This is a genomic window from Arthrobacter sp. Soil736 (assembly GCF_001428005.1).
Lineage (GTDB): Bacteria > Actinomycetota > Actinomycetes > Actinomycetales > Micrococcaceae > Arthrobacter.
The window spans coordinates 1-57,671 of record NZ_LMSB01000005.1 but is presented as its reverse complement, the minus strand read 5'-3'; the positions used below and the strand labels follow the sequence as shown (position 1 = coordinate 57,671).

At 63.3% G+C, this 57,671-nt stretch carries 51 protein-coding genes, 2 tRNA genes and 1 riboswitch (1 of these 54 running past the window's edge); of the genes, 36 read left to right on the top strand and 17 right to left on the bottom strand.

The window, feature by feature from the left end; all coding sequences use genetic code 11:
* The 14 genes from ASG92_RS04680 to ASG92_RS04615 all read left to right on the top strand — a co-directional run.
* Positions 1–3,151, top strand: the 3' portion of a protein-coding gene (locus tag ASG92_RS04680; protein WP_056625140.1) for an Rne/Rng family ribonuclease. The gene continues 161 nt to the left of window position 1, outside the view; 3,151 of the gene's 3,312 nt are visible here — the last part of the coding sequence; its start codon lies off the left edge, out of view; it ends in the stop codon at positions 3,149–3,151.
* 152 nt (positions 3,152–3,303) lie between these two features.
* Positions 3,304–3,401: riboswitch (TPP riboswitch) on the top strand.
* Entirely contained in the window at positions 3,384–5,018 is a 1,635-nt protein-coding gene (locus ASG92_RS04675) for a bifunctional hydroxymethylpyrimidine kinase/phosphomethylpyrimidine kinase (protein WP_056625137.1), read from the top strand. Its footprint overlaps the riboswitch before it by 18 nt.
* A gap of 300 nt (positions 5,019–5,318) precedes the next feature.
* A complete protein-coding gene (rplU, locus tag ASG92_RS04670; RefSeq protein ID WP_056625134.1) occupies positions 5,319–5,627 on the top strand; it encodes a 50S ribosomal protein L21 in 309 nt (102 codons plus the stop codon).
* A 60-nt stretch (positions 5,628–5,687) separates the two neighbouring features.
* Positions 5,688–5,951, top strand: coding sequence for a 50S ribosomal protein L27 (gene rpmA / locus ASG92_RS04665; RefSeq protein ID WP_003803426.1), 264 nt, complete (start codon positions 5,688–5,690; stop codon positions 5,949–5,951).
* Between the two features lie 117 nt (positions 5,952–6,068).
* On the top strand, positions 6,069–7,658 hold the full coding sequence (obgE, locus tag ASG92_RS04660; RefSeq protein ID WP_056625131.1) for a GTPase ObgE: 1,590 nt from the start codon (positions 6,069–6,071) through the stop codon (positions 7,656–7,658).
* A gap of 64 nt (positions 7,659–7,722) precedes the next feature.
* Complete coding sequence (proB, locus tag ASG92_RS04655; protein WP_157372105.1) at positions 7,723–8,820, top strand: glutamate 5-kinase; 1,098 nt, start codon at positions 7,723–7,725, stop codon at positions 8,818–8,820.
* Between the two features lie 26 nt (positions 8,821–8,846).
* Entirely contained in the window at positions 8,847–10,193 is a 1,347-nt protein-coding gene (locus ASG92_RS04650) for a glutamate-5-semialdehyde dehydrogenase (RefSeq protein ID WP_056625125.1), read from the top strand.
* A gap of 78 nt (positions 10,194–10,271) precedes the next feature.
* A complete protein-coding gene (locus tag ASG92_RS04645; protein ID WP_056625123.1) occupies positions 10,272–10,496 on the top strand; it encodes a hypothetical protein in 225 nt (74 codons plus the stop codon).
* Positions 10,497–10,509: 13 nt separating this feature from the next.
* A complete protein-coding gene (gene nadD, locus ASG92_RS04640) occupies positions 10,510–11,169 on the top strand; it encodes a nicotinate-nucleotide adenylyltransferase (RefSeq protein ID WP_277307952.1) in 660 nt (219 codons plus the stop codon).
* 7 nt (positions 11,170–11,176) lie between these two features.
* Positions 11,177–12,505 carry a hypothetical protein gene (locus ASG92_RS04635; protein WP_056625117.1) on the top strand — a complete coding sequence of 443 codons (1,329 nt, stop codon included), beginning with the start codon at positions 11,177–11,179 and terminating at the stop codon, positions 12,503–12,505.
* Positions 12,506–12,552: 47 nt separating this feature from the next.
* Positions 12,553–12,954, top strand: coding sequence for a ribosome silencing factor (rsfS, locus tag ASG92_RS04630; RefSeq protein ID WP_056625113.1), 402 nt, complete (start codon positions 12,553–12,555; stop codon positions 12,952–12,954).
* Positions 12,955–13,096: 142 nt separating this feature from the next.
* A tRNA-Ala gene (locus ASG92_RS04625) sits at positions 13,097–13,172 on the top strand.
* Between the two features lie 324 nt (positions 13,173–13,496).
* A complete protein-coding gene (locus ASG92_RS04620) occupies positions 13,497–13,823 on the top strand; it encodes a hypothetical protein (RefSeq protein ID WP_056625346.1) in 327 nt (108 codons plus the stop codon).
* 756 nt (positions 13,824–14,579) lie between these two features.
* Positions 14,580–14,655, top strand: a tRNA-Ala gene (locus tag ASG92_RS04615).
* 443 nt (positions 14,656–15,098) lie between these two features.
* Here the strand turns inward: ASG92_RS04615 and ASG92_RS27100 are convergent.
* Positions 15,099–15,401, bottom strand: coding sequence for an OsmC family protein (locus tag ASG92_RS27100; RefSeq protein ID WP_277308021.1), 303 nt, complete (start codon positions 15,399–15,401; stop codon positions 15,099–15,101).
* Positions 15,402–15,452: 51 nt separating this feature from the next.
* Here ASG92_RS27100 and ASG92_RS30240 point away from each other — a divergent pair, with 51 nt between their 5' ends.
* The 3 genes from ASG92_RS30240 to ASG92_RS04595 all read left to right on the top strand — a co-directional run bounded on the left by ASG92_RS30240 (position 15,453) and on the right by ASG92_RS04595 (position 16,131).
* Positions 15,453–15,581 (top strand): hypothetical protein, encoded by a 129-nt coding sequence (locus ASG92_RS30240; protein WP_277307949.1) that lies wholly within the window; start codon positions 15,453–15,455, stop codon positions 15,579–15,581.
* A gap of 158 nt (positions 15,582–15,739) precedes the next feature.
* Entirely contained in the window at positions 15,740–15,934 is a 195-nt protein-coding gene (locus ASG92_RS04600; RefSeq protein WP_056625105.1) for a hypothetical protein, read from the top strand.
* Positions 15,935–15,942: 8 nt separating this feature from the next.
* Positions 15,943–16,131: a hypothetical protein gene (locus ASG92_RS04595; RefSeq protein ID WP_056625101.1), complete on the top strand. Its 189-nt coding sequence runs from the start codon at positions 15,943–15,945 to the stop codon at positions 16,129–16,131.
* On the opposite strand, the gene ASG92_RS04590 is transcribed toward ASG92_RS04595, so the two are convergent.
* Positions 16,132–18,084: a hypothetical protein gene (locus tag ASG92_RS04590; RefSeq protein ID WP_056625098.1), complete on the bottom strand. Its 1,953-nt coding sequence runs from the start codon at positions 18,082–18,084 to the stop codon at positions 16,132–16,134. It lies immediately after the preceding gene.
* A 124-nt stretch (positions 18,085–18,208) separates the two neighbouring features.
* Complete coding sequence (locus ASG92_RS04585; RefSeq protein ID WP_162256299.1) at positions 18,209–18,841, bottom strand: DUF416 family protein; 633 nt, start codon at positions 18,839–18,841, stop codon at positions 18,209–18,211.
* Positions 18,842–18,994: 153 nt separating this feature from the next.
* Here ASG92_RS04585 and ASG92_RS04580 point away from each other — a divergent pair, with 153 nt between their 5' ends.
* The gene (locus ASG92_RS04580) at positions 18,995–19,333 is read left to right on the top strand and encodes a hypothetical protein (RefSeq protein ID WP_056625093.1); all 339 of its coding nucleotides are present in this window, start codon (positions 18,995–18,997) and stop codon (positions 19,331–19,333) included.
* 600 nt (positions 19,334–19,933) lie between these two features.
* Entirely contained in the window at positions 19,934–21,475 is a 1,542-nt protein-coding gene (locus ASG92_RS04575; protein ID WP_240987006.1) for a PAS domain-containing sensor histidine kinase, read from the top strand.
* Positions 21,476–21,525: 50 nt separating this feature from the next.
* Here ASG92_RS04575 and ASG92_RS04570 read toward each other — a convergent pair whose 3' ends face one another.
* The 6 genes from ASG92_RS04570 to ASG92_RS28915 form a co-directional block, all read right to left on the bottom strand.
* On the bottom strand, positions 21,526–21,921 hold the full coding sequence (locus ASG92_RS04570; RefSeq protein WP_056625090.1) for an Hpt domain-containing protein: 396 nt from the start codon (positions 21,919–21,921) through the stop codon (positions 21,526–21,528).
* A 659-nt stretch (positions 21,922–22,580) separates the two neighbouring features.
* On the bottom strand, positions 22,581–22,973 hold the full coding sequence (locus ASG92_RS04565) for a hypothetical protein (protein ID WP_056625085.1): 393 nt from the start codon (positions 22,971–22,973) through the stop codon (positions 22,581–22,583).
* On the bottom strand, positions 22,970–23,314 hold the full coding sequence (locus ASG92_RS04560; protein ID WP_056625083.1) for a PadR family transcriptional regulator: 345 nt from the start codon (positions 23,312–23,314) through the stop codon (positions 22,970–22,972). The genes ASG92_RS04565 and ASG92_RS04560 overlap by 4 nt, the downstream gene beginning before the upstream one ends.
* 19 nt (positions 23,315–23,333) lie before the next feature.
* Entirely contained in the window at positions 23,334–23,549 is a 216-nt protein-coding gene (locus ASG92_RS04555; RefSeq protein ID WP_056625081.1) for a hypothetical protein, read from the bottom strand.
* 7 nt (positions 23,550–23,556) lie between these two features.
* A complete protein-coding gene (locus ASG92_RS27095; protein WP_056625078.1) occupies positions 23,557–24,018 on the bottom strand; it encodes an alpha/beta fold hydrolase in 462 nt (153 codons plus the stop codon).
* A gap of 164 nt (positions 24,019–24,182) precedes the next feature.
* The gene (locus tag ASG92_RS28915) at positions 24,183–24,866 is read right to left on the bottom strand and encodes a DUF6226 family protein (protein ID WP_162256297.1); all 684 of its coding nucleotides are present in this window, start codon (positions 24,864–24,866) and stop codon (positions 24,183–24,185) included.
* A gap of 681 nt (positions 24,867–25,547) precedes the next feature.
* On the opposite strand from ASG92_RS28915, the gene ASG92_RS04540 reads away from it, so the two are divergent.
* Both ASG92_RS04540 and ASG92_RS04535 read left to right on the top strand, forming a co-directional pair.
* Positions 25,548–25,958 carry a hypothetical protein gene (locus tag ASG92_RS04540; RefSeq protein WP_157372102.1) on the top strand — a complete coding sequence of 137 codons (411 nt, stop codon included), beginning with the start codon at positions 25,548–25,550 and terminating at the stop codon, positions 25,956–25,958.
* Positions 25,959–25,974: 16 nt separating this feature from the next.
* Positions 25,975–26,427, top strand: a complete 453-nt coding sequence (locus ASG92_RS04535; RefSeq protein WP_056625069.1) for an SRPBCC family protein — start codon at positions 25,975–25,977, stop codon at positions 26,425–26,427.
* Positions 26,428–26,445: 18 nt separating this feature from the next.
* On the opposite strand, the gene ASG92_RS04530 is transcribed toward ASG92_RS04535, so the two are convergent.
* Positions 26,446–26,838 (bottom strand): Hpt domain-containing protein, encoded by a 393-nt coding sequence (locus ASG92_RS04530; RefSeq protein ID WP_056625066.1) that lies wholly within the window; start codon positions 26,836–26,838, stop codon positions 26,446–26,448.
* A gap of 202 nt (positions 26,839–27,040) precedes the next feature.
* On the opposite strand from ASG92_RS04530, the gene ASG92_RS04525 reads away from it, so the two are divergent.
* The 4 genes from ASG92_RS04525 (at position 27,041) to ASG92_RS04510 (ending at position 31,151) form a co-directional block, all read left to right on the top strand.
* Positions 27,041–27,391, top strand: coding sequence for a zinc ribbon domain-containing protein YjdM (locus tag ASG92_RS04525; protein ID WP_056625062.1), 351 nt, complete (start codon positions 27,041–27,043; stop codon positions 27,389–27,391).
* Between the two features lie 20 nt (positions 27,392–27,411).
* Complete coding sequence (locus ASG92_RS04520; RefSeq protein WP_240987005.1) at positions 27,412–28,533, top strand: FAD-dependent oxidoreductase; 1,122 nt, start codon at positions 27,412–27,414, stop codon at positions 28,531–28,533.
* 93 nt (positions 28,534–28,626) lie between these two features.
* Positions 28,627–29,775 carry a methyltransferase gene (locus tag ASG92_RS04515; protein WP_056625059.1) on the top strand — a complete coding sequence of 383 codons (1,149 nt, stop codon included), beginning with the start codon at positions 28,627–28,629 and terminating at the stop codon, positions 29,773–29,775.
* Positions 29,776–29,948: 173 nt separating this feature from the next.
* Entirely contained in the window at positions 29,949–31,151 is a 1,203-nt protein-coding gene (locus tag ASG92_RS04510) for an ROK family transcriptional regulator (protein WP_056625056.1), read from the top strand.
* A gap of 4 nt (positions 31,152–31,155) precedes the next feature.
* Here ASG92_RS04510 and ASG92_RS04505 read toward each other — a convergent pair whose 3' ends face one another.
* Both ASG92_RS04505 and ASG92_RS04500 read right to left on the bottom strand, forming a co-directional pair.
* Positions 31,156–31,353, bottom strand: a complete 198-nt coding sequence (locus ASG92_RS04505; RefSeq protein WP_056625051.1) for a hypothetical protein — start codon at positions 31,351–31,353, stop codon at positions 31,156–31,158.
* 131 nt (positions 31,354–31,484) lie between these two features.
* Positions 31,485–32,225: a hypothetical protein gene (locus ASG92_RS04500; RefSeq protein ID WP_240987004.1), complete on the bottom strand. Its 741-nt coding sequence runs from the start codon at positions 32,223–32,225 to the stop codon at positions 31,485–31,487.
* 925 nt (positions 32,226–33,150) lie between these two features.
* Between ASG92_RS04500 and ASG92_RS04495 the strand changes: the two genes are divergently transcribed.
* Together ASG92_RS04495 and metE are read left to right on the top strand one after the other, a co-directional pair.
* Positions 33,151–34,116, top strand: coding sequence for a methylenetetrahydrofolate reductase (locus ASG92_RS04495; protein ID WP_056625045.1), 966 nt, complete (start codon positions 33,151–33,153; stop codon positions 34,114–34,116).
* A gap of 47 nt (positions 34,117–34,163) precedes the next feature.
* Complete coding sequence (gene metE / locus ASG92_RS04490; RefSeq protein WP_056625042.1) at positions 34,164–36,494, top strand: 5-methyltetrahydropteroyltriglutamate--homocysteine S-methyltransferase; 2,331 nt, start codon at positions 34,164–34,166, stop codon at positions 36,492–36,494.
* A 222-nt stretch (positions 36,495–36,716) separates the two neighbouring features.
* Here metE and ASG92_RS04485 read toward each other — a convergent pair whose 3' ends face one another.
* Positions 36,717–37,223 (bottom strand): DUF2004 domain-containing protein, encoded by a 507-nt coding sequence (locus ASG92_RS04485; RefSeq protein WP_056625040.1) that lies wholly within the window; start codon positions 37,221–37,223, stop codon positions 36,717–36,719.
* A gap of 45 nt (positions 37,224–37,268) precedes the next feature.
* Positions 37,269–38,186 (bottom strand): LysR family transcriptional regulator, encoded by a 918-nt coding sequence (locus tag ASG92_RS04480; protein WP_056625037.1) that lies wholly within the window; start codon positions 38,184–38,186, stop codon positions 37,269–37,271.
* 593 nt (positions 38,187–38,779) lie between these two features.
* On the opposite strand from ASG92_RS04480, the gene nrdH reads away from it, so the two are divergent.
* The 9 genes from nrdH (at position 38,780) to ASG92_RS04435 (ending at position 50,745) form a co-directional block, all read left to right on the top strand.
* Positions 38,780–39,025, top strand: coding sequence for a glutaredoxin-like protein NrdH (nrdH, locus tag ASG92_RS04475; protein ID WP_056625338.1), 246 nt, complete (start codon positions 38,780–38,782; stop codon positions 39,023–39,025).
* Positions 39,026–39,149: 124 nt separating this feature from the next.
* Positions 39,150–39,584 carry a class Ib ribonucleoside-diphosphate reductase assembly flavoprotein NrdI gene (gene nrdI / locus ASG92_RS04470; protein WP_056625335.1) on the top strand — a complete coding sequence of 145 codons (435 nt, stop codon included), beginning with the start codon at positions 39,150–39,152 and terminating at the stop codon, positions 39,582–39,584.
* 26 nt (positions 39,585–39,610) lie between these two features.
* The gene (gene nrdE / locus ASG92_RS04465; RefSeq protein WP_200951880.1) at positions 39,611–41,776 is read left to right on the top strand and encodes a class 1b ribonucleoside-diphosphate reductase subunit alpha; all 2,166 of its coding nucleotides are present in this window, start codon (positions 39,611–39,613) and stop codon (positions 41,774–41,776) included.
* Between the two features lie 31 nt (positions 41,777–41,807).
* Positions 41,808–42,599, top strand: a complete 792-nt coding sequence (locus tag ASG92_RS04460; protein ID WP_240987003.1) for an NUMOD3 domain-containing DNA-binding protein — start codon at positions 41,808–41,810, stop codon at positions 42,597–42,599.
* Positions 42,596–43,570 (top strand): class 1b ribonucleoside-diphosphate reductase subunit beta, encoded by a 975-nt coding sequence (gene nrdF / locus ASG92_RS04455; protein ID WP_056625033.1) that lies wholly within the window; start codon positions 42,596–42,598, stop codon positions 43,568–43,570. The genes ASG92_RS04460 and nrdF overlap by 4 nt, the downstream gene beginning before the upstream one ends.
* Positions 43,571–44,059: 489 nt before the next feature.
* Positions 44,060–44,959, top strand: a complete 900-nt coding sequence (locus ASG92_RS28125; RefSeq protein WP_157372101.1) for a hypothetical protein — start codon at positions 44,060–44,062, stop codon at positions 44,957–44,959.
* Positions 44,960–45,129: 170 nt separating this feature from the next.
* On the top strand, positions 45,130–45,855 hold the full coding sequence (locus ASG92_RS04445) for a hypothetical protein (RefSeq protein WP_056625027.1): 726 nt from the start codon (positions 45,130–45,132) through the stop codon (positions 45,853–45,855).
* Entirely contained in the window at positions 45,848–46,996 is a 1,149-nt protein-coding gene (locus tag ASG92_RS04440; protein WP_082579302.1) for an XRE family transcriptional regulator, read from the top strand. Before ASG92_RS04445 ends, ASG92_RS04440 begins: the two co-directional genes overlap by 8 nt.
* A 98-nt stretch (positions 46,997–47,094) precedes the next feature.
* Positions 47,095–50,745, top strand: coding sequence for a hypothetical protein (locus ASG92_RS04435; RefSeq protein WP_056625024.1), 3,651 nt, complete (start codon positions 47,095–47,097; stop codon positions 50,743–50,745).
* A 184-nt stretch (positions 50,746–50,929) separates the two neighbouring features.
* Here ASG92_RS04435 and ASG92_RS04430 read toward each other — a convergent pair whose 3' ends face one another.
* The 3 genes from ASG92_RS04430 to ASG92_RS04425 form a co-directional block, all read right to left on the bottom strand.
* Positions 50,930–54,793: a P-loop NTPase fold protein gene (locus tag ASG92_RS04430; protein WP_162256296.1), complete on the bottom strand. Its 3,864-nt coding sequence runs from the start codon at positions 54,791–54,793 to the stop codon at positions 50,930–50,932.
* Positions 54,794–55,250: 457 nt separating this feature from the next.
* A complete protein-coding gene (locus tag ASG92_RS28120; RefSeq protein WP_157372100.1) occupies positions 55,251–55,730 on the bottom strand; it encodes a hypothetical protein in 480 nt (159 codons plus the stop codon).
* Between the two features lie 300 nt (positions 55,731–56,030).
* Positions 56,031–57,590: an IS1182 family transposase gene (locus ASG92_RS04425; protein ID WP_056625019.1), complete on the bottom strand. Its 1,560-nt coding sequence runs from the start codon at positions 57,588–57,590 to the stop codon at positions 56,031–56,033.
* Positions 57,591–57,671: the final 81 nt, after the last annotated feature.

The following is a 57,671-nucleotide window of genomic DNA, read 5'->3' as shown; positions in this document are numbered from 1 at the left end:
GCAGCCTGCTGTTGCCGAGCCCGCGCCGGGCGAGCAGGCGGAGAACGCGCCAGAGGTTCCGGCAGCCGAGGCCAAGGCTCCCGTACGCCGAACCCGCGCTCGGAAGAAAGTAGCGGAGGAACCTCTGCCCGCTTTCGCCGGCGACGCCGGTGCCGAGGCCGCCGCCACCGAAGGCCCCGTTGCCGCCCAGGCTGAGCCCGCCGCCGAGCCCGAGGCCGAAGCGAAGCCTGTGCGCCGCCGTCGGGTGGCCAAGCCGAAAACCGTAGAGACAGCCGAAGCGGCTGCCGCAGAAACGCCCGCGCCGGAGGAAGCCCCGGCCGCAGGTCCGGAAGCCCCGGCAGCACAAACACGGGTTGAAGAGACCACCGTGTCGAAGATCCAGGCCGAGGCAACGGCTGCCGCTGCGCCCGCAGGCGCCCAGGGGGAAGCTGCGGACGAAGCATCTGAAGAAGAGGCATCTGAAGAAGCGGTTCCGGTGGGATCGCTTTTCCTGGAGCCGGCGTCGGTCACGTCGATCATCTTCCAGGCCCCGGATCTGAACAAGGTGATCCGCCCGGCTGCCGCTCCGGCCGCCGCCGAGGCCGGCGAGGCCGAAGGCGACGAGGAGGAGCAGGAGGACGACGGTGGCCGCCGCCGCCGCCGCAGCCGCGGACGCCGCGGCCGGAACCGCGCTGACCGCGACATCACGGACCGCGACGACTCCGAAGCCGACGCGGAAGGCGCCGACGCGGCAGACGACGCCGACGAAGAGATCGCGGGCCAGGCCGACGACGGCGTGACGTCCCGCCGTCGTCGTCGTCGCCGCCGTGGCGACCAGGACCTTGAACTCACCGGTGGGGGAGACGACGATCCGCCCAACACCGTGACCCGCGTCCGTGCGCCGCGCGCCATCAGCGAGGCGCCCGTCAACAACCGTGTCACCTCCGTCAAGGGCTCCACCAGGCTCGAGGCCAAGAAGCAGCGCCGACGCGAATCGCGCGACACCGGCCGCCGCCGCACCGTCATCACCGAAGCGGAGTTCCTCGCCCGCCGCGAATCCGTGGACCGGCAGATGATCGTGCGCCAGCGCGATGACAGAATCCAGATCGGCGTCCTTGAGGACGGCGTGCTGGCAGAGCACTTCGTGTCCAAGACGCAGCAGGACTCCCTGATCGGCAACGTGTACCTGGGCAAGGTCCAGAACGTGCTGCCGTCGATGGAAGCGGCCTTCGTTGACATCGGCCGCGGCCGCAACGCCGTGCTCTACGCGGGTGAAGTGAACTGGGAAGCCGTCAACCTCGAGGGCAAGCAGCGCCGGATCGAGAACGCGCTGAAGTCCGGCGACTCCGTCCTGGTCCAGGTCACCAAGGACCCGGTTGGCCACAAGGGCGCCCGCCTCACCAGCCAGATTTCGCTGCCCGGCCGCTACCTCGTGTACGTGCCCGGCGGTTCCATGACGGGCATCTCCCGCAAGCTTCCCGACGTCGAACGCAACCGCCTGAAGCGGATCCTCAAGGACCGCCTGCCGGAGGACGCCGGCGTCATCGTCCGCACCGCGGCCGAAGGTGCCTCCGAGGAAGAGCTCACGCACGACATCAACCGCCTCCGTGCCCAGTGGGAGGGCATCGATGGCCAGGCCAAGTCCACCAAGGTTCTCGCCCCCGAGCTCCTCTACGGCGAACCGGACCTGACCATCAAGGTGGTCCGGGATGTCTTCAACGAAGACTTCTCCAAGCTCATCGTCTCCGGCGATGAAGCCTGGGACACCATCGAGGCCTACGTCACCTACGTCGCTCCGGACCTGGTTGGCCGGCTCGAGAAGTGGACCAAGGACCAGGACATCTTCTCGGCCTGGCGCATTGACGAGCAGATCCACAAGGCACTGGACCGCAAGGTGTTCCTGCCCTCCGGCGGCTCGCTGGTGATCGACCGCACCGAGGCAATGACCGTGGTGGACGTCAACACCGGAAAGTTCACCGGCAGCGGCGGCAACCTCGAGGAGACCGTCACCAAGAACAACCTGGAAGCCGCCGAGGAAGTGGTCCGCCAGCTGCGCCTGCGCGACATTGGCGGCATCATCGTGATCGACTTCATCGACATGGTGCTGGAGTCGAACCGCGACCTCGTGCTTCGGCGCATGGTCGAGTGCCTCGGCCGGGACCGCACCAAGCATCAGGTGGCGGAAGTGACCTCGCTGGGTCTCGTCCAGATGACCCGCAAACGGATGGGTACCGGGCTGCTGGAAGTCTTCGGGGAGCAGTGCGAGACGTGCGCCGGCCGCGGCGTCGTCACCCACGACGAGCCCGTTGAGCACCGCCGCGCCAACATCGTGGCAGCGGAGCACCACGTTCACCGTGCAGAAACCCAGCCACCTGTGCGGACCGACCGGAAGCGCCGCCGCGGCAAGGGCGGGCAGGTTTCGTCGGACGCCGCCCCGGCGGCGCCGGCTGCTGTCCACCCGGAGCCGACCGACGCTGAGCGCCATGCCAAGGCCGAGGCCACCCGGGCAGCCCTTGCCAACATTGCAGCCGCAGCCCACGCCGCGCACCTGCATGAGGATGCCGCCCACAGCGGCACCGGCGACTCCGCCCGTCCGGACGTGCCCGCCGCGGCCGCCCCGGAAAGCCCCGTCGTGCACCGTGCCCCCGAGACGGAAAGCGTTTCCGGCCGCCCGGGTGCCGTGCTGACCTTTGGCGGCGAGAAAGTGGTGCTGCCGTTTGTTGAGCACGCTGACGAACCCGCCAAGGAATCCCCGGCACTGACCCTGGACCGGCTTGAGGAAGCGTTCGCCCACCTCGGCGTGCCGGCGGCTTCCGCCGGGGGAAACGCCCCGGTAACTGATGAAGTGGCAGCTGCAGCCCCGGCCGCTGCAGCCCCGGCTGCTGCGGCGACGGCAGGTCCCGCAACGGGAGCTTCGTCGTCCGGCGGTGACCGCTATGAGGACCACTCCGCCCTGCAGCCGCGGGCCCGCCGCCCGCGCCGCCACCGCAGCGCCAGCCGGGCCCAGGGGGCAGCGAACGAGACGTCTGTGGAGCACCACGAGACGGCTCCGGCAACAGCCGCCGGCCACTCGCACGAGGCCAAGGCTCCTGAAGCGGAGAAGGTGGCGGCCGCCAAGCCGGCCAGCGAACCGATCATTCTCGGAGTAGGCGTTCCCGCCTCAGAACTCTGAGCTGACCCGTCATGAACGGAGGCCGGTGCTGCAGCTGCAGCACCGGCCTCCGTTGGTTAAAGCCGGTCAGTTGGTTAACGCCGGTTTGCTTTACGAGGCGGCTGTCGTAATCCGAAACGCAGTGCCGGCGTCGGTGTTAGCGGCTAGGCTGGGGGACTGACACGGGGTGCCGCGCGAGGTGCCGGCTGAGATCCAAACCCGTTGAACCTGTCCGGTTAGCACCGGCGAAGGGATGTCTCCTTTGTCTACAGCATCTGTCCTGCCCGCGCCTGCGGCCGTCTCCACTTCTGCCGTCAGCGACGTCGACACGAACGTCGCCACGTCCCGGAACGTTCCCCGTGTCCTGGCCATCGCCGGCTCGGATCCGTCGGGCGGCGCCGGCATCCAGGCCGACCTGAAAAGCATCGCAGCCAGCGGTGGCTACGGAATGGCCGCCATCACGGCCCTGACCGCCCAGAACACCAGGGGGGTGAGCGGCGTCCACGTTCCGCCCGCGTCATTCTTGACCGCGCAGCTGAACGCCGTCAGCGACGACATCAGCGTCGATGCCGTGAAAATCGGGATGCTCGGTGACGAGCAGGTGATCACCGCGGTCCGCAGCTGGCTGGAGAAGGTCCGCCCCGGCGTCGTGGTCCTTGACCCGGTAATGGTTGCCACGAGCGGCGACCGCCTGCTGCAGGAATCCGCCGAGGCGGCCCTCCGCGCGCTCCTTCCGCTGGCTGACCTCATCACCCCGAACCTGGCGGAGCTGGGCATGCTGCTCGGCGAGCCTGAAGCCGCCAGCTGGCCCGAGGCGCTGGAGCAGGGCAAGCGGCTCGCGGCCGGAACCGGGGCCACCGTCCTGGTCAAAGGCGGGCACCTCGACGGCGATGACTGCCCCGATGCCCTGGTCAACACCGGGGGCCTGCTGTCCGCTGACGTCGTGGTGGTCGACGGAGAGCGGATTCAAACACGCAACAGCCACGGCACGGGATGTTCGCTGTCGTCGGCCATGGCCACGGTGCAGGCGAGGCTGGGCGACTGGGAAGAATCCCTGCGCACCGTCAAACCGTGGCTTGCCGGGGCCCTCCGCACGTCCGGGCAGCTGGAGGTGGGCAGCGGCAACGGACCGGTGAATCATTTCCACCACTTGCCTTCCGGTGGCCTGACTTCCGGGGGCCTGACAACCGCCGGAGCGCTGCAGCGGGAGGGCGCCTTCGCCGAGCTGCTCCGCGCCGAAGCCGCTCCCGACCTCGAAGCGATCTTTGGCCTGGGCTTCATCAAGGGGCTGACAGATGGCACGCTTCCGGAAAAGGAATTCGCGTATTACCTTGCCCAGGACGCCATTTACCTCAACGGATACTCGCGCGTCCTGGCCCGGGCCAGCGCCCTGGCCCCCACCGAATCCGAACAGCTGTTCTGGGCCGGGTCGGCGCAGCAGTGCCTCGAAGTCGAATCGGAGCTCCACCGCAGCTGGCTCAGCACCCGTTCGGTGCAGACGGAATTGGGCCCCGTGACGAAGGCCTACGTGGACCACCTGCTGGCTGCTTCGGTGTCCGGCAGCTATGCAGTTCTTGTGGCCGCGGTCCTGCCATGCTTCTGGCTCTACGCCGACGTCGGGGAGAGCCTGCACGCGCGATACGTTGCAGCCGGCGCGCCTGCCGGGCACCCGTACGCCGAATGGCTGCGGACCTACGCCGACGAGGACTTCGCCGCCGCGACGAGGAAGGCCATCGGCATTACTGACGCGGCGGGGCTCGCAGGGTCACCGGCCGAGCGGAAGGCCATGCTGACCGCCTTCCGGCAGTCCTGCCGCTACGAGGTGGAATTCTTCGACGCGCCGCGCCACCACGCTGACCGCGAACACCGGCCTGACCCGGTAAGCTAGTCGCGCACGGTAACGGCAAGTCGGTGCGGCAGTCCTTATGGCGCCTATCACGGACAACCCGCCGAAACCAGCCTCATTTGCGGCCGAAGGCAAAATTAGCGTATTCTAGATCTTCGGTGCTTACGCCAACACTTGGGTTATGACCCCGGGAACCGTCCAATCGGAATAGTTCTTGGGATAGCTCACGGGTTCCCCCGGGGAATCCACGGCGTTGAGGCACAGCGAGAGCCAGGCCAAACAATTGGACCCGGGTTCCGCACGCAAATCTAGTAATAAACGTCGAGAGAAGTGAGTTCCCAAGTGGTGTACGCGATTGTCCGCGCAGGCGGCCGCCAAGAGAAGGTTTCCGTTGGAGACTTCGTTACCCTGAACCGCGTCGCCGGTGGAGCTGGCAGCACCATTGAGCTGCCCGCACTGCTCCTGGTGGACGGTGAAAAGGTCACCTCCGCAGCTGCGGACCTGGCCAAGGTAACTGTTACGGCTGAGATCCTTCAGGACCTTCGTGGTCCGAAGATCGTCATCCAGAAGTTCAAGAACAAGACCGGTTACAAGAAGCGCCAGGGTCACCGTCAGGAACTGACCAAGGTCAAGATCACCGGAATCAAGTAACCACCGGTTACTGTTCAGGTTTTCAGCAGATTCCCCAGAATTTAAAGGCAGGCATTCCAAATGGCACATAAAAAAGGCGCGAGCTCCACTCGCAACGGTCGTGACTCCAACGCCCAGTACCTCGGCGTCAAGCGCTTCGGCGGCCAGGTAGTTTCCGCAGGCGAGATCATCGTCCGCCAGCGTGGCACCCACTTCCACCCCGGTGCAGGCGTTGGCCGTGGCGGCGACGACACCCTGTTCGCACTGCAGGCCGGCGCTGTCGAATTCGGCACCCGCCGCGGCCGTCGAGTCGTGAACATCGTTGCTGCTGCAGCTGCAGAGTAACAACAAGATCTGAACCGGTGGAGCGGGCCATGATGGCCCGCTCCACTGTTCTTTTAACCGCATTACAATCAATTTGGGTGTCCAAGACAGCCAGGTTAAGCACAGAGGAGATTCACCGTGGCGAGCTTTGTAGACCGGGTAGTACTGCACGTATCCGGCGGTACCGGCGGCCACGGCTGTGTCTCCGTCCACCGTGAGAAGTTCAAGCCGCTGGGCGGGCCCGACGGCGGTAACGGCGGCGACGGCGGCGACGTCATCCTGCGGGTTGATTCGCAGACCACCACGCTCCTGGACTACCACCACGCCCCCCACCGGCATGCCACCAACGGCGGCCCCGGCATGGGTGACTGGCGAGGCGGCAAGAACGGTGAGACGCTGATCCTTCCCGTTCCCGACGGCACCGTCGTGAAGACCAAGGACGGCCAGGTCCTTGCCGACCTCGTGGGCGAAGGCACCGAGTTTATTGCGGCGGGCGGCGGCCAGGGCGGTCTGGGCAACGCCTCGCTGTCCTCGCAGAAGCGGCGCGCGCCCGGGTTCGCCCTCCTGGGCATCGAGGGCGACGCCAGCGACATCGTGCTGGAGCTCAAGTCCATCGCCGACATTGCCTTGGTCGGGTTCCCGTCCGCAGGCAAGTCGAGCCTCATCGCGGCAATGTCCGCCGCCCGTCCCAAGATTGCGGATTACCCCTTCACCACCCTCATTCCCAACCTCGGCGTGGTCCAGGCAGGCGAGGTCCGGTTCACGATCGCCGACGTCCCCGGACTCATCGAGGGTGCCAGCGAAGGCAAGGGCCTGGGCCACAACTTCCTCCGCCACGTGGAGCGTTGCGCGGCTTTGGTGCACGTTTTGGACTGCGGCACGCTGGAATCTGACCGCGATCCGCTCTCCGACCTCGCAATTATTGAAGCTGAGCTCGAAAAATACGCCGTTGACATGAGCTACGCCGGGACTGACGGCGAAGTTGTTCCGCTCAACCACCGGCCACGTCTGGTCGCCTTGAACAAGGTGGATCTCCCGGACGGCAAGGACATGGCTGAATTTGTCCGGCCTGAGCTGGAATCCCGGGGATATCGCGTTTTCGAAGTCTCAGCCACAAGCCATGAGGGCCTGCGCCAGCTTGGTTTCGCCATGGCCGAGATCGTCAAGGCCGCCCGTGACGCGGTGGCCGCTACACCGCCCAAGGTCCACGCTCCGGTGCTGCGTCCGCGTGCCGTGAACGCGGCCGGATTCAGGATCCGCCGCGAGGAAAAGAACCTGGAGCCGCTGTTCCGAGTCCTGGGCGAGAAGCCTGTGCGCTGGGTCAAGCAGACCGACTTCACCAACGAAGAAGCCATTGGCTACCTCGCCGACCGCCTCGCCAAGCTTGGCGTGGAAAACGAGCTGTTCAAACAGGGCGCCAAGCCCGGCGACACCGTGGTGATCGGTGAGGACGACGGCGTGGTGTTCGACTGGGAGCCCACCATGATGGCAGGCGCCGAGCTGCTCGCCTCGCCGCGTGGTACCGACGTCCGCTTTGCCGACATCGGCGACCGCCCCACCCGCGGGCAGAAGCGCGACGAACAGCAAGAGCGCCGCGACGCCAAGGCAGCGGCCCGGGCCGAGCTTGAAGCCGAGCGCAAAGCCGGCATCTGGACTGAATCAGTGAGTGGGCGCCGTGCCGCACGGCCGCTCAAGGAGAGTGGACTGAACACCGAAAATGAGGAGTGAACCCGCACACGTGACCGATAATTCCGCAATTGTCATCGAGGAACCCAAAACCGACGACCGCCGCATGCTCGCCAGGGCGCGCCGCATCGTCGTCAAGGTAGGATCGTCGTCTCTTACGAGCATTAAGGGCGGAATCTCAGAGGAAGCGCTGACCGAACTCTCGGACGCGCTGGCCGCCAAGTGCAACGAAGGAACTGAAATCATCCTGGTTTCTTCCGGTGCGATCTCGGCAGGACTGGCGCCCCTGGGCCTGGCAAAGCGTCCGCGTGACCTTGCCACCCAGCAGGCAGCCGCCAGTGTGGGCCAGGGCCTGCTCATGGCCCGCTACACCCAGGCCTTCGGTGCCCACGGCGTGACCGTGAGCCAGGTGCTTTTGACCGCAGATGACCTGATGCGGCGAAGCCATCACCAGAACGCGTTCCGCGCACTGAACCGTCTGCTGAACCTCGGCGTTGTGCCCGTGGTCAATGAGAACGACACCGTCGCGACGCACAAGATCCGCTTCGGCGACAACGACCGGCTCTCGGCCCTCGTCGCCCACCTGGTTCGCGCCGATGCGCTTGTGCTGCTGTCCGACGTCGACTCCCTTTATGACGGGCCGCCTTCGAAGGGCGCCAAACGGATCCCGCAGGTTGACGGCCCGCAGGACCTTGAAGGTGTGTCCATCGGCAGCCCCGGCAAGGCCGGGGTGGGAACAGGCGGCATGCAGACAAAGGTGGAAGCGGCCACGATGGCTGCAGATTCCGGCATCCCGGCGCTCGTGACGTCCACCGCCAATGCGGCCGCGGCCCTTGCCGGCGAAGACGTGGGAACCTGGTTCTCCGTCAACAGCGGACGCAAGTCCGTGCGCATGATGTGGCTCGCCCACCTCGCGCACGTAGAGGGCCGGCTGATTCTTGACGACGGCGCCGTGCGGGCTGTGCGGGACAACCGCACCTCGCTGCTCCCGGCGGGGATCACGGCCGTTGAGGGCACCTTTGAAGCCGGCGACGCCGTCGAAATGGTTTCCGCGGCAGGCACCGTTATTGCCCGCGGCCTCGTGAACTATTCGTCGGCGGAACTGCCGCAGATGCTGGGCCGTTCCACGGTGGAGCTGGGGGAGTCGCTGGGGCGGGGCTTCGACCGTGAAGTTGTTCACGTTGATGACCTGGTTCTGGTCTAGCGGGCCGACTCGCCTAGACTTGAATGATGACTGAGGCACTGATGAACCAAGCAGCTGAAACATCCAAAGACGCTACGCAGGTACCTTCCATGCCGGAAAACGCCCAGCCGCCGGCTGAGGTGGAGGCGGCCGTCTACGCGATCGCTGACCGGTCCCGCCAGGCTGCCCGCAGCATGGGCCGCGCAAACCGGGCCTTGAAGGACCGGGGGCTCCGCGCCATTGGGGCAGCCCTGCTGGACCGCAGGGCTCAGGTCCTGGCCGCCAACGCCAAAGACGTTGAGGCCGGCCGAGCGAACGGTACCTCGGCGGCCCTTCTGGACCGCCTGACCCTGAACGACGCCCGGATCGAGGCCCTCGCCGGCGCGCTCGAGAACCTGGCCGGCCTGCCCGATCCCGTGGGCAACGTTGTCCGCGGCCAGACGCTGCCCAACGGCCTTCGCCTGCGGCAGGTCAACGTCCCCTTGGGAGTTGTGGCGGCCATTTATGAAGCCCGCCCGAACGTGACCGTGGACATCGCGGGTCTGGCGCTGAAGAGCGGCAACGCGGTCATCCTTCGCGGCGGCACCGCCGCGGCTGCCACCAACGAGGCGCTGATCGCGGTGCTTCGTGAGGCCCTCGAGTCTGTGGGGCTGCCCGCCGACGCCGTGCAGACGGTTGACCAGTACGGCCGCGAAGGGGCCAACGTCCTGATGCGCGCCCGCGGGCGCGTGGACGTGCTGATTCCCCGCGGCGGCCGGGAGCTGATCCAGACGGTCGTGAACAACTCTTCGGTTCCCGTTATCGAAACGGGTGAGGGCAACGTCCACATCTTTATCGACGAATCCGCCAGCGAAGACATGGCCGTGGAGATCCTCCTCAACGCCAAGACGCAGCGGCCCAGCGTCTGCAACACGGTGGAAACGCTGCTGGTCCATTCTGGTTCCACTGTCCTTCCCGCGGTGGCTGCCGCCCTCACCAAGGCCGGCGTCCGGCTGCACGCCGATGACCGGATCCGTGCCGCCCTTCCCGCATCAGTGGAGTCCGTGCCCGCTACGGACGAGGACTGGGCCACGGAGTACATGGACCTGGACCTTGCCGTCGCCATGGTGGACAGCCTGGACGACGCCGTGAAGCACATCCGCACCTGGTCCTCGGGCCACACGGAGGCGATCCTGACCAACGACCTCGCGAACGCTGAGCGCTTCATAGCGGAAATCGACTCTGCGGCGGTCATCGTGAACGCGTCCACGCGCTTTACCGACGGCGGCGAATTGGGTCTGGGTGCCGAAGTCGGCATCTCCACGCAAAAGCTGCACGCCCGCGGACCGATGGGCCTGACCGAACTGACCACCACCAAGTGGATCGTGCAGGGCGAGGGCCAGGTCCGCGTCTAACAACGCGGTAACATAGAACAGAAGTCCTGAACGGCGGGAATTTCCGCCGTCGTCATCCTTTTAATCCTAGGGGAGAACATGCTGCTCCAGCAGATAGCTGCGTCCGTTGCCGAACACGAAGAAAGGGCTCCGCTCTGGGCTGCGCCATGGGTCTTTGGCGTGTCGATCTTTGCCATCCTGCTGGTCCTCATGTTCATCACGCTGTCCTACACGAACATGGGCAACCGCCACTCGGCAGTTGACGAGCATTCGGACCCGCACCGCCAGCACCCCAACAAGCACGATCACGGCCAGGGCCACTAACATTCCCGCCGCATTGCGCCACCACGGTTCGGAGCGCCGGCTGCGGCTGGGCGTGATGGGTGGTACCTTCGATCCCATTCACCACGGTCACCTCGTTGCCGCCAGCGAGGTGGCCGCGAAGTTCGGACTGGACGAGGTGGTGTTCGTTCCCACGGGCCAGCCATGGCAGAAGTCGAGCAAGAAGGTCAGCGAACCGGAGCACCGCTATCTCATGACGGTGATCGCCACGGCGTCGAATCCGCGGTTCACGGTCAGCAGGGTCGACGTCGACCGCCCGGGTCCCACGTACACCATAGACACGCTGCGTGACCTGCGCACCCAGCGGCCCGATGCCGATCTGTTCTTCATCACCGGAGCGGACGCTCTGGCGCAGATCCTGTCGTGGAAAGACATCGACGAGCTCTGGTCCCTGGCACACTTCGTTGGGGTCACCCGGCCGGGCCACGAACTGGACGGCATGGGCCGGAAGGACGTCAGCCTCCTCGAGGTGCCAGCCATGGCGATCTCATCAACCGACTGCCGCGCCCGCGTGGCCGCCAACAATCCCGTCTGGTACCTCGTGCCGGATGGGGTGGTCCAGTACATCGCGAAATATGGACTCTACGCCGCTCCGCCGGCCCAGAACAGCAACTCCGAGCTTACCGAGACAGACGATCCAGCCAGCACTGAATGAGTTTTAGATGAGTCAGGAACAGCCACCCGTCCGCAGCCGCCGTGAACTACGGAAGGCCAGAGATGAAGCCCTGGGCAAGAACCAGGACGCCGGCACCAGTGCTGCCGGCGAGGTAGGCCCTGCCTCGAAACAGCCGGCCAATACCGGCAAGGCTGATGCTCCACGCACCGGCGAGGCCTCACGCCCGGGCAGCAGCTCCAGCCCCGGCAACGCCGCCGGGCGTGTCCGCCGGGTTGCTCCCGGCCCCGTGGATACCGTACCGTTCGGCTCCGCTGCCGAGCGTTCCTCCCAGATCAGGGCCCGGGACCGTGCAGCGCTGCGAACCATCAAACAACTGGCGGAAAAGGAAGAGCAGCTATCCGGAGGCGGGCCGCCCACGCGCCGCCAGCTCCGGCTGATGCAGCTTAAGGAACAGGCCGTCACCTCGGCCATGGCCGTGGTCCCGCCTGCAGCAGACGGTCCTAATGCTGCGCCCGCGCAACCTGGCGCGGAACCCAAGAAGGCCCCGGCGTCGGCAGGCAATCCTGTCCAGCAGCCTGACGATGCCCCCACTTCCGCCGGTGGACGCGCGCCCGCCGATGAGGCCGGGACGACGGTTGGAGGGACGGGCGGAGAACTGCCCCACGGCATGACCGTCGAACAGGCGCTCGAGGCACGCGCCCTCATTGCCGAGCAGGCCAAGAACCAGCTCGCCAAGATGGAGCACATCGCGGCCACGGACCCCGAGGCCGTGGACCCGGAGATTCTGGCGGAGCAGATTGCCCTCGCTGAACGGGCCGCCGTGCTCAACAAGCGGGCCATGGCCAAACAGAAACTGGCCGAACAGAACACGCCGGCACAGCCTTCGCACAACGGCCCGTCCACCGCCAGCAACCTCGCCATGGTGACGCCGCTGGAGTTTGTCCAGGTGCCGGGCGTTGACCGTCCGGTCATGAAGCGTCCGGCCACCTCGTACGTTCCGCTCGTGACCAGCCCCGGACCGCGTATGCCGGCACGGGGCAAACGACCGTCCAAAGCAGCCCGCTCAGCCGGCACCGCTCCGTCAACCGGCAGGTCGCGGGTCATTGCCCGCGCCGAGGCCGCCGCGCGGGCCGCAGCCGGAACCCAGGCAGTTCCGCACGGGAACGTACCGTGGGACGCAGAGGCCACCGAGGATGTCACCGCCCTCCCGCCCGTGGCCGCGAAGTCCGCGTACGGCCTGGACCCCCTGGACGCTTCCACCGCCGGCCTCGGCCGTGCCCACCGGCTAAGGCTTCTCCAGGTGGGCGTGCTGGCCCTGGGGGTCATCGCCCTCATCGCCGGCGTCATCATGATTATCAGCGGTCTCTCGCGCTGACTTCAGCAAAGTTCCACCACAGGTTTTACACCACTACAAGGAGTCCCGTGACTGCATCTGATTCATCCATCGCCACAGCCCGACACGCAGCGAGGGCGGCGGCCGACAAGATTGCCCAGGACATCGTCGCCCTTGATGTCAGCGAACGCCTTGCGTTGGCAGACGTCTTCCTGATTGCGTCCGCACCGAGCGAACGCCAGGTCAACGCGATCGTCGACGGCATCGAAGAGGAGCTCATCAAGGAAGACCTGCGCCCCGTCCGCCGGGAAGGCCGTTCGGCCGGCCGCTGGGTCCTGCTTGACTACTCCGACGTCGTGATCCACGTCCAGCACGAGGAAGACCGCGTCTTCTACGCCCTCGAGCGGCTCTGGAAGGACTGCCCAGTGGTGGACCTGCAGCTTGGCGACGACGCGTCGGCAAAGGCCACCGCTACCTCCGAGCAGGAGTAGGCCAGCAGCGAACGGCACCGAATATGCCCGATTTGGAATTTTCGGAATCGCTGTTCTAAGATATTTGAGTTGCTTCGGAGAGATCCGGAAAGAAGTACGGGGCCGGAGGTGAAAGCCAAAGGCGCCGAAGCGGCGAAAATAAGGGGCTGTGGCGCAGCTGGTAGCGCACCTGCATGGCATGCAGGGGGTCAGGGGTTCGAGTCCCCTCAGCTCCACCAAGGAACCGCCAGAACTAGGGAATGCAACCCGGTTCTGGCGGTTTTTTCTTTGCCGAAACTCGACGCCATGAAAGTGCCCGCTCAGTCAGCTGAACCCCAGGAGGGGAAGTTAACCCTTTGTGGTCCGCTTACGACCACTTTGACTCGATCTCCGGGGGAGACGGTGCAGATCCCTGCCAATATGTTCTTGGGTGTCGAAGCAGCCAGCCGTTCGGCAGAACCCGCATATTCGAGGTGTGGACGAGGGCTTGCCTGCCCCAATTAGCGCAGCGCCCCGGTGCCGATATGATTCCCTGCATCAGGTGCGTTTTCAAAGGGGGAGACATGGACGGTGCCGAACGGCTGGACCTCAGGACGCGGCGCGGCTGGATCTGGATGATCGTCGCTGGATTCTCAGTGCTGATCATCGGGATCATCGTCGGTTTGCAGAAGACGGGACCGCTTTGTGGCAGCCCGCTGCTGCCACAAAGTCGCTCGGCTGAGATCTTCGACTCCCTCCGGCGCGGCTCCAGGGCCGCGGCGGAGTGTTATCGGAATATCGATTCCGCGTCGATTCCGACGTGGGGCCTCATCGCCCTTGGTGTCGTCTTGGTCCTGGCCGCAGTCGTTATCCGGGTCGTCAGCATCAACCGCAGTTCAGACACACTTTGAGGCCCGTCCCGGGCGTCGCAGATCCAGGAGCGTAGGCGCCTGAGGCGGCAGGTTCTCATCAGGGCACGAGGCGCAGGGCCTACCACCCAGGGACTTCCGTGAACTGGGCGAGGTGGGCTGGCGTAGGTGGTCCCCGGCCGCATCTGCGACCGGGGACCTTTGCGGGAGGGACATCCGTGCGCTGACTGCTGCAGTTGCGCGACAATGCGCCTTGGCGTTCTGTACAAGCCCACCGCCCAATAGGCAGCCTTAGCGTGTCCCGGCATCCCTTCCGGTCCATAAGGCGATCTATGCCGACTCTCGTGATCTCCTGTTCATCCTGCGGGGCCGGGCTACATGTGGTGTAAGCCTGCCCATAAGGCCGTTTTAGCACCGCAAGGACGGTCTGGCAATGCGCCCAGGGGGCGCCGCACATTATCGGAGAGGCAGTCCGCTGATAAGGGACGGCGGCGGCTGGGGGAGCCACCCGGGTCTCAGACAGGCGGCACCGCCGCCGGCCCAGCCCCGGTGATCACTTCCTATTATCGTCCTAACTTGCGCGCGAAAACAGCGGGCGAAAGCGCGTATATGGCCGGTAAGAGCAGCCCTCAAAACAGGGTCGGCGTGATCTCAGCACCTCCGATTTTTTATGCCGGCACTGCGGCGGCGTCACACGTGGCGTACGCCACAGTCCGCCGATTCGCTTCCGGCCCAATTGTGGATTACGCTAGTCAGGTTGCTTCCGGGAAACGCAAATACTCCCGGCGGAAACGGTTTGGGGCTGTGGCGCAGCTGGTAGCGCACCTGCATGGCATGCAGGGGGTCAGGGGTTCGAGTCCCCTCAGCTCCACCAAGAAACCGCTAGAACAAAGGGCTATAGCCCAGTTCTAGCGGTTTTTCTTTGCCGAAACTCGACACAACTCCGTGTTTTGCCCGTGTTTTGACGACAGAAACACCAGCAGTCAAGGGATAACACGGGAACTTTCAAAGCCACATCTGGAGGGTCTAGGACGAGGCGCTCTTGTCAGCCGCCGAGAGGCTGCTGCGCCATTGTGCTCGTCTACGCCTTCCCATGAACGTTCGCTTCGACCTCAGCGCCTCAGTGCGGGTTACGGGCTGCATGTGCTCGAGCGTGCATTCTGCGGCGGCCTCGTTGTGGCTGAACGTGCCATTGAGGCACTCCGTCAGGTCGGACGGCCGCCACGGCTTGGTTGCGGCCGGGCAGCCGTTCAGCTGGGGGCTCTGCCTGTCGCTCGTGCGGCGGCTCCTCGCTGACCAAATGCGCGGCTCCAGCAGCTAGCCGAACTCGATGGCAAGGTCAACGGGGACCGCTCGACGAACGGCATCATTCACAGGAGAGTGCTCATCAGCCCAGCGAACGAGATCACCGAGAGCCGCGTCGTCAGCATTTGCCAAAGCGAGACGGACCATGGTGCGCATCACCAAAGCTCCCGCCGGAACATCGGGACCCACTCCCAGCAGCCCTCGGTCGTCGGATTCGCTGTCGACTTCGACCTCCAGACGGGACAGCATTACCCCGGTCTCGGCTGCGCGCATAGCAATGAGTGACGCCAAACAAGAAGCGGCTGCGGAGCGCAGCAGCCAGCCCGGTCATACAGTTCGGGCACGGCCGTAAGCGCCACATGGCGAATGCGCATCCGGCGTGACAACCCCTTCTGGTTCGACGACACTGTCTACACCTACGGAGACGTCTACGGCTCATCATTCTTCACCCGGTTCTGGGGCCCCAACGTGGAGTCTCGCTACGGGGAGGCCTGAAACAAGCTCCCTTACGACGGCGCCAAGTACTTTTGGGACCTCTACGGGATCACTCTGAAGACGCCCACAGGACAAATCGGCATACTTGGGAGTGTCCAATCTGACCGGGCAACGTGCTACAAAACCGTCCCCTGCAAATTCAAGTAATCGGAGCAAACGTGATCCCGAACCATCAGCAACTGCTCGGAATCCTGAATGCTGCGGACCCGGAGTTCCTGGCCGGTGAATTCGACACACGGTTCACCTCTGGCCCGACCCGGAATAGCGAGGCAGGGACCTTTGTCTACTTCCAGGGCGTGACGACTGGCAGCTGGACGCTGGCCAGGCCCTGGTCAATACAGATGGCGAGCTGAAGGCGGCCTTGACCAATCTGGAGGACCCCGGTTTTACCGGGACCCTGAGCGTAGACGTGCACAGCTACGTCATCACACGGGCCGATCTTCGCCACATGGTGCAGACTCTGACGATCACCCGGAGCGAACCCGTCCAGGAGGATGTCGCAACCTTGGACGCCATAAAGTCCACCGTCAGGGAGTTTAGCGCCCACTGATCACGCTGTCGGACGGCTTCCGGCATGCGTCCCGTCGGCGCGGTGCGGTGGAACAGCAAGCAGGTCTCGGAAGTCTCTAGCTCGTTTCGCGGGTCGGTCGTCCGTGAAACGTGCTTCGAGCGGCGTGATTCCGGTACCCGCAAAGCAAGCCGCCCACAATGATGCGGACAAGGCGTAAATGAAGATCCAGATAAGGTCTGGCCCGATGAGAACGACGGGAACCACCACGGCCAGGATGGCCACGGTGATCAGGTACACGATGACCTTCACCCATGGGTGACTGGAGGGGGCGCCGACCCGCTGGTCCGTGTTCTCGGTGACCTGGCGCCCGCGTAGCCGTTCCAGCAGCGCGCGAAGGCGGGCCACCCGGGCGTCGATACGCCTGCGGGGAGGCCTGCGGCGGCGCTCCACCAGCCCGTGGAGAACTCCCCAAACGGGACCGTTCAGAATGCCGATCAGCACAGCGGCAAGAACAAGTGACGTAAGACCCAATACCCACCAGTCCGCCGACGGTGTGAGGCTCCAGCTGTATCGGCGCCCTGAGCACAGCCACGACGACCACCAGGGGTCCTCGCCGGCGTCAGGAGGGCCGCACTGTACGAGCGTTCTCGCCCAACCCAGCGACCATAGCCAGGAAAGTATTGCGGGGGCCGAGAGGGCACCCGAAATGGCAGCGAGGAGTCTCGTCACGACGAGGCTTTTGACCATGACCCGGTGGGGCCGGAGGCGTTTGTCGTCGGGATCAGGACCGAACTGGATAGTGCCTTCTGGTCTGGCCGGCAGCAGGATCAGTGCTGCGATAGGGTCAATCACTTCGATGCGGTTCTTGGAGTACACGATGTGGTCTTTGATGAGGGCCGACCGGTTGTAGACAGGGTGTTCCTCAGGGCCGGGGCCGCCGTTGCCGGCGCTCTTCCGGTCAAAGATCTTCTTGAACACAGGATCGTCGCCCAACGCCTTCGTGCCTATCGGTCCGGCGGGAACGAAATCAAACTTTCCCCACACGTTGATCCAACGAGTCGGGCGTGCGTTGGCCAGCCAGTCAGCCACAGGGTCCTCGCTGCGACCGCCCCATTCGGCGTAACCCAACAGGCTGAGGCCACTGCCGACGCTCACGAAGTTCGTGGCGCGGGCCCGGTCTTTGTTCTGGAAGAGCAACTGGCCGGTGATGGCGGCTCCCTGACTGTGCGCCACGACAGTTACGTCGACGCCGGAAGCGTGGTCCCATCGCACCAGCGTGTCGCTGACCCTCTGCCGCATGGCTGCGGCCTGCAGGGGCTTGCGTTTCCAGACCTGGGGGTCGCCGAGGAAATCCGCGAACAACGTCACGAGTTTGCCCAGCCACCGGCGGGCGCCGGGCACCTGGGCCAGGATGACGAGCACCAGGAGCACGACCAACGCTCCGATCAAAAGGATCATGCCTAGCGCCGCAACGAGCGCGTATATGCCGACCTGAAGAGCCCGTTTCGCTATCCACTTCAGGCTCCGCCGGTTGCGCTCCCCAGGGTAGAGATTCCAGCCGACGAGCTCCAGGGACCGGTCGAAGACGAGCCAGGCTGTGGCAAACGCCCACCAATACGTGGAGGTCGCAGTAGCCGGCGTGAAGTCGGAACCCCAGGAAGCCTCGGTAAAGAGGATGCGTACGTAGTCCGGGCGTCGGTCTCCTTTACATCCGCGGAGTACCCTGATCCAGACCTCAGGCGCGTCACCGACAGCGTGAGCCTTATCAATGATGAGCGGCGGGTCCTCATGGTCGCCGGCGAGGTCGACGGAGAGATCGTACAGGCTCTGCATTAGCGGCTGGGACCACTCCTGAAGCGTGCCGCCTTTCAACGCTTTCCCCATGCCGTGGACGAAAACCACTACATGGTCCGGCGGCCGATCAACCTCGGCGTGCCCTGGCTTCTTCCTTCCATTGCCGCTGAAGCGGTAGCCGCCTGTCCCCATAGCCATAGCTAATGATCAGTCTTGGATTCGGCCCTGCAAAGGGGTTGATCCGTTTAGCCAGCGGCCGCGGCGATCTTGTGTCCGAAGACCCGTAGGCGGAGACCCATACCGCCGCCTCCGCGGCCAGCTCCTAGCGGAGCGTAGCCGCCCATGAAAGGCCTTCCGAAACTGATTGCTGCCGAAGACCCTCCCACGAGGGTGGCGCAGATTCCACAACCACCAGGTCTCTGTCCAAGAAGGCCAAGGCTGTCTGGACTAGGTCGGATGCCAGGGCTGCTTCATTCCTTTTCAGGGAGTCGCCAACCTTTTGGACATGTAGTTCGACTTGGTCCAGGTCAGGCTGGGAGATGGCGTACTCTGCGGCCTCGTACAGCTGCCTTGCAGCCCACGCCGCCTCTTGAGGGTCATCACTTAGGCAAGTCCTGATTGCGTAGGCCACGGCGGCCGCTGCGTTCTGTGCGTAACCCATTTCAAAGACCCATTCAGCGTCGTCTGAGGGCCCAAAAGCGGCCGCCTCGGCGTCGAGCCCGTTCACGTCGCCGGGAACCCCTGACGCGGCGTCCCAGGCAGTCGATAGGATTTCCCGGAGCCGCTGGGCTTGGGCGTCTGTACCAGTCTTCTTCGCATATCTTATGAACAAGGGCATCAAGCGTTGAGCGCAGGCCGCCGAAAAGGCCATCTTTGCCCGGTGGTCCAGCTGAGCCAGCCTCGCTCTAAAGGCTGGCTCGTCATAGATTCGCAGAGTTTGCATCTTTATCACCACCAGGCTGTTGTTGGACTTGTAATGGTGGCCCCCTTGCTTTCTAGAAAATTCTGGCACGCACCGCAGATAGGATGGGACGTTCCGATACCTTGCGGGGAATAACATCGCAAAATCATCACTGCCTTACCCGACCGGCAAGCGATAGGAGTGGTCATGCCGTCACTGTCTTCCGAGACATTCGCTGCTGACCTAGAGGCAGGACTGGTGGACGTCGGCACCGTTACGGTTACCGAAAATGGCATCGTGTCCATCAACAGCCGCCCGGGCTATGACGATGACGAGTCGCGATCGTTCATTTTTCTGGACTCGGTCGACGAGATTCGGGCCAGCATCACCATTGATGACGCGGCCTGGCAGCCGATGTGGCCGGGCTGGACCCTGGAGAAGGCCTCGATCGCGATGTTTTCCGTGCACGTTCAGGAAGCCATCAGCACTGCGCCCGATTCGGCTACGACCCTCAAGCTGGTTGAGGGCGGCGTCCTCGCGGAGTAGGTCAATCCTGGGTGCCGCACACATCGGGGGAGGAGGGCATGCGTGTGCCCGTGACGGCAGTGACTTTCGGGCGGATCATAGGCCGGACTTTGCGGCTGGAGTAGACCAAGCCGCCGACGAGGATCCCGAGAGAGGCGATACTACAGCCGAAGCCCAAGAACTGAGGCCAGTTGGCCTCGAGATCCCGAAAACCAGGGAGAACACGCCGAAACCGTGGCCAGTCAGGAGAATCGCGCCCGCTGGAAGATAGAGCACGGTCCGGCAAATGGAGGCACCGGTACGCAAGGGCCGGCCCATTCCTGGCGTCCTGCAGCCCGCGGCGGGGATCCAGTCGGAGCGTCTGTCTGCGTGTTCTCGACAGGCGATGCCCGGCCCGGAGGGATAGGCTGGGCACGGCAGCTTCAAACAGTGGGGGCGTCTATTTTTCTGCGGCCGGGGGGACGAGAAATTTTGAACCGGATTCAACGCTTTGCCGGGATATGGCGCCACCGTGCGTGGCTGCGCGCCGGAGCCAAAGGGGATCACTTCCCCTCTGAGACTGTGGACGGGCTATTCGACGCGCTGGGACTTCGCGGCCGAGTCGTGATGAGCCAGTTTCCGATGACGGTCACCGTCATACTCGTCGCAGCGGCCGCCGCCATCTTCAGCCCCTCCACCTTGGCGGATGACCGCTTTCGGATGGCTTTGCTGGCGCACTTGGCCATCTTTGGCCTTTGCCTCGCCGTTCCCTGGGGAAAACTGCCGGCCGGCGCCTTCACCGTGATTCCAGTTGCTGACTGCCTGGCCATCGGGTTTACCAGGGAAGCCGGAGGTCCCAGCTTCAGTGTCTTGAGCCTGCTGCTGGTATTCCCCATGCTCTGGCTTTCCGTGGGGCGCGACCGCGTGCGCGTTCTCCTGGCAGTTCTCGCAGTCATCCTCAGCACACTGGTGCCCGCCGCGGCCCTCGGTTCAGACCACACCACGGGATCGATCATCCGAACGATCTTTCTTCCGCTCGTCATGTCGGCCATCGCCGTGACGGCCCACGTCGTAGCCCGTGCCCTCTACCGGCAGCGTCAGGCCCTGGAGCGGAAAGACCGGGATCTGGCGGACGCGCTTGCGGAGAGCGTCCGCCGGCAGCGGCTCCTGGATGCCGTGCTGTCTGCCGTGGGAGTTGGCGTCTGGGTAGTTGACCCGAACGGACGGGACGTCCTGACTAACAGCGCCATGCGGAGCGATCCCTCCTTGGCCCGCCTGACCGGTCCGGACGGCTCCGTCCAGCTGTTTCAAGGTGACCGCACGACCCTCGTCCTGCCGGAGCGGTTCCCGGTGGAACGGGCCGCCCGAGGGGAGACCTTTGCCGACGAGTTGTACTGGGTCGGTGAGGACGAGGAACAGCATGCCTATTCCGTCAGCGCCAGCACCATCCGGTCCGAAGACGGCGTCTGCAAAGGAGCCGTGATCACCTTCGCGGACGTCACGGCACTGATCCGTGCACTGGCGGCCAAGGATAATTTCGTAGCCACCGTCTCCCACGAGCTGCGCACCCCGCTGACGTCCATCCTCGGCTATCTGGAACTGGTTCTGGACGAGCCCGGCCACGAGGAGATTGAAGAGGAACTGCGGATCGTGCACCGCAACGCGACCCATCTTCTGGGACTCGTGAATGATCTTATTGCCGTCGCTGCGGAACGGGTTGAGCTCTCGCTGCAGGAAGCGGACCTTGCCAGCCTATTGTCCAATGTCGTCGCCTCCACACACGCCCAGGCGGCCGCGCGCGGTGTCGACCTGGTGCTCGAAACCGAACAGCCGCTGACTGCCCGGATCGATCCTGCCCGGATCCGGCAGGTACTCGGCAACCTGCTCTCGAACGCGATCAAATACTCGCCGGACGGCGGACAAATCACGGCAAGGGCCCACCGGGCCGGCACGGATCTGGTCTGCACGGTCAGCGACACCGGGGTGGGCATGAGCAGCATGGAACAGGAGCAGGCCTTCACTAAATTCTTTCGCGCAGCCCGATCCCGTGAGACTGCCATCCCCGGGGCGGGACTAGGGCTGCCGATCAGTAAGACGATCATCGAAGGCCATGGCGGTTCCATCAGCCTGACCAGCGAGGCAGGTCTGGGCACGACAGTCACATTTGTTCTGCCGGCAGCCTGAAAAACAACGGGCCTAAGCGGCTTCGGTGGGAGGTTGCGCCGGCGGGCTGCTCACTCCGCTGACCCGTCGCTTCCTTGTCGCCGCGTCGGGAGATGGCCGCGATGTGAAGCCTCCCGGACCACCATCCGGATATTCGCGAGCAGCACTGATTTCACCGCCCCGGCGTCGGGGACGTGCCCCCGCCTGAGCGCCCGTTCTAGGGAGCCGCAATACCCTTCGAGGCGCACGGCGCCAGCCATAGCGGAGCTGACTTTCAGGCTGATGAGTGCCTCGATCCCAGGTTCGATGTCCTCCGCGGCAAGGCCCTTGATGACCTTGGCCGCCCGGAGGGGCAGCATCAGCAGGTACTCCTCCATGAATGCCCGCGCTACCGCGTCGCCGGCCTCGTCCTTCAGCGCCTGCAGCGGGCCGTCATCGAGCACCGGAAGGTCGTGGTCGTCGGTCATCCTGCCTCCTCGGGTCGGTCGATGTGCCGATACTGCCCTGCCGACCTCAACACCGCGGGAAGGTTGCCGCAGGTTCCAATCAAGAGTTCGCGAGCTTTCCGCCAGGCCCCACGGGATCATCCATGCGTTGCTGTTCGTGGGCGCCGTCGCGTAGCCGGCCCGTGCCCAGCTGACCTTCAGCCGGACAGTGTTTTTGCTGTTCGCGGTGGTTGTCCGGTGCCTGGTCCGACGGCGCCGCGGAAGGGGACGTCCGGGACCGCGTTCCGGGAGTCGGTGACGCGGTACAAGTATCGGCAAGCACCCCTCATTGTGGGGGTAGGGATTTACCACGTATTTGAGGGGGAGCTCCCGTTTTTTCGCAAGGCGTCGGGACAAGAGTGAAGGTGTCCTGGAGCGGAAGCCGCGAATCCGAAGCTCCGGATGGCCGGGTCCGGCGCACTCCCCCCAGAAGCGCCGGACCCGGCAACCTACCAAGAAGCCGGCAGCGTCAACGGGCAAAGCTGAGGGAGATCCGGCATGGCAGTGTGCGGCTTGGCAGCGGCCTACGGGACGACCATGTCCGGCCTGATTATCAGACCGAGCATCGTCTCTCACGAAATCCACGATCAGCCTCGACGGTACACATGGGCTGGAGTCATCGGCCCAGGGAAACCTTGGTTTCAGCGGGATGCTCGCGAACGGGGCGCCGGGCGAAAGTAGTCGGTCAGGAATCCGGCGAGGACACTGGAGAGAACTAGAACCAGGGCCGGCGGGAGCGTCATGGGGCCAACGAACTCGCGGACGTCGACCCGGAAGAGGAGCAAGACGAGGACCCCGACGAGGACGTAGGCGATCGATAGCGCGGCGCCGATCATCGTGATGACCGTGCCCCGCGTTCGCATCTTCGTTTTGGGAAACTGCTTCGCGTACTCCTCCGCCGTACCGAATTCAGCCTCAGCCGGAGTCCCTGCGGCGGCCTCATGCGCGCGCACCTCGTCGAGCGTTTCTGCGATCTCGTCCTCGGACAACCCGCGAATTCGGAGGTTGAAGGTCAGCTTTCGTTCGTAGCTCATGGCTGTTCCTTTCGGGTGGATCGAAGAGTGGTCAAGGCGCTGTCCATCTGTTGCCAGGCAGCGACGGCCCGCTCCAGTTCGGTGCGGCCGTGCCCGGTGAGCGCGAATTGCTTGCGTCCCGGCCCTGCCCTGTCATGCTGCCATCTGTGCTCAACCAGGCCCTGGTCCTCCAGCCTCTTCAGCAGAGGGTAGAGCGTTCCGCCTTTGATTCGTTCGAAGCCGTGCTCCCTGAGCAGCTCGGCGATGGCGTAACCATGACTTTCGCCGTTGCGGAGCACGGCTAGCACCGCCTGCGGGAGCGCGGCGCGGATCAACTCCTGGTTCCAGTCGACCGTAGTCATGTATAGATAGTGACACTACCTAGGTAGCGGGTCGACTTCTGGCCCGTTTGAGGAAGGCGTTGATTCCTTCGGCCATGGCGGGGGACTGTGTCCAGTGCAGGTAGTGCCCGCCGGAAAGCACCTGGATCTCGTGATGCCGGACATTTCGTGATCGGCTCTCGTGCAGCCCGGTCTTCGATGGGTTTCCGCTGTCTTCGGCCAGGAACGTGAGGACGGGCATATCGTCCGGGTACATGAGGCCCTTAACCTTGCGCGCGTTCTCGGCAATTCGATTTCGTCTCGTCGAACACGGCCTGGTTGTCGAAGTTCCAGCTGGTCATGAGTCGGATCTGTTCACGTTCCCTGGCTGTGTGCCCGGCACCGTCCGGTTCGGCAAGTCCAGGCGCGATCGCGGTGACCCAGCGGACCACACCCGTGGTTGAAAGCATCCTGCCCCAGTTGATCCCGGCATCGGGTTCAATTGCGTCAGTCCGGCCCGTTCCGGCGGCCGGCACCGTGGGGTCAATTCCGACGACGGCCGACACTTCCTCCCGGTACTGGTTGGCATAGAAGAGGGTGTAAAAGCCAGCTATGGAGTGGCCCGCGAGGATGTAGGGGCGGTCGATGTTCAGTTTCGAGAGCGCTTCGTGAAGTTCGGCCGTGATGTTTTCAACGGTGCGATCCACGGGTGTCACGTCGCTGTAACCGTAGCCGAACCCTTCCACGACAACGACGTGGTATTCGCGAAGTTCCCGGATAAGCAGAGGACGAGCGCCGCCACAGTGGCAGCCACGAGACCCAGAATGCGGATTCTCCTGCGCCAGCTGCGTTCTCTGGCGGATGCCGCGAGAGTCATCGCTTGCTCCTCCTGTTGACCTTGACCTTGGCCTCAACGGTCCTTGCACGGCGGCCAGGGAAGCCAGGCGGCAGGGACAGCCCGAAGCCGTATCCTCGCGTCCCGCAGCCGGTCGGCGGGGATTGGGCCGGGGTCGCCCTGGCCGCTTTCGGATCCGGACCCGTCGGCGGCCTTCAGGGCGTATTCAACCCACCGCCGCCAACCAACGGGGTAGCGTTCGCTGTACCCGCCGGCGGCGACCGCGAGAACCAGCATCTCCAGCCGGTCCGCGGCGGACTCGGCCGTTTCGTCGCACGCGTCGCAACCGCAGGCCGGGAACACGAAGTCGTGGATCGAGCCGGCGTGAACGATGACCGCCGGATACCGGGTGAACACGAACGTTAGGGGTGCTGCCCCGGGCCTTCTGGGCGTAACGCGCACCGACTCCGCAACGCCGTCGGGCTGCCTCAGCAAATCAACGGAGGTGTCCGGACTGTCCTCGACGTCGACATTGTAGGCAACAGAGAGGTGGTTGATGAGGGCGCGGGCTACGACGTGCAGCCCCGCGAAGCGATCGAGGTGGGTTTCCACGCTGTATGAATCCGGCGAAGGCCCGTCCTCGCCCCAGCGCCGGCCATAAGGGATCAGCACTCCATCGCCGGAGTGGTGCGTGGCCTCCGGCAGGCTGGGGCGCACATATCGGAGCCCGGGCGCCACCGAGTCTTCATTTGGCCCCATGCGGCCATCGTAGCCCGCAGGAATCGGCTTGCAAGAAGTCCGCACGCGACCGCGGAAAATCCGGCCTATTTCCTTTACTAAACCGTTGTGATAAACACTTTTATGTGCGCTGATCGCCACCAAGATTTCGAATATCAGCACGGCTACGGCAACGCACGTTTTGAGCCTTTCAACGGCGGCATTGACGCTAGGGCAAGCAATAAAAGTAGTGGCGAAGACACCATATCCTGCGCCCTTTCCATAACGGGAACAGCAGGGGCGCCGTCGGCCCGTCATTCATATCAAAGGCTGCACAGCCCGTTCATTATCCTGGGGGAGAACTTGAAGGATCACACCGCACACCGTTCACTGGCGGCCGCAGCGCTCGCAGGCTTCCTTCTTGCCGGTACCGCGTGTGCAGGGCCACAGGCCAGTAGCACGCAGCCGACTGTCGTGGCACCTGTTGACACCACGACGCCAAGGTCGCAACCCGTGCCGGCGCCGACAACGGCCAAGACCTCGCCGGTGCCGGCGCCTGTCGTGAGCGACGCGCAAACGGCACCAGCCCACGGCGCGCCTTCCCCTGCCGTGCGGCAGACCTTCACCTTTCCGGACGGGCACATCTCTTTCACCTACCCTGCAGGGTGGACGATTCGGACAGAACAAGGCCCGTACCTGACTGACGAGAGCAAGGCGGGTTCCGTGTCCGCCATCGTGACGGACGGAACCGGGTCCGAGGTCGCCCGCGTACTTAGCGGGATGTACGGCGACGGCGCGGCCGGTCGGGTCAAGCGGACAGTTATCGACCAAGCGCCCGTGCCGGGGATCACCTCGAAGGAGCGCGTCCATTTCGGTTTCGTCAAGGATGAAATCCAGCCCACGGGCGGTGCGTACTACTTCATGGAGGTCCGGCTCGCCCACGAGTTCCAGCCGGCAGAGACGAGCTCCGGATCCAACCAGGTCCCGCTGGCCAACGGGATCATGACCGCTTCGGTCATCTTCGACTACGAGAAGCAGCCCGTCTTCGCTTCGATCGACGCAGCGAAGGCCTGGATGGCAACCGAACAGTACGTCCAGTTGAAGGCACTCCTGCTCAGCCTGAAGTACGTGTAGCTGACATACTCGGACCATGGCCGTCACCTTTGAATGCACAACACGGACAAGCATGCCCCGGGAAGAGCTGTTTGACCTCGCGCGTAGCATCGATGCCCACAAAGACTCGATGGCGCAGTCCAAGGAAGAAGCGGTGGCCGGCGTCATGTCTGGCCTCATCTCCTTGGGGCAGGAAGTGACTTGGCGGGCGTGGCACTTCGGTGTGCCAATTCGAATGACCAGCCGGATCACCGAAATGCAAGCGCCCATTTATTTCGTCGATGAACAGGTCAAGGGCCCGTTCCGCCGCTTCCGGCACGTTCACGAATTCACTGAGGACTCAGATGGAACCGTGATGGTTGACCGCGTCGAGTTCGGGGCGCCCTTCGGCCCGATCGGGCGCCTAGCGGAGAAGCTGGTCCTGGCCCGCTATCTTCACCAACTCATTGAGCAGCGCAATCAGCACCTGACTGCCGGTGAGAGGGCGTGATCAGGCCCGTCCCGGACTTCACTCCGAGGCGCGCCCCTGCGGCCGCGAGTGCGGGATGTGTCCCTGGCGCGCGGCCTCACGGACAAGGAGCCGGATGTTCGCGTACAGCACCGCCTTGACGGCCAGCGGGTCCAGCCTCTGCCCTCGCCGGATCCGCAACTCAAGTTCCTGGCAGCATCGTTCCAGCCGCAAGGCGCCCGCCATTGCTGAGGTGGCCTTCAGGCTCACCACGGCATCCCGGGCCGCCCGCAGGTCCCCACCGGCAAGGTCGTGGAGTATTTTCGCCGCCCGGCCGGGCAACATCTGCAGGAAGTCGTCGATGAATGCCTGCGCGAAGGCGGGCCCGACCTCCACCGCGAGCGCCTGCAGCGGGCCGCCATCCAGCACCGGGACGTCGTCCCCGCCCGTCACGCCACACCGCCGACTGCTGCCTGCTGCATCTTCGCGCCGCCCATCGCTCAGCCCGCCGCGCCCGTGCTGCGCGGCTCCATGAAACACCTTCCCGCGGGGACCTCAAGACGGAGGAAGCTTTCCCCGATGTTCGGATCAAGATCGCCTGTGACCGTCGGGGCAGGCACGGGCGCAACCCCGGTGCGCCGACTAACATGGGGACGTGAACGAGACTCTTCCTCCCTGCCCCGAATGCTCCAGCGTGTACACGTACCAGATGGGCGCCTTGCTTGTCTGCCCGGAATGCGGCCACGAATGGTCATCCGTGCCGGTTGAATCAGATGAACCGGGGGAGCGCGTCATCAAGGACGCGGTGGGCAACGTGCTGTCCGACGGCGACACCGTCACCGTCGTCAAGGACCTCAAGATCAAGGGAAGCTCCAGCGTCATCAAAGTGGGCACCAAAGTGCGCGGCATCCGCCTCCTGGACGGCGTGGGGGACCACGACATCGACTGCAAGGTGGACGGCGTGGGCCCCATGCAGCTCAAATCAAGCGTGGTGAAGAAGGTCTAGGGACGGGCTGCGGGACCGGCGTGGAAAATTCCGTGAGGGCGGCCGACGTCGTGGTCATCGGCGCAGGCCAGGCCGGCCTGTCCGCCGCCTACCACCTCGCCCGCCGCGGCTTCATGCCTGCTCAACGCACCACCACCGGCACTGACACGGGCGGCCAGTCCGGGCGAACGTACGCCGTGCTGGACGCCGAGGACGGCCCGGGTGGCGCCTGGCGGCACCGCTGGATGAGCCTGCGGATGGCCACGGTCAACGGAATCAGCGACCTCCCCGGCGTCCCGCAGCCGGACGTCGATCCGGCCGAACCCAGCTCGGCATTCCTGACCCGGTACTTTGCCGGCTATGAGCGTGAACTCGGCATCGCCGTCGAACGGCCGGTCAAGGCGCTCGCGGTCGAGCGCGAGGACGCCGGTCCCGCCGGACGGCTGCGTATCACGACGTCCGACGGCGGATGGTCGGCGCGCGCTGTCATCAACGCCACGGGAACCTGGACCAGGCCGTTCTGGCCGATTTATCCCGGACAGTTCACGTTCACGGGGCGCCAGCTCCACGTCGCGGACTACGTCTCCGCCGAGGAGTTCCGCGGGCTGCACGTCATCGTCGTGGGCGGCGGCATTTCCGCCGTCGGGCTGCTCGACGAGATCTCAAAGGTGACCTCAACCAGTTGGTTCACGCGCCGCGAGCCCGTGTGGCGGGAGGCGGCGTTTGACCGGCAGGCGGGCCATGACGCCGTCGCCCTCGTGGAGGACCGCGTGCGGCGGGGGCTGCCGCCGCAGAGCGTCGTGTCAGCCACCGGGCTCATCTGGACCCCCGCGCTCCGGGCAGCGGCCGCGCGCGGCGTGCTGGAGCGTCGCCCCATGTTCAGCGGCATAGAGCCCGACGGCGTGCGGCTGGCAGACGGCAGTCTGCTCGCCGCGGACGTGATCCTCTGGGCCACGGGATTCCGCGCCGAGCTGGAACACCTGGCGCCGCTGCACCTGCGCGGGCCGGGCGGCGGCATCGCCATGGACGGCACCCGGGTGGCGGCGGAGCCGCGAGTGCACCTCGTGGGCTACGGGCCGTCATCATCGACCATCGGCGCCAACCGCGCCGGCCGGGCCGCCGTCGCGGAACTCCTGAAGCTCCTGGATGCGCAGCACGGCTGAGCGGGATTCACGGTAAGTTTGCACAGGAGCCTGCCCGGCCGGCGACAGGCGAACGTGTACGAACAATCAGCAGGGAAGAGGCGGCGGCAACACGTGGCAGAGAACAGTCTTGGGCACCTTCTGGGCACGCTGCGGAGGTACCCGGACGTCGAGGCCGCCAACCTGCAGGCATGGGACGCCACCGACACACTTCTGCTGGACACCGCCGCGGAACTCCTGACACCGGAGACCAGGGTAGCCGTGATCGGAGACCGCTACGGGGCGCTGACGCTGGGACTGCTGGGCGGCCCGGGTACGGCTCCGGCGCCGCAGGTCCGCGTGCACCAGGACCTCGTCACCAGCGAGCGGGCGCTCCGGCACAACGCGGCCGCACTCGGCATCGACGGGGGCTTTGAGCAGCTGCCGCTGGGCGCGGAACTGCTGGAGGGCGCCGACGTCGTCCTGCTGCAGCTGCCCAAGACGCTCGCCGAACTCGAGGAGATTTCCGACGCCGTGGCCCGCCACGCGCCGCAGGGCGCCGTCTTGCTCGCAGGCGGGCGCGTCAAGCACATGTCCCTGGGCATGAACGCGGTGCTCGGGCGGTTCTTCGAAACGGTCCAGCCCCAGCTGGCCCGGCAGAAATCGCGGGTTCTCCTGGCCTCGGAGCCAAAACCCGTCGAACCCGCCCCGCCGTATCCGGTGACGGAGCACAACGCCGAGCTCGATCTGCAGGTGTGCGCGCACGGAGCCGTTTTTGCCGGCACCAAACTCGACATCGGAACGCGTTTCCTGCTGGAGTTCCTCCCGGGGATGCCCTCGGCGGCCACCGCGGTGGACCTGGGCTGCGGAACCGGGATCCTGGCCGCCATGTACGCGCGCCGCCATCCCGATTCGGCGGTCATCGCAACGGACCAGTCGGCAGCGGCCGTCGCTTCAGCGCGGGCCACAGCGACGGCAAATGGCCTGGGCGGGCAGATCACGGTGCTCCAGGACGATGCCATGAGCTCCGTTCCGGCCGGAAGTGCCGGCCTCATCCTGCTGAATCCGCCATTTCATCTGGGAGCCAGCGTCCATGCAGGGGCCGGGATCAAGATGTTCGAGGCAGCGGCCCGCGTCCTTGCCCCCGGCGCTGAGCTCTGGACGGTGTTCAACAGCCATCTCCACTACCTCCCGGCGCTTGAAAGGCTGGTCGGGCCCACCGCCGTAAAGGGCAGGAACCCCAAGTTCACCGTGTCCGTCAGCGTCAAACGGCACGGACGGTGAGCAGCAACGGAACCGCCGGGGCGTCCGCGATTCCGCCTGCGCGTGGGACGTACCCGTATACCGGGGCGTAACGTACGATTCAGACATCGATACTGGCCAACCGACGATGCTTAGGGGAATCCTTGACTGAGATCCGCCAGCCCACACCGCGGCGCGGAACTAACCTGCCCCGCATGGGAGACTTCAACCTCACCGTCATCCTGGACGCCGTTCGGCGGTCAACCGGGGGCCTCAGCCGTGTCGAACTGGCGCAGATCGTCGGACTGTCACCCCAGACCATCTCGAACATCTCCCGCCGGCTCCTGGACCAGAGCCTCATCGTGGAAGCCGGCAAGGAAGGGAGCGGGCCAGGAAAACCGCGGACCATCCTCCGGCTGAATCCAGCGGGAATGTATGCCGTGGGCGTGCATCTGGATCCCGCGGTGGCCACCTTCGTCGTCCTGGATCTGGTGGGCGCCGTGGTGCAGCACTCGCGGGTAAAGACCCCGGACAGCGGCGACCCTGAGGCGGTCATCGCTGCCATTGCCGCCGAGATCGAAAAGCTCGTCGAAGCGTCGGGCGTGGACCGGGAGAAGATCGCCGGCCTGGGCGTCGCAGCCCCCGGTCCGATCGACCACGACAACGGAGCAGTGGTGGAACCGCCGCTCCTTGACGGCTGGGACCGGGTTCTGCTGCGTGATGCCCTGGCCGATGCCACGGGCCTTTCCGTCCTCATGGACAAGGACGTGACCAGTGCGGCCGTCGCGGAAACCTGGGCGGGCGGCCCCAGCGGCGCCGGCAGTTTCGTCTTCATGTACATGGGCACGGGCATCGGCTGCGGCATTGTCCTCAACGACGAGGTGGTCCGCGGCACATCAGGAAACGCCGGCGAAATCGGCCACATCATCGTCGACCCGGACGGCCCGCCCTGTGACTGTGGCCTGCGCGGTTGCGTGAAGTCCTCCTGCATCCCGCAGGTCCTGGTGGCCCAGGCCCAGGCGGCAGGGATCCTGTCGGATGAAGGTCCCCTGACCGGCGGCTCCGTGGTGCAGGAACGGTTCGCCCAGCTTTGCGAGGCCGCGGATGCTGGCAACAGCGCAGCCGCGGCAATCATTGACAAGTCGGCGGTGCTGGTGGCCCGGGCGGCGTCGGTCGTGGCCAATACGCTCGACGTGGACCGCGTCGTCTTCGGCGGCCCGTTCTGGGGCTCCCTGTCACGGCGCTACCTGGAGCTAGTCCCGGACCTGATCCAGCAGAACAGCGATGCGGGAAACATCCACGCCATCGAAGTGGTGGGCACAGGCGTGGGGGAGGACGTGGGCGCCATTGGCGCCGCCTGCCTTGTCCTGGAGCACACGCTGGCGCCGCGCGCCCAGCGGCTGCTACTGGAGGGCTAACGCGTCAGTCGATGTCTTCGACGATGGTCCCGTAGGGAATCGTGTCGTCGAGATGCGCCTGGTGGCCTTTGGGTATGAACAGCACCCGGACGCCGTGCAGTTGGTCCGCTGCGGACTGGAGGAGGACCGGGCGGACCGTGTCAACAAAGCGAGGGTCCTTGCCGACGAGGTATTCCTGGTAACTGGCTGGTAGCTGGGTCATTGCATCAGGATAGACCCGTTCCTTCGCCAAGGGGAGGGTATACCCCGGCGGCCGGAATCGCCGGGGTACCCGCGTCCTCACGGGGAGCAACTGATCCTCAGTCCGCGCTGGCCGGGCCGAGATTTGCTCCCTTAGTAACCGCTAGTTGTCTCAGTTGTAACTTCGGCCTTGGCCGTTTTTGCGTAGACGTTCTTGCTCACCACGTACGCGTGCTGGTCGAGCTTCATGGCCTCCTGGTTGACCTCGGTCAGCTTGGTGTCTGAGAGCTGTTCCACCTTGACGAGGTCCAGGGTCTCCTGGTCAGCGCCGCCTACGGCCGTCACCTTCACCAGGCCTGTGCCGGCTGAATAGTACTTACGCTGGTGGCCAACGGCGGGTTCCAGGGGGTTGCGTTCATCAATCACCAGCACATCGTCGTAGCATCCGGTGGGAACGCAGACCCGTTGTTTCTCCTGGAAGACTTGTCCGCAATCCAGGAAGTCCACGTTGGGTGCGTGCGCCTGAACATAGCTTGGGGTTCCGGTCCGCGGCTCAGCCTGCATTGCGATTCCCGCCTGGGCCTCGTCAAGTGAGTTTATGAAGGTGCTTGGGGCCCCTGTGAACTTGCCGTTTTCGTACTCTTCCGGGTATTCCCCGAAGAGCCAGACTGTTCCGCTCTCGGTCTGGGCAAAGAAGGCCAGTTCCGATTCCACGAGCTCGCCGTCGGAGTAGTCACGGTCCCACATGACAAGGGTCTTCACGCCGTCAATCACCTTGGTCAGTCCGGTGACGGTGTGCACGACCGTCCGCTTGGTCGTGGCATCAGCACTCTTGACATCGCCTGTTGTTGTGTACTGCGAGCCGGGCTTCAGGGGAAACCACTTGTTGTCCAATTTCGGTGTCTGTTGGAATTCGGCGGGATCATAATTTATGGCGGACCCTGGTCCGCAAAGTTCCGCGGCATTTGCTGTCTCTGTGCCTGTCGGCGGGGCTGAGGCCGACGTCGCTGTCGTCCCAGTGGGTGATGCCGAACCCGACGTCCCGTTGGACGTGGCCGGCGGGGTGGTGCCTCCCTGCGGTGAACACGACGTCACTGTCGTCAACGCCAGTAAGAGCACGAAAGCGGAGCCGATCACTGTTGGTCGTTTGTGAGGCTGGAACATCTCGGTGGCCTTTCGCCGTTGGAATTAATGGCTTCCAGCAACGGCAACGCGCTGCTCTCCGATGCGGAGGGCAGTCGCGGTGCGGCGCTGGTGATACCGCGCCTGGGCAAAGGGGACGATGCGACGCCGCCCTTTGAAGGGCGCGGAATAGGGTCTCTCGGGGCAAATCACCGAGGAACGTCCAGAGGGCCTCCTTACGGTGAGACCGTGTCAATTCCGGATACGACGTGCACAAATGATGGACCCAATTCGTCCGTTTGAAAAGGGGCACTGCCGTGAGAGGGTAGCCATGGGACGCCTCCCGGCGAAGAATATTCTGAAACTGCAACGGCGCGAGCGTAAGAATGCGTCTTAATTCGATGGCCGACTTGAACGCAGGCCCGGGCGGCTAATAGAGTCCTATACAAGTTACCGAGGTAACGTGTCAGCGATCCTCCGCTGTGGATGTGCCGCCCGCCGGCAGCCAAGGAGGGTGTGGGTGCCCCCATGTGGGCCTGACATTTGCTCACGGACAACTTCTATTCAGGCGTAACAGTCGCGGCTGCGCCCTGCCGAAGTTCATTCCGTGTTCCCCAAACTCAATTCATTGACCGCACGCTGCACGGGCTTCCGCCACGGCAGCACCGCCTTCAATGGCCCATAGCCAAGGACGCAAATGTCACCACCCAGCCTTATTGACACACATCCGAATCTTTCCGACACCGCACCGGTGGCGCTGTCCTATGAGCTCTTCCCGCCGCGTTCGCCTGCGGCCGCCGAGACGCTCTGGACCACCATCCGCGAGCTCGAGACCACCGATCCCGACTACGTCTCCGTTACATACGGTGCCAGTGGCTCCAACCGGGACACCGCCGTCGAACTCATCAACCGCCTGGTGCTGGAGACCACCCTCCGGCCGCTGGCCCACCTGACCTGCGTCGGCAACACTCCGTTGGAGCTGGCCGAAATCATCGGTGAGCTCCTGGACGCCGGGGTGCGCGGCATCCTGGCCCTCCGCGGAGACCAGCCGAAGGACAGCGGAGAGCCCGTCAGCGGGTCGCTGCGCTACGCCCAGGACCTGATCGAGCTCATCCGGCGGGTGGAGCAGCGGCGTTCGGCACTGCTCTGCGCCGGCAAGGTTGCGGTAGGCGTGGCAGCCTACCCCACGCGGCACCCGGAATCGCCGAGTGAAGCGCACGACGTCGAGGTCCTGCTGGCCAAGCAGCGCTCCGGCGCTGACTTCGCCATCACCCAGGTGTTCTTCCGCACCGAGCAGTACGCGGACCTGATCACCAGGGCGCGCCGTGCCGGCGTCACCATTCCGATCATCCCGGGCGTCATGCCGCTCACGAGCCTGCGCAGGCTCAAGCGCCTCGGCGAGCTGACCGGCGTCGAACCGGCACCGGAACTCATCGAGCGGCTGGCCGCGGCGGACACCGACGCCGATCGGCTCCGCATCGGTGTCAGTGCCACCGTGGACCTGGCCAACGCGGCCCTGGAGGCCGGAGCGCCCGGCCTTCACCTGTACACGTTCAACGAACACCAAAGTGCGCTGGAGGTGCTGGACAAGCTGTCGCTAGCCCGGCCGGCGCGTTCCGCCAGCCGCCTCAACGCGATCGCCCGCCGCCAGCTCGCCAGCTGACCACACCCAATACCTGCAAGCTTTCCCAACCATTCAAGGAAATTCACATGACTGAGAAGAACACCGCGTTCCCGTCCGCCTCGATCCTGGGCTACCCGCGCATCGGACGCCGCCGCGAACTGAAGAAGGCCGTCGAAGCCTACTGGGCCGGCAAGATCGACGCCGCCGCCCTTGACGCCGCCGCCAAGGAAATCCAGCTGGGCACTGCCAAGCGCCTGCAGGGCCTGGGCCTGACCGAAGTCGCCGCGGTTCCGGGCACGTTCTCCTTCTACGACCAGGTCCTCGACGCCGCTGCCCACCTCGGCGCCGTTCCGGCCCGTTTCGGCAACCTCCTCAACGAAGAGGGCCAGCTGGACATCGACGGTTACTTCACCCTCGCCCGCGGCAACAAGGAACAGCAGCCGCTGGAAATGACCAAGTGGTTCGACACCAACTACCACTACCTCGTGCCGGAAATCGGCCCGGAGACCAACTTCGCGCTGACCTCCAACCGCATCGTTGAAGAGTTCGAATACGCCCTCGCCAACGGCGTGGAGACCCGACCGTACATCGTCGGCCCGGTCACCTTCCTGCTCCTGAGCAAGGCTTCCGACGACGCCCCGGCCGGCTTCAGCCCGCTGTCCCGCCTCGAGGACGTCCTCCCGGTCTACACCGCGCTGCTCGAGAAGCTGGCCGCCGCCGGCGCCAGCTGGGTCCAGCTGGACGAGCCCGCCCTGGTGGTTGACCAGGACACGTCCGCCGAGGAGATCCAGGCCCCGGTCGCCCGCTCCTACGAGGTCCTCTCCGCGGTTGCCCAGCGCCCGCAGCTGTTCGTCTCCACCCCGTACGGCGCGCTGAACGGCCAGCTCGGAACCCTCGCCGCCACCAACATCGACGCCCTGCACATCGACGTTTTCAAGGGCGCCGTCCCGTCCGCAGCAGCGCTTGCCGCACTGGGCAACAAGACCCTGGTTGCCGGCGTCGTGGACGGCCACAACATCTGGCGGAACGACCTGCAGGCCTCTGCGGACAAGATCGCCGAACTGAAGAAGTCCGTGGCCAAGCTGGCCATCAGCACGTCCACTTCCACCCAGCACGTCCCGCACGACGTCCACGAAGAGGCACAGCTGTCCGAGCAGCTCCGCAGCTGGCTGGCATTCGCCGACCAGAAGGCCGTTGAGGTTGTCACCCTCGCGGGCCTGCTGACCGACGCTGCCGCCGTGCAGCCGGCCATTGACGAGGCCACCCGTATCATCGCTTCCCGCGCCGCCGCCGAGGGCGTCCAGCGCGCCGACGTCCGGGCCCGCACCGCGGCCCTGACCCCGGCCGACTTCAACCGCTCCGAGTACTCGGTCCGCGAAGCCGCCCAGGAAAAGGCCCTGCACCTGCCGCCGCTGCCCACCACCACCATCGGCTCCTTCCCGCAGACCTCCGAAATCCGTTCGGCCCGTGCCCGCAATAACAAGGGCGACCTCACCAACGAGCAGTACGAGCAGCTCATGAAGGACGAGATCAAGCGCGTTGTGGAGCTGCAGGAAGAGCTCGGCTACGACGTCCTGGTGCACGGCGAGCCCGAGCGCAACGACATGGTCCAGTACTTCGCCGAGAACCTGGAAGGCTTCGACGTCACGGTCCACGGCTGGGTCCAGTCCTACGGCTCACGCTGCACCCGCCCGTCCATCCTCTGGGGCGACGTCACCCGCAGCGCCCCCATCACGGTGGCCTGGGCCGAGTACGCCCAGTCCCTGACCAGCAAGCCGATGAAGGGCATGCTCACCGGTCCGGTCACCATCCTGGCCTGGTCCTTCGTCCGCGACGACCAGCCGCTGGGCGAGACCGCCAACCAGGTCGGCCTGGCGCTGCGCGACGAAATCGCCGACCTCGAAGCCGCCGGCATCAAGGTCATCCAGGTGGACGAGCCCGCCCTGCGCGAGCTCCTTCCCCTGCGCAAGGCCGACCAGGCCGCCTACCTGGACTGGTCCGTGAACTCGTTCCGCCTGGCCACCGCCGGTGCCGCCGACGCCACCCAGATCCACACGCACCTGTGCTACTCCGAGTTCGGCGCCATCATCGACGCCATCGACGGACTGGACGCGGACGTCACCTCCATCGAGGCCGCACGTTCACGCATGGAGGTTGTCCACGACCTCGAGTCCCACGGCTTCGGCCGGGGCGTCGGCCCGGGCGTCTACGACATCCACTCGCCGCGCGTCCCGGGCGAGCAGGAAGTCACCGAGCTGCTCAGCACCGCCGTGAAGCACGTTCCGTCCCGCCAGCTCTGGGTCAACCCGGACTGCGGCCTGAAGACCCGCGGCTACGCCGAGACCGAAGAGTCCCTGCGCAACCTCGTCGCGGCCACCAAGAAGGTCCGCGCGGAACTGCTCGAAGGTGCAAAATAAGAATATGACGTAGCCGCTGATCGAGCTTGAGACTGCTGAGCTTGCCGAGATCCAGGTTTCGGCAAGCTCAACCAGCGGAGCATGCGGCAGGTCATCCAGCACCACGGGCGGTCACCTTTGGGTGACCGCCCGCCGTCGGCGTTTAATCATCGATTGCTGAGCAGACGCCGTTTTGAGCCCTCAAAAGGGCTGTTATGGAGCAATCGATTCGAATAGGGGAGTTCAGGACTCCCAGACGATTTCGTCGTCGACGACGCCGTCCTCGTCCGCCGACGCCACCAGGACCTCGTCGGTGAAGTGGGAGCCGAGGGTGAAGTCAAGGACGAAGTAGCGCTCGGGCTGCCCGGGGAAGATGCCCACGTGGCCGAGTTTGAGCGCCTTCAGGAACACGGCATTGGTGAGCTGGCTCTTGTCCGTGACGCCGAAGACCTTCTGCAGGTGCTCATCCTTGATGGCGTTGCAGTGGAACCGGAGGTACTCCTGCGCGCTGGTGCCCTCCTGCTCGAGTTCTTCGGCGATCATCTCGCGGACCTCGTCCACGAGCTCGGGGAGGTAGCGCAAGCGGTAGTCCACCTTGTGCATGGCCGCCTCATCGAAGTGGTCGTGCGCGTTGATGTTCAGGTCGAGCTCAAGGCGTTGGCCAGCCAGCTCATGCTCCGCGGCGATGTTGTGGTCCCTGCCGTGGTTGAGTTCGATTTCTCCGAAGTGCCGGCTCGCTACCTTGGTCATATCTTCAACATAGACCCGAAAAGCACCGCATTCCAGCATCGGGCCTTATTTATCTGAGGACCCCATGCTGCCCAGTGTGTCTGCGAGCAGGTCCACGAACAGCTGCACCCGGGCGGTCTTCTTGTCGTTGATCAGCAGCGCGAAGACGTTGCGGGCCAGCCTGATCTCGGGAACGTCGAGCACCACCACGCCTGCCGGGCGGTGGCGCAGGGCGAGCTCCGGCACCAGTGCAGCGCCCAGCCCGGCGGCTGCCATTTCGAGGCTGGCGTGGAAGTCGTCGCTGTATGCCACCACGCGCGGGTGCAGGTTGCAGCTGGCAAAGAGCCGCTCGATCACGGTGGCGTCGCTCGTGCCGGGGTGGTGCATGATCCACGGCATGTCCGAGAGGTGGTCGGCCGCCACCTTGGCGTCCGTTCGGAATCCCCAGCCGGTGGGCAGGACCACGCGGAAGTTGTCATCTCCGATCCATTGCCGGTTGATGGTGTGCGGCCACGCCAGCCCGGACTGGCCCACCTGATACACGAGCGCCACGTCAAGGTCGCCGCCGGTGCGCAGCCCCTGGATGGTCTGGGCGGGCTCGGCGACGGAGACCCGCAGGTCGATGCCGAGACCCTTCCACGCCGGATTTTTCAGGATCCGCGGGAGGACGTACGTGGCGAGGCTGGGGAAGATTCCGAGACGCAGCTCCTGGCTGGTGGTGTCGTGGGTCTTGGACGCGGCGGCCATCAGCGCCTCGATGTCAGTGAGGACCTTGGCCGCGTGGCGCGCCATCACGATGGCGGCGTCGGTGGGCACAACGCTCCGGGCCGACCGCTGGAACAGGTGGACTCCCGTGTCGCGTTCCAGGGCCGACATCTGCTGGGAAACGGCCGAGGCCGTGTACCCGAGCCTGCTCGCCGCGGCCGCGAAGGATCCCAGCCGGGTGACCTCCAGCAGGGTCCTCAGATGCACGGGGTTGACCACCAGCCCACCTTACTCTCGATGCTGTTTACCGGCGAAAAAAGTTGGCCACCCATCCGTGTTCCTGACGGTTCCGAATTTCCAGACCATCGATACTGTGCTACTCGCGGGCCGGCTTCCAGTCCGGCTACCTGGACGTGCAGCAGATCGTGCTGGACCGCCGGGAGGCGCAGCTGTAATCCGGCGTTTCCTTAATCACAGGAGGGACCCTGAAGCGCGCTTCAGGGTCCCTTTTTTGTGTCCGGGGCCACCCGATGTGGTGCCGCCCGGGACCCGCGACACGCCGTCTTCGAGACGACACGCTGGCGTTTAAATGTGGCTAAGTACTCCACAGGGTGTGGATTTCGTCCTCGAAAAAGCCGGAATCCCGGACATTTTGAGGGCACCCGCCTGTGGATTAAAAGTGCATTAAATGACATACTTGTAATACATCATCTTGGGGTCCCGCCGGGGGCCGTGCACTACATGTAGTATCGACATACAGATTGAGCGGGGCACAGGCGAGGCCGGCAACGGACAGTAGTTTCGGTCCGGGGCAGTGTCCACCGCAGCGATGAGTAGAGACTTCAGATACTTCAACAAAGGGGACAGTGACCATGACCGTTACGGTTTACACGAAGCCGGCCTGTGTTCAGTGCAACGCGACGTACCGCGCGCTGGACAAAAAGGGCATCACCTACCAGAGCGTGGACATCTCCCAGGACGCGGACGCCCTCGAGCGCCTGAAGTCCCTGGGCTACATGCAGGCTCCGGTTGTTGTCACGGACCAGGACCACTGGTCAGGGTTCCGCCCGGACAAGATCGAAGAGCTGGCGCTGAGCGCCGCCGCTTCGGTGGCTTAAGCTTCCCACGCCGTTTCCGGCAGAGAATTCCTATGTAGGTGAGGTGACTCCCATGGCCGCGCCGGCACTTGCCGATGCGCCGGTCGCAGCCCAGGCTGCGAACACGACGCCTGTAAACAGCACGATGACTGTAAACAGGACATACAGTCACCTCATCTACTTTTCCTCGGCCTCCGAGAACACCAAGCGCTTCATTGACAAGCTGGGTGCGGATGCCGCCAGGATACCGCTCCATGCGAAGGACGAACCGCTCACGGCCTGCGAGCCCTTTGTGCTGGTTGTTCCCACTTACGGCGGGACAGGCGGCGAGGGCTCGGTGCCGAAGCAGGTCATCAGGTTCCTGAACAACCCGCAGAACCGGCGCCTACTTCGAGGCGTGATCGGGGCGGGAAACACGAATTTCGGGGACAACTACTGCATGGCGGGGGACATCATCGCCGCCAAATGCAACGTCCCCCACCTATACAGGTTCGAACTCATGGGCACGCCGGAAGACGTCTCCCGTGTACAAGAAGGATTGGAAGAGTTTTGGACACGACTGTCGCAGACACAGAAGTAACCAGGTCCGAGGAAAGGGACACGTCCATGGATACGGCCGCCGGAGCTGTTGAAAAGCAGGAGAAGCCGGCGCTGCCCGCTGCCTACAAGGGCTTGGGCTACCACGAGCTCAACGCCATGCTGAACCTGTACGGTCCCAACGGCGAGATCCAGTTCGAGGCGGACCGCGAGGCCGCCCACCAGTACTTCCTGCAGCACGTGAACAACAACACGGTCTTCTTCCACGACCTCGAGGAGAAGCTCGACTACCTGGTGAAGAACCAGTACTACGAGCGCGAGACGCTCGACCAGTACACGATGAACTTCATCCGCGAGCTCTTCAAGCGCGCGTACAAGAAGAAGTTCCGCTTCGAGACCTTCCTGGGCGCCTTCAAGTTCTACACGTCCTACACGCTGAAGACGTTTGACGGCAACCGCTTCCTGGAGCGCTATGAGGACCGCGTGTGCATGGTTGCCCTGCACCTGGCCCGCGGCGACGAACAGCTGGCACTGCAGATGGTGGACGAAATCATCGAGGGCCGCTTCCAGCCGGCCACCCCCACGTTCCTGAACGCCGGCAAGAAGCAGCGCGGCGAGCTGGTCTCCTGCTTCCTGCTCCGCATCGAAGACAACATGGAGTCGATCGGCCGTTCCATCAACTCCGCGCTGCAGCTGTCCAAGCGCGGCGGCGGCGTGGCGTTCGCGCTGACCAACATCCGCGAGGTCGGTGCGCCGATCAAGCAGATCGAGAACCAGTCCTCGGGCGTTATCCCCGTGATGAAGCTCCTCGAAGACAGCTTCTCCTACGCCAACCAGCTGGGTGCCCGCCAGGGTGCCGGTGCCGTGTACTTGCACGCCCACCACCCGGACATCTACCGGTTCCTGGACACCAAGCGGGAGAACGCGGACGAGAAGATCCGGATCAAGACCCTCTCCCTCGGCGTCGTGATCCCGGACATCACGTTCGAGCTGGCCAAGAAGGACGAGGACATGTACCTGTTCTCGCCGTACGACGTCGAACGCGTCTACGGGATGCCGTTCTCGGACGTCTCGGTCACCGAGAAGTACTACGAGATGGTGGACGATTCCCGGATCAAGAAGACCAAGATCAAGGCGCGCGAGTTCTTCCAGACCCTCGCCGAGATCCAGTTCGAATCCGGTTACCCGTACATCATGTTCGAGGACACCGTGAACCGGGCCAACCCGATCGACGGCAAGATCATCATGTCCAACCTGTGCTCCGAGATCCTCCAGGTTTCGCAGCCCACCACGTACCATGACGATCTTTCCTACGACGAGACCGGCAAGGACATCTCCTGCAACCTGGGCTCGCTGAACATCGCGAAGACCATGGACTCGCCGGACTTCGGCCTGACCATCGAGACGGCCATCCGCTCGCTCTCGGCTGTGTCGGACATGTCCAACATCACCTCGGTGCCGTCCATCGCCCGCGGCAACGACCAGTCGCACGCCATCGGCCTGGGCCAGATGAACCTGCACGGCTACCTGGCCCGCGAGCGGGTCCACTACGGTTCCGACGAGGGCCTGGACTTCACCAACATCTACTTCTACTCGGTGGTGTACCACGCGGTCCGCGCCTCCAATAAGCTGTCCATCCAGACCGGCCAGACCTTCGGGGGCTTCGAGAAGTCCAAGTACGCCTCGGGCGAGTTCTTCGACAAGTACACGGAGCAGGAGTGGGTGCCGCAGACCGAGAAGGTCAAGGAGCTGTTCAAGAACATCCACATCCCGACGCAGGACGACTGGCGCGAGCTGAAGGCTTCCGTCATGGAGCACGGCATCTACAACCAGAACCTGCAGGCTGTTCCGCCCACCGGCTCGATCTCCTACATCAACAACTCCACCTCCTCGATCCACCCGGTGGCGTCCAAAATCGAGATCCGCAAGGAAGGCAAGCTGGGCCGTGTGTATTACCCGGCGCCCTACCTGACCAACGACAACCTGGAGTACTACCAGGATGCGTACGAGCTCGGCTACGAGAAGGTCATCGACACCTACGCCGCTGCCACGCAGCACGTGGACCAGGGCCTGTCCCTGACGCTGTTCTTCAAGGACACCGCCACCACGCGCGACATCAACAGGGCCCAGATCTACGCTTGGAAAAAGGGCATCAAGACCATCTACTACATCCGTCTCCGCCAGCTCGCGCTGGAAGGGACCGAGGTTGAGGGTTGCGTCTCATGTGCCCTGTAACCGAAATCGGTTGATGTTTGCAAGGAGCTGAATGATGGAAACGACGACGGCGGGCGGGTTGGTCTACGGCATCCGGCTTCGGCGGGAGGTCGAGTACCGCTATGTCGGTATCACCACCAAGACAGCCAGTCGTCGTTTCCATCAGCACCTCCGCGTGGCTGCCGAAGGGCGCAAAACGCCCTTCTACGACTGGCTCCGGAAGCACGCCCCTTCGGATGTCATTGCTGACGAGCTGGACTGGATTGAAGGCCTGCACGAACTGGGCCAAGCCGAGGTTGACTGGATCAGCTACCTGAGGCGCGAAGGAGACCGGCTCCTGAATCTTTCGGATGGTGGACTCGGACCGACCGGAGTGGTGTGGACCGAGGAGATGCGGGAGGCTGCTCGGATTCGTTCCACTGGCCGTAAAATTGCCAGGCAGTCCGGGCCGGGAGCGTCCTTCTTCGGCAAGAACCACAGTTTAGAGCAGCGGGAGAAATGGTCGCAGGAGCGCAAGGGGTCGTACTTGGGTCCGGACAACCCCAACTTCGGCAAGTTCGGTCAAGAACATCCGAGTTATGGGCATTCGGTGAGTGAAGAAACTCGCAAGGCACTCTCAGAAGCCAAGAAGGGTGCCGGCAACCCCAACTTCGGAAAGAAGGCCAGCGCGGAAACCCGTGCGAAAATGTCAGCGGTCCGAAAAGGCCGGTCCATGCTGGCCATGCAACACAATGCCCATACACGAGATCACACCAACAAAGGCATCGAGAAAGCCGACTGCAGGTTCTGCGTCGAGGACTCAGCCAAACCAAGTCTCTCTTCAGAAAGTGAGTCGGAGTCATGACCGAAAGAGTAAAGCTTCTTAGCCATGTTGAGGCGATCAACTGGAACCGCATCCAGGACGACAAGGACGTGGAGGTCTGGAACCGCCTAGTCAACAACTTCTGGCTGCCGGAGAAGATCCCGCTGTCCAACGACGTGCAGTCGTGGGCCACGCTGACCCACGACGAGCAGCAGCTCACCATGCGCGTGTTCACAGGCCTCACCCTGCTCGACACCATCCAGGGCACCGTCGGCGCCGTCTCGTTGATTCCGGACGCTATCACCCCGCATGAAGAAGCTGTGTACACGAACATCGCCTTCATGGAGTCCGTGCACGCTAAGAGCTATTCCTCCATCTTCTCCACGCTGGCCTCCACGAAGGAGATCGACGAGGCGTTCCGCTGGTCCACCGAGAACGCGAACCTTCAGAAGAAGGCGCAGATCGTCATGGACTACTACCAGGGTGACGACCCCCTGAAGCGCAAGGTGGCTTCCACGCTCCTGGAGAGCTTCCTGTTCTACTCGGGCTTCTACCTGCCGATGTACTGGTCCTCACGGGCCAAGCTGACGAACACGGCCGACCTGATCCGCCTGATCATCCGTGACGAGGCCGTGCACGGCTACTACATCGGCTACAAGTTCCAGAAGGGCCTGGAGGGCCTGTCCGAGGAGCGCAAGCAGGAGATCAAGGACTACACGTTCGAGCTGCTCTTCGAGCTGTATGAGAACGAAGTCCAGTACACGCACGACCTCTACGACTCCGTCGGCCTGGCCGAGGACGTTAAGAAGTTCCTGCACTACAACGCCAACAAGGCGCTGATGAACCTGGGCTACGAAGCCATGTTCCCGGCCTCAGTCACCGACGTGAACCCGGCCATCCTCTCGGCCCTGTCGCCGAACGCCGACGAGAACCACGACTTCTTCTCGGGGTCGGGTTCGAGCTACGTGATTGGCAAGGCTGTCAACACCGAGGACGAGGACTGGGACTTCTAGTTCCGAGGTGAGCTTGGCGAAACCGGAAAACGGCCCCGCGCGCTTAGGCGTGGGTGTGAGATTCCGTTCTAGTTGACCTTTGTTCCGTTCTACTTGACCGGATTCCGTTCTAGTTGACCTTTGTTCCGTTTTAGTTGACCCAGTGAGATTCGGAGCTCCAGTTGACCTCTTTCGGAGCAAGTTGGACTTATTCGGGTCAACTTGACTTTCGGTTCAACTTTTAATGCTGACGGCTGGGCTCGCATGGGTCGCTATGAACTATGGAGTGCCAGTACACGTGACTACTTACGCATCCGTCGTCTCCGTGGTCACACCGTCGTATCCGAAGTCCAGCCGGGCTTGCTGTCATCCGTCTCACGATGAGCGCTTCTCGTGCTTGTTTGATGGGGTAGCCAACTGACTAATTTGGCTACCTCATTACAGCACTGAACGGTTGGCCGTTGAGCAATTACAAAACACCCCGCTTCCAGAAATCGAGAGTGCACTGTCATGAAGCCTCAGGTTCCGGGCAATCCAGAGTTTGACTACCTTCGACGGGCGCCGACCGGTTTGTGCTGGTGGTGCGGGAGCCTGGCCGACAGCAGAGAGCACAAATATAAGCGGACAGACCTTGTGCGACTCCAAGGTGAAGGTTCGCCTCTAATTTGGGGCGGCGACCCCGAGAAAACACATCAAATTCGTAGCGTCAGGAAGTCTGAGGCTGTTCGTTTTGGGATAGACATGTGCCGTGCCTGTAATGGCACACGCAGTCAACCGTTCGACCGGGCATACGATGAATACGTTGCTTTTCTCTGGAAGCACAAAGATGACATGTGGTTCTGGGATGGCATTTCAATGCCCGCAATATTCGGTGACGAATGGACTAGCAAACAGCTCGATTTGGCCCGGTACTTTGCTAAACACTTCGGCTCCAGAATTGTTGACGAGGGGCTGGAAGTCCCCGCTGGGCTGGTTAATTTCATGAACGGCGGTACGAAAGCGGCAAACATCAGCATGTGCTTTGCCAAGCGTGAGGAGCTGTGGGAGATGCACAAGGGACTCCGGGGAGTCACTGACGGCCCTCCCGGATTGTGGCTGGGCGGAGTGAATGCCCAGCTTTCCTCTGATCGATCCAAGGTGGCAGCACTTCAAACCAACTGTCTAGTTGGTTACGTTGGGGTTGAGTTCTTATGGGACGAAAATCGTAGGGACATGGATTCGTTCTTTCCTCACGAGATTCCTGTACTCAACGAGTTTCTAGCTGAACCCGGCTTGGTGGAAGCAATTCGTGCACGATCACGGGAGTCATCGGACACTCGCAAGGGCGGAGTCAGAGGCAGTGACACGCAACGTCGCAAGGCGTTGTCGGGCGCACGCAGCGGCATTGGCCGGTTTCTCAATGGTGAGTGATGCTCCAGAGCTCCGCACCCTCGTTTTTCTTTTCTCTCGGAGCTCTGCTTGAGGCAGTAGCTGCGTGCGAGGATAGAGCCGCCTAACTAGGGACGACACGCCTGAAGCATTAATGTGTCATTCGCGGTGAAAACTAAAGTGAAGTGTTAGGCTTTCGGTAGCGACCGAAAGTGGAGGAACTGGACTTGGATAAGCAAGCTGTACAGCCTTGGTACGTCGACCTGTTTGGACCTGAGGGGGAGTCCCTGGGGCGGGAGGTTCGGGAGTTGATCTCGGGGTGCCATGAGCGCCTTTCAGATTCCCAGGACGCCTCAGGAATGAAGGCACGGAGCGTCTATGGCCAGATCTGGCGGGCTGCTCTTGAGGCGTTCGAGGAGGCCCTACTTAAGTACCCGGGGTCCCAGAGGATCCATCCGAAGGGGGCCAACTATTCGGTAGTTGCTGTGGGAGGTACAGTTCTGTTCCCGTGGAGGTTCGCTCGGGATGTGGCTCAGAACCTTGAAGACACGCGCTTTGCGGTTTCTGATGCACGTATCAGGCTTTTTGACCTGCCGTACAACGAAGCTCCTGCGGAGCTCGACCTGGGACTTTACCGCCCCGAAGCTGAGGAATCCTCTGTCGAGCAAACCGCCGAGGTCTCTGTGCGGGAGTTGATGAGCACGTTCCGCGTCGTGGTCGTGGCCTTCTCGAGTCGCTCTGGAGCCCTGCATTCCATCGAATGGGGCCAAGTGACGCTGGGCCTGGACGGCTGCGTTGTTTGGGGTGCCCATGAGCGTCTGCTTGAACCCACTAGGCCGCACCTGGCTGCCGTTCAGGAGCCACAGGCATTCAACGAGGGTCCCGTCCCCTCAGTCTTTATTGCCAGCAAGGAAGATCAAGCAGTAGGCGATGACTAAAGATAGCAAACAGCTTTCCCTCTTCGAAGGTACGCATTCGAAGGAGGTTTTCAGGGCCGGCGACGCGTTTGAAGCGGCCCGGCTGACCCAGGCGAGGACACTTGCTGGCCTGACCAAGCAGGCGTTGGCCGAAAAATTGCGAGTTTCACCAGCGGCCATCGGACAGTTTGAATCGCGTGTTACCCCGCCGCGAGCAGAATTGGTTGCTGAGATAGCGGAAGTACTGAACGTGCCCGTGGGCTTTTTCTACGCCGGTCGCCCGCTTGGAAGGCTGGACGCCGCCGCCGCCCATTTCCGGAGCCTGCGGTCGACACGATCTGCTGACCGCGCTCGAGCGGCCACGTTCGTTGAACAGGTTTGGGAGCTGTGCTTTGCCCTTGAGAAGCGCATCCAGTTCCCTGAGGTCGATCTTCCGATTGCGGAGGCGCCCGCCGATCAGGTGGATCCGGTCGAAGCGGCCCGTGCCGTTCGACGTGCGTGGGGTGTGGCACCAGGGCCGTTCCGACACCTTGTGGCCACCCTTGAGTCGAGGGGTATCGTGGTCACCATTCTGGCATTATCTAATGACGCGGTTGCCAGGGTTGATGCTTTCTCAACTGGTTCTTTGGGCCGACCCATCGTGGTCGTGACGCCTGAGCGCGCAAGCACTGTATACCGTCACAGATTTACCTGCGCACATGAGCTGGGGCACCTGATCATGCACAGCGACGTGGCGCCCGGTGACCTGCAACAGGAACGGGAAGCAGATGCTTTCGCCGCCGAGCTCCTGACTCCGTCTGCTGAAATCGAGCTGGTTCTTCCAAGGACATTGCGGTTGTCCGAGCTGGACCGGATTGGCCGTTCCTGGGGCGTCTCACCTGAATCCCTGATCAGGCGCATGCAAGAACTACGGCCCGTGCCGGACACCGCTATACGTCGCGCTTACCAGCGTCTCCGGAGCGCCAATGAATTCCAAACGGCAGAGCCTGTGGCCGCGTACCGCGGCGAAATGCCTACGATGCTGCTCGAAGGGCAACGGCTCGCGGAGCAGCATGGTTTCAGCCTTATCGATCTGGCCAATGAACTTATGTGGCCGGTTTCGCGCGTCCGCGAAATTCTGGGCGCGGAAGACACGCGCCCCAAGCTACAGCTTGTGCCTTAGAAGGATCTGTCAAGGCGACAGCGCCGCGCCATGTCCGGTCCGCGACGATACAGCGCCCAGTACGAGACGACACCGCGATCTGTTGAGGGGAAACATCCGTGGCCAAAGACCTTAGCCAGCAGCCAGGCAATTCGTGGCGCTACCTGTACGAGCGGCTGACAGAGAAACGCTTTCAGCAACTGTGCAGTGCACTGCTCTCGATCCACTACCCCAAGGTTCAGTGCTTCCCTGTCGGGCAGTCGGACGGTGGCCGTGACGGCGTGGCGGGGAAAGGGCAAGACCGGATCATCTTCCAGGTCAAGTGGAGCAGTAAGCGCGTTCAGGACCCGGTTTCCTGGCTGACGAAGGCCATCGAGGGCGAAAAGGAAAACATCGAACGGCTCGTACAGGAGGGCGCGTCCGAGTACATCCTCATGACGTGCGTCGCAGGGACATCGTCCCTTGGCCGTGGTTCCATGGACCGCATCAACCAGGAAATCCTCAAATACAGCAAGGCGTTCGGGATCCAGATGGACGTCTGGTGGCAGGCGGATCTCGACGCCAGAGTCGACTCAGCTCCCGAACTCAAATGGACCTACTCGGAGATGCTCGCCGGCACCGACGCCGTCCAGGCATTGATTCTGGGCAAGGCCGACGATGAGCACGAAAAGGCACTGCATGACCTGCTGGCGTCCGTCATTGCTACACAGTGGGTCGAGGACAGCAAAGTCAAGTTCAAACAGGCTGAACTTGATTCGCTGGAGCTGGTGGACCTCTTCGTCGATGTCGAAGCCCAACGCATCTCTGAGCCACGTGCTGCCCTGAGTATTGTCGCCCGCAACCGTACGCTGGCGGCGGACGTACTGGGTGGGGCCGTGGATTACTTGCTGGGCAGTTCACGGCCACTGACGCTTGTCCGGGGCGAACCGGGGCAGGGCAAGTCCACGCTGGGACAGTACATTTGCCAGACGCATCGCGCCGAGTATCTCGTGGCCAGTGACTTCCTCGGTGGACGCCCACCCACCCACAAGCCCGCACAATCAAGGCTTCCACTCAGGGCGGACCTGCACGAGTACGCCAACTGGATCACAGGCGGGGACCCGTATGACGATCAACAGCGGAACAGGAAACAGAAGCCGACACTTCGTCGCGGAAACCGTTCGGTCGAGGCTTTCTTAGCCGATTTGCTGTCCGCCCGCAGCGGAGGACGCACCGTTACCGTGGACACGGTCAGCGACATCCTGAAACGCTTTCCGATGCTGATTGTCCTTGACGGCTTGGACGAGGTCGCGCAGGATGACGTCCGTCATGCCATCGTTGGCGAGATCGATCATTTCGCCGCCAGGTTGGGCACCGGAACGACCCCGCCCCAACTGATTGTGACCACACGGCCAAATGCGTCCAGCCTGCCTGAGCCAACCACGGATCGTTTCGAAGTGATCGCACTGTCGGCGCTCAGCCCGGACTTGCGCATCGCGTATCTGCGCAAGTGGGCCACTGCGCAGTCAGTCCGGGGCGCAAACCGTCGAGCCTTGGAGCGGACTTTCCGTGAGCGAACCATGGAGCCCCACATCGGCCAGCTGGCCAAAAACCCGATGCAGCTCACCATCTTGCTCTACCTGATGCACAAGCGCGGCGACTCGATCCCGACGGGCCGGACCGAGCTCTACTCTTCCTACATGGAAACCTTCTTGGACCGGGAGTCGTCCAAGAGCGTCCAGGTGCATGAACACCGTGACGACCTTGAGGAAGTGACAGCGCACCTTGGCTGGCTCTTCCAAACGAAGGCTGAACTGGAAGGCGCCCAGCATGCCCTGGCCGTAAAGAGCATCAAGAAGGCTATCCTCAACTATCTGTTCAACGTCGACAAGGACACGTCCCTGGTGGATGATTTGTTCAGGGCGGCAACAGACCGTGTGTGGGCGCTCTCCAGCAAGGTGCAAGGTACGTTCGCCTTCGACGTCCAATCGGTAAGCGAGTATTTCGCCGCCAAGTACTTGTACGAGTTCGCCGGGGCAAGCAACCGGCAGTTCGATCCCGCAACCGTGCTGCAACAGCTCGTTCGGCGCCCCTACTGGCGGGAGGTCAGCCGGTTCTACGCCGGGTTCGCCAAAGTAAAAGACCTGGCCGCCCACCTTGATGCGTTGGAGGAGGAATGGGAATCAGGCTCCCACCCAGCACAGACCAGAATGACCGCATGGGCGCTGGTAGGGGATGGCGTGTTCGCCGCAAGGCCGCGTTCCCAGAGCCAAGCGACCCGGCTGTTCACTGATGACTTGAGCATCAGACTCCTCGCACATTTTGCAGCGGATGACCCAACGTTCACCATACTGCCCCACGACCGTGGCGGAGCTGCATATCTGGAGCACCTGAGGGAGGCCCTGCAAAGCGACCCAACGTCGCCCATCGCACCCGAGCTGGCGGCGTTGGCCGCCAAACATCTCCCGGCCAGCCACGCTTTGGACCGTTGGTGGCTGGGCTGGATGATGGCATCCCTCGGGACCCCAAGGGCCTTGTCATGGCTGGACATTGGCGGACCGCTTCGTGCCGGATCCAGGTTGCCTGCGCACGTCACGGAGCAGATACTTGCCAGCTCCAAGGCCTCGCCCTTGAAAGCCCTGAACGCCGGGCTCAGCCCGGAACAAGAATCCGACGGGGAGCACCAACTACTTCGGCAGGTGCTCGACGGACTCGGCTCCGATGCAGAACCCACCGGCAGCGGGTATGCAGCCGACTTGGTCCGAATCCTCGCGCCCCAGCACTTCCTCCGACGCGTGGCCTGCCGCGACGAAGCTTACGCGCACCCGACGGAGCACCCCGATGAACCGCTCTCCGACAGCCGCAGACAGGCCGCTCTCAAACGCCTTCATACCCGTGACTCCCGGTTTGCAAAACTTCAAAGGGCAATGAGGGCAGGCAAGGGACAGTCCGGAACGACGTCAATCTGGGCGGACACAGCTCGCGCCATCGCGGATATTTTCGGCCCGTGCTGGCTTGCGACGGAGATTGCCCTGATCGGTGCAGCAGCATCTGAAGAAACGTGGACGACCGCAGCGACACTAACCAAAGCCGGACAACCATTCGGGCCCCACATGGACTACGGTCACCTGCAATATCAGGTGCGTCTCAAACGATCTCGAACCGACTGGTGGCTCACGCAGCACGACGCCCACTCTGACGACTTGTCGCGAGCGACCTGGGTTCTGGCCGCGCTGACCGTTGCGTCACCGGAAGTTCTGCAAGAACTGCTGCATCGAGTGGAACAGATCGTGGCCAGCTTGCCTGAGCCAATGACACGCGCCCTGTTACTGTCCTCCAGCCGCATCGGCGCGGCGGCCATCGGCAGACCACTTCCCGCCAGCTTCGTTAGCTCAACGTCGCATATGACCCCCCAGCTCGCTGCCCTCCTGTTACACCACTGCGTCGAGGATGAGGACGACCGATCCGAATCCGCACTGACCGACTCACAGCTTCACCGGATCGCCGAGTTAGGGCCACCTGCATGGCCAGCACACCAGAAGATTACCCGACGCCTCCGCCTGGCTCCCAGACCTGCCTTGTGGGCAGCCCTCCAGGCCTGTGGGCCTAACGCGGCAGTTGAAGTTCTCGGGCCACTCCCTGCCCTGGACCACAGTCAGCTGTCAGCCATTCTGGGTTCGCCAAGGGATTATCCGCGTGCCTGGGTACTGGCGGCTGGTCGCGAACTGTCACAACGCTCCAAGGAGCTTAGCCTTTCGGACACCGCAGCGGCCGGTGAATGGTTCGAATGACCTATTCACTTCGTGCATGCAGCCTCCGTCGGAGGGGAGTTCCTCCTGCTGTCCGCAGCCAAGGCAGTCCATGCGGGCACTCCCTAAGCGCCGCAGCGAGGGACCTTTCCATGTGGCAGATCCGCAGAGACGCAGGTGCGCCTTCTCAGGAGCCGCAACGGTGCGCTCTCAACAGCGCCGTTTGCTAGGGTTCCAATGCAGCTTTCGCTGAATCGTAGGCTTCACGTCGCGGGGTTCCTCTATTCGGGGCGCGTTGGCCTAGTGCTTCGCGGGCGGCGGTCCGGGATTCCTTTTGGTCCCGCATCGTTCGGGCGATTTGCCCAGCGGCCGCGGGGTCCGAATGTTGGCGTATGTAAGTTTCGAGGATGCTCTTGAGTACAACGATCAGTGCGCCGCACAGGGCGTCGTTTCCGAGTGCTCCCTCGGCTACTGGCAGGGTGTTGATCATGCGGCCTGTTGCTGCTTTCAGAGAATCGTTGACCGACTCAAGGAAGATCCCGGGTTCGAGCGTCAGAGGTGCGCAAAGCAGCTCCCACTGTCTGGCAGACCAAGGCAAAGTTGCTTCGGCATTGCTTTGCGCCGCCTGGTAACGACAAAGAACCGACTCATAGCACTCGGCGTTTCCTTGGTAGAGGATCTTTAGCAGTTGCAGCCGCCATTCTGGATACGGGTCCAGGCTCCCGTCGTGTTCAACCATCAACCCCATGGCGAGACTCATCTGATCGTGGTTGGATGCGTCGACTTTGCCCGCAGCGCTGGGAACCGCAGCGGCAACCTCGCTGGAAACCAACAAAGCAGAATTAAGGCTTAGCTGTGTTGTGGCACCGGCGATCTGCGCCGCGGTCAGTTCACCGCTGTTGAACCTGAGATCTGCAACCAGACCTGCTTCCAGAGAATCGGGAAGGGAAGCTAATTCGAGGTTGGGGAGGTTCGTAACGAATTCGTGGTAGTGCTCTGGCTGCAGAAGAGTGACTTGTTGCGACAGCAAGGTAACTGCGGCATCGGCCACAGACGGCGGCCAAGCAACACGGCAAATCGCGCGCAGGGCCGGTTCAGTCGCAGCACCTCCATAACTAAAGACGGTTCTTAGTTGGTTCAGGAACTGCTGCGTTACAGAGTCCGGCACCGAACCGGTCAAGTCATAAACAGCTGAAAGTACTCGTGTGGCTTGGTCAAGGGGCTGAGGAGAGTTGTACGCGACATGGGGCAGCAAGGAAGTAACCAGGCGTTCGGACGACTTCTTCCCGGTGGCCGTACTCAAAAATTCCGGAAGTTCTTTGCTCGCCTGGCCATGGAGTTTGGTTTCGGTTCCTGGTTGTAGGTTTGCAATCATCGCGTCAACAAGGACGACCTGGGACTTCTCAGTCAGGTCATCCAGATGCTCGATGACTACAGCCACACACGCCCGCGAGCCGTACGTGGAGCCCATTCTGGTCCACCGCCCTACAAATGCCTCAGCCATTTCTTGAGCAGCAGCCGAGCGCCGTTCGACCATCGATTCGAAGACCAGGCTGGCGGGCACCAGTACGGAGTCTTCCTCAACGTTGAGGACAAGGCTGGCAGTTAGTCTGTCGACGATGTTTAGGGTGGAGAGGGCAGCTTTGGAGTCTCCTTCTCGTGTGGCTTCAATCGCCCGGCGACAAATGGCGAGGATCTCATCGGGCAGGTCAGTGGCCAAGTCAACTAGGTGTGCGACCTTATCCGGGACCAACTCATCCAAGGCCTGCGCAGCGGCGGTAAGAGGTGCTAAGTCAGTAAGATTCAGTCGATAGAGTGCACCAACCGCGAGCCTGAAGTAGGCTCCTTCAGCGCCGCCGGCAAGGGTCTTGGCGGCAGTAAGCCCTGGCCATTTTGGCTCATCAATCTCAACCTCTGCAAAAAGCTTCAGGGCTTGTTCTATGAACTCATCACTCGGTTCCGTGTCGGCGCGCTGTGCGAGTGCAAGTATCGCTGACGCCATAGTTGGGGCCAGGTCCTCGGATAGTGAACCTTCGAAGGCGGACAACCAGCGTTCGAAGTCATCGACCGTACCACTATCGCTAAGATGGCTTAGGTTGCTCTCAAGGTATTTTCTGACCTGTTCCGGGTCGAGCAAGGAGACCGCCGTCGTTCTGTTTTGGAGCACGGCAATGGCACGTCCGTATTCAGGATCCTGGGTGTTTCGAATCAGGAAACGCCCGAGCGTGGCTTTGACGTGGGGGGCAGGTGATGCTTTCCCCAGCCTCAGCAGTCCCTTTGCGATGGGTACTGCCCCTGGGGCGCGGGCGAGGGCTGCCGATAGGCCTCCTGCGATGTCGCCAAGACCCTTCTCCGGCAGGGCGTCCGCGATGTCAAGCACGACAGAGAGCGCATTCTGAAGTTCCAGGCCCTGCCCCGAGCGCATGGTAAGGACGATGAGCTCGACCAGGCTCTCTAGCTTTGTCTCGTCGCCTTCGGAAACCCACTCTTGAATGGCTCTTTGTAGCTCGCCCGTTTGTCGGTTGACCAGCATGCCACGAATATCGCGCGCCATTTTGTCGCCAAGGATTTTGTCAATATCGTCCTGCCCCAGATACAGGAAAGGGATAAGGCTCGGGACCCCTTCCAAAAAGCCTTGCGTCCGGCCGATGAAGTCACGGAGCGACGAATAGGAACGGAACTCCGCACGCCAGGTTTCCTCTGGCCCGACGTTCCCTGCGGCATCGGCGAGCACCAAATCGATCAGGCTTACGTCATCTCTCAGCCGTGCATAAAAGTCGGGGAAGTCGATCCGCAGCACTGTCATTTGGGCCAAGGTTCGAACATTTTTAGTGATGGTTCCAGGAGACACCGAGCGAACCCCTTGCCGCCCTTCCCGTCGTGAAGCAATGCGGAAGTCACCAAAAAATCCATTCAGCAGCCGAATCACATGCCGCGGGTCATTCACCTTGTCGTAGATCAGGACTGTCAGAACTGAATCCAGATAATCCCCTAGCGACTTGGCTCCGGCATGGAAGGCAGGGTCAAGGAGGGAAGCCGCATACTTCACCAAGTCACCTTGAGCGTGGGTGGGCATCTGCTGTTGCTGAACGAACAAACGATTCAGGTAAGCATCGGCAGGGTCGTCAACTAGAGCATCCCGCAACGTATTTTCTGAATAGCTCTCCGGGGCCGGGTCGGGGGCACGTTCTCCTTTTATGGCCTGCCGAACAATCCCGTCGTCAACTGAGACAATGAAAATGGGTCGGTTCCCGTCCCTGCAAGTCAATTGGAAACTACGGACGGCGTTCAGTGCCTCAACGACTTGCGTTGCACTAAGCCTGTCTATGTCGTCCACAGCTATGACGAGTCGTGTTCCAACAGCCTCCACGAGGTTCGCAAACGTTCGTTCGAACCCGTCTGCCGCTTCAACGCGAGGTTTAAGATGGCTCACTTGACCGGGCGCGAGCAGGGATTCGAAGTACTTTTGGACTCCCGTGAGCCGTGTGACGAATCCATATGCTGGCCCTAGGGTTGCGACCGCAACTCCAATCGCGCCACCCAGTCCAACGCCGAAGCCCCAGATGTCCAGCCCAAGCAGAGCCGCCGCCGTAAGGAAGAGACCAAACACCAGGACGCCAAGCAGCGTCCAGAATCCTAGCCTCTTCAGTAGAGGGCGGACTTTTTGGACGATGTCCTTGCCCATGGTTAGTAAGGGGGCGGCTAACGGATCAACGGCCATGCGCGTAGTGCTGAACTCCAGTTCCCTCAGCAGTTCTTCAGCCTTCGATTCCTTTATGAGTTTGTTTTCCTGGAGCTGTTCGGCGAAAGCAAAGATCATCGACCTGTGAAATCCCACCTGCTCGTGCCGCTCGGCCGACAGTCGAACGACGCCGTAGTTGCCCGAACCTTCCAGGTTATTCTTCAGCAGTTCGATAACAGTGCTCTTGCCTACTCCGAAACCACCCAGGAGTCCGATCATGAGGCGGTGGTCACCCGCGCCTTCGATCATTGTCTTGAGGTTATTTGCTACGTCTGCATGGCCGAATGCGTCTTTCTCTGTTAATGAAATGGGCGCGTCCGTTATAAACCACTGCTCGTCGGTGCTCACCGATCCCCTTTGCCTGCTCGCCGAGCGCCCGTACCTCGGCGCGTCTGTATCGATCATGCCATTCTCTGCTGGTCTAAATGACCAACGTTCCAGCACGCAATGCGCCAGAGACTTGAAAGGCGAGACGCTCAATGCAAACACGCAGGGCCCTGGCGGAGATGCGGAGTGAGTAGTCGGGCGGAATTTCTTCCGGATGGCCGTCACCAATCCACTTCAGTACCGAAATTTGATGAGTGGTCAGAACCGAGGAAGGAGCCATACGCGAATATTGTCAGCAGATTCTGAGGATATGCCAGAGCGCTGCAACCAAAAGCAGGGAATATGAAGAGGCCCGGACCGTTACGATCACCTGCGCAAGCAGGAGGAAACGGGGAGGCACGCACTGGGCTTCGGCGCCGCAAAATGAGCGACCCTAGATATGTGGATGAGTCAACTTGGCAACTTCGGCCCGCGTGCCCTAGTTGCCGCGGATGTCGAGCGGTTCGACACGCAACGGTGGGGTGCCGGGCCATACCAACACCCCGTTGCCGTAACGGGAATTTTCCATATCTAGTACGTCCACACGCGTAACGCGTCCGTCTGGATGAGTTATTCGATGTACTACCCTTTGATGCCAGTGGCCGCAAAGAACATGGGGTGGCGCGAGCGTGTCCACGACGATGCGGAGCAGCAATCTGGTGCGCACCGTTTGTTCGACCAAATCGTGGGGCAGGTCGAGGTTACTTCTTAGCGGCACGCCTGCCGGCGCGTCGTGCGTAATGAGGACGTCTAAGGGGCCACCGACAATCAGCTTCTCGGCGTCTTCGGCTGTGGGTTCTTCATTCGCCCACCATTCCTTTCCCGTCCGGCGCCATGCCTTGTCAACCGAGAAGGCGCCGCCCAAGCCACCTATTCGCAGGCCCTCGATCTGTGTTCTGCCGCCCTTGGGCAGGACCATGATGTTGGATCGGAACGTCGCTAGGAGGCTGCTGAACAACGCGGTAGTGGGGCGGGCGGAACGCCCCAATGGCCGTCAAGCGGCGTGTTCTGGTCAGCACCCTAGGGTGCGACAACGGNCTAGGAGGCTGCTGAACAACGCGGTAGTGGGGCGGGCGGAACGCCCCAATGGCCGTCAAGCGGCGTGTTCTGGTCAGCACCCTAGGGTGCGACAACGGGGTCGTTCCGCCCGCTTGCGTTCATTCTGCCTCAGATCTGGGGCGTCATCCAGCGGTGGGATTGGCCGGGTCCGGGCGGTGGTTCATCCCAGCACCCATGATCCCTCGTTCATGGTCAGTCCGAGGGCGAGCAGGCGTCGCAGGTTAAGTCCCGCGATCCGTAGGTGCAGCCAGGCGTTGTTCCGTCTGATGCCGCGGTGGGGAACGCGGCGGTTGCCGCGGGTGAGCCAGGCGATGGACCGCTCGACCATCGGCCTGTGCGTGCGGTAGTCGTTCCTGAAGGCTGGATCCGCGGCGCGTTGACGGTGTTCGCGTTGCAGGGCGTCGTGTTCGTGGAGTTCGAGCTTTCGTCCCCGCGGCGAGGCGGTGCACCGGGCCCTGAAGGGGCAGCCGGTGCAGGCGGCGCCGAACGTGACCCGTCGTTTGGCGGTGATGTTCCTGGTGATGCCGTTCGGACAGGTCGCAGTGCCGGCTGCTTCATCGACGGTGAAGTCATCGAGGGTGAACCCGCCTTCGACTGCAGGGCGCAGCGGCCATGGTTTGATCACTGGGGTATGCGCGGTGCGGGCGAGAGCGGCGAGCATTTCCCCGGACCCGTAGGCCGAGTCGGCCAGGACGTCCACGCTGGTGCCGGCGATCGTGGGATCCATGGAGATCAGCCGGGCACCGACGGCTCCGTCGCTGTTTTCCGGTCCGGAGGCCTTGGTCAGCTCAGCGGCGGTGATCAGCCCTGTGTCGGGCTCGATGACAATATGGGCCTTGAATCCGTCTTGCTGCCGGGACTGGGTCTTATGCGCGTGCCGGGTATCCGGGTCCACGGTGGAGATCATCCGGTCCGGGGCGACCTTGCGGGCGATACGCCACCGCCCGTCGGTCCCGTCCGAATCCTCGGCCGGTTCCACGTCCTGCCCGGCGACGAGTGCAAGCAGCACGTACGCATCGGCTGCCTTGCCGTCCAAGGTCTCGGGATCGACCGCGGCCAGCAGCGCCAGCGCGTCAGTGACCAGCGCCGAAACCAGACCGTCCTTGGCATCCTGGTCGTCCCAGTCGATGTCCGGTTTGCCGGTGCGCGTGTAGTCATACCCCGTAGCGTGGGTGCTCACCAGTTCCTGGCCGCCAGGGACATCACGGCCGAAGCGACGGATCCCGGCGATCAGTTGCGTGATGGTGTCCTGCCTCGCGACCGCGTCGTCCAGGACTGTTGAATCCACTGCCCGCCGGCGCTTGCCCTTCAGGATTCCGGTCTCCGCGACGACCTCGGCGATGGCCTCCATGATTCGGTGCGGGTTTCCCGATCCGGCCAGACGCCTGCGCCAATACGTCAGCGTGCTCGGGTGGAACGCGGTATCAGTCAACCCGTACCCGCACGCGGCCTTCCAGCGCAGATCGAAGGTCAAAGCCTCGGCGGTCTCCCGGTCAGAGAGGCCCTGCAACGCCTGCAACACCAGTACTGACCCGATGACCGGCGCCGGAACTGAAGGCCGGCCCCGCTGCGACGGGAAGAGGTCCTCCATCATTGAATCCGGGAACAGGCGCCCCCGATGTTTGGCCAGAAAAGCGAAGACGCTGCCCGGGGCCAACAACTCTCCGGCCAGCGCCTCCACATCCAAATACCCGCGTTGCGCGTCCTCGCGTCCCTGCATAAGACCAGTCTTAACCACCAGGCTCACGAGTCCAGCCGACGCGCCCCACATCCGCCGATTAGTTCAGCAGTCTCCTAGGCT

Excerpts from the sequence above, each read along its gene's own strand:
- ASG92_RS04555 (WP_056625081.1), bottom strand. The coding sequence starts at position 23,549 with ATGTACCCGGACGATATGCCCGTCCTCACGTTCCTGGCCGAAGACAGC.
- nrdE (WP_200951880.1), top strand. The coding sequence starts at position 39,611 with ATGGATACGGCCGCCGGAGCTGTTGAAAAGCAGGAGAAGCCGGCGCTG.
- ASG92_RS04510 (WP_056625056.1), top strand. The coding sequence starts at position 29,949 with ATGGGAGACTTCAACCTCACCGTCATCCTGGACGCCGTTCGGCGGTCA.
- ASG92_RS04635 (WP_056625117.1), top strand. The coding sequence starts at position 11,177 with ATGAGTCAGGAACAGCCACCCGTCCGCAGCCGCCGTGAACTACGGAAG.
- ASG92_RS04565 (WP_056625085.1), bottom strand. The coding sequence starts at position 22,973 with ATGAGCTACGAACGAAAGCTGACCTTCAACCTCCGAATTCGCGGGTTG.
- ASG92_RS04590 (WP_056625098.1), bottom strand. The coding sequence starts at position 18,084 with ATGGCTATGGGGACAGGCGGCTACCGCTTCAGCGGCAATGGAAGGAAG.
- proB (WP_157372105.1), top strand. The coding sequence starts at position 7,723 with ATGCTCGCCAGGGCGCGCCGCATCGTCGTCAAGGTAGGATCGTCGTCT.
- ASG92_RS04425 (WP_056625019.1), bottom strand. The coding sequence starts at position 57,590 with ATGCAGGGACGCGAGGACGCGCAACGCGGGTATTTGGATGTGGAGGCG.
- ASG92_RS04650 (WP_056625125.1), top strand. The coding sequence starts at position 8,847 with ATGACTGAGGCACTGATGAACCAAGCAGCTGAAACATCCAAAGACGCT.
- ASG92_RS04675 (WP_056625137.1), top strand. The coding sequence starts at position 3,384 with ATGTCTCCTTTGTCTACAGCATCTGTCCTGCCCGCGCCTGCGGCCGTC.
- ASG92_RS28915 (WP_162256297.1), bottom strand. The coding sequence starts at position 24,866 with ATGGGGCCAAATGAAGACTCGGTGGCGCCCGGGCTCCGATATGTGCGC.
- nrdH (WP_056625338.1), top strand. The coding sequence starts at position 38,780 with ATGACCGTTACGGTTTACACGAAGCCGGCCTGTGTTCAGTGCAACGCG.
- ASG92_RS04560 (WP_056625083.1), bottom strand. The coding sequence starts at position 23,314 with ATGACTACGGTCGACTGGAACCAGGAGTTGATCCGCGCCGCGCTCCCG.
- ASG92_RS04645 (WP_056625123.1), top strand. The coding sequence starts at position 10,272 with ATGCTGCTCCAGCAGATAGCTGCGTCCGTTGCCGAACACGAAGAAAGG.
- ASG92_RS04580 (WP_056625093.1), top strand. The coding sequence starts at position 18,995 with ATGCCGTCACTGTCTTCCGAGACATTCGCTGCTGACCTAGAGGCAGGA.
- ASG92_RS04505 (WP_056625051.1), bottom strand. The coding sequence starts at position 31,353 with ATGACCCAGCTACCAGCCAGTTACCAGGAATACCTCGTCGGCAAGGAC.
- ASG92_RS30240 (WP_277307949.1), top strand. The coding sequence starts at position 15,453 with ATGCGCATCCGGCGTGACAACCCCTTCTGGTTCGACGACACTGTCTAC.
- ASG92_RS04620 (WP_056625346.1), top strand. The coding sequence starts at position 13,497 with ATGGACGGTGCCGAACGGCTGGACCTCAGGACGCGGCGCGGCTGGATC.
- ASG92_RS04570 (WP_056625090.1), bottom strand. The coding sequence starts at position 21,921 with ATGACCGACGACCACGACCTTCCGGTGCTCGATGACGGCCCGCTGCAG.
- ASG92_RS04535 (WP_056625069.1), top strand. The coding sequence starts at position 25,975 with ATGGCCGTCACCTTTGAATGCACAACACGGACAAGCATGCCCCGGGAA.
- ASG92_RS04575 (WP_240987006.1), top strand. The coding sequence starts at position 19,934 with ATGACGGTCACCGTCATACTCGTCGCAGCGGCCGCCGCCATCTTCAGC.
- ASG92_RS04460 (WP_240987003.1), top strand. The coding sequence starts at position 41,808 with ATGATGGAAACGACGACGGCGGGCGGGTTGGTCTACGGCATCCGGCTT.
- metE (WP_056625042.1), top strand. The coding sequence starts at position 34,164 with ATGACTGAGAAGAACACCGCGTTCCCGTCCGCCTCGATCCTGGGCTAC.
- nrdF (WP_056625033.1), top strand. The coding sequence starts at position 42,596 with ATGACCGAAAGAGTAAAGCTTCTTAGCCATGTTGAGGCGATCAACTGG.
- nrdI (WP_056625335.1), top strand. The coding sequence starts at position 39,150 with ATGACTGTAAACAGGACATACAGTCACCTCATCTACTTTTCCTCGGCC.
- ASG92_RS04440 (WP_082579302.1), top strand. The coding sequence starts at position 45,848 with ATGACTAAAGATAGCAAACAGCTTTCCCTCTTCGAAGGTACGCATTCG.
- ASG92_RS04495 (WP_056625045.1), top strand. The coding sequence starts at position 33,151 with ATGTCACCACCCAGCCTTATTGACACACATCCGAATCTTTCCGACACC.
- ASG92_RS28125 (WP_157372101.1), top strand. The coding sequence starts at position 44,060 with ATGAAGCCTCAGGTTCCGGGCAATCCAGAGTTTGACTACCTTCGACGG.
- rpmA (WP_003803426.1), top strand. The coding sequence starts at position 5,688 with ATGGCACATAAAAAAGGCGCGAGCTCCACTCGCAACGGTCGTGACTCC.
- ASG92_RS04485 (WP_056625040.1), bottom strand. The coding sequence starts at position 37,223 with ATGACCAAGGTAGCGAGCCGGCACTTCGGAGAAATCGAACTCAACCAC.
- ASG92_RS28120 (WP_157372100.1), bottom strand. The coding sequence starts at position 55,730 with ATGGTCCTGCCCAAGGGCGGCAGAACACAGATCGAGGGCCTGCGAATA.